This window comes from Mesorhizobium sp. M7A.F.Ca.US.005.03.1.1 (genome assembly GCF_003997975.1).
Taxonomy (GTDB): domain Bacteria; phylum Pseudomonadota; class Alphaproteobacteria; order Rhizobiales; family Rhizobiaceae; genus Mesorhizobium; species Mesorhizobium ciceri.
On the sequence record NZ_RZRO01000028.1, the window covers coordinates 1 to 57,671 of the forward strand.

A 57,671-nucleotide genomic window follows, 5' to 3' on the forward strand; every position below is an offset into this window, starting at 1 on the left:
GGGTCGATCCGCGAAGCGGAGCGGGGTGGGGGTATCGCGGAATTCAGCGTCGTCCCCCCACCCGGCTCGCTATGCTCGCCACCCTCCCCACAAGGGGAAGGGTAAGACCAGCGCTCAAGGTCTCACCTGTCCCGACCCGCGCACACGGTATTTGAACGACGTCAGCTGTTCGACGCCCACCGGTCCGCGCGCATGCATCTTGCCGGTGGCGATGCCGATCTCGGCTCCCATGCCGAACTCGCCGCCGTCGGCGAACTGCGTCGATGCGTTGTGCAGCAGGATCGCCGAATCGATCTCGTTGAAAAACCGCTCGACGGCTTGCGCATCCTCGGCGACGATCGCCTCGGTGTGATGCGAGGAAAACGTCTCGATATGCTCGATCGCACCACCGATACCGTCGACCAGTTTTACCGCGATGATGGCATCGAGATATTCTGTCACCCAATCGGCATCGGTCGCCGGTTTGGCGTCGAAAAACACTTTCAGCACCTCGGTATCGGCATGGATTTCGCAGCCGGCCGCGCGCAGCGCGTCGAGGATCGGCACCAGATGCGTGGAGGCAACCGCCCGGTCGACGAGCAGCGTCTCGGCGGCACCGCAGACGCCGGTGCGCCGCATCTTGGCGTTGACGGCGATCCGCACCGCCATATCGAGCTTGGCGGAACGGTCGATGTAGAGATGGCAGATGCCTTCGAGATGGGCGAAGACCGGGACCCGCGCCTCGGCCTGCACCCGTCCGACCAGGCTTTTGCCGCCGCGCGGGATAATGACGTCGAGGTTGCCGCCCAACCCCTTCAGCATCTCGCCGACGGCGGCGCGGTCGGTGGTCGGCACCAGCTGGATGGCATCCTCCGGCAGGCCCGCTTGCTTCAGCCCTTCGACCAGGCAGGCGTGGATGGCGGCGGAAGAATTGAGCGAATCCGAACCGCCGCGCAGGATCACCGGATTGCCGGCCTTGAGGCACAGCGCGCCGGCATCGGCGGTGACGTTCGGGCGGCTCTCATAGATGACGCCGACGACGCCGAGCGGCGTGCGCACGCGCTCGATATGCAGACCGTTCGGCCGGTCCCACTGCGCGATCACGTCGCCAACCGGATCCCGCAGCGCGGCGATTTCGCGGATGCCGTTGGCCATGGCGCGGATGCGCGCCGGATCGAGCTTCAGCCGGTCCATGAAGGAGGTGGAAAGCCCGGATTCATGACCATTCGAAACATCGATGGCGTTGGCGTCGAGAATGTCCTGCTCACGGGCCACGATCGCCTCGGCCATGGCCAGCAGTGCGGCGTTCTTGGCGGCGGTCGTGGCAATGGCCAGCGGCCGGGCGGCAGCGCGGGCGCGCCGGCCGATATCGGCCATCAGCGCGACAGTGTCATCCCCGGATTTTTCATGCAGTTTCAGCATGGCTCATCCTCCGCTTACATCGCCACCGACCGTGACTTGGTCACCGGCCCCTGTTTGGTCGCCGGCCCGTACTTGGTCACCCGAATGGCTCACCACAAGGTCGTCGCGGTGGATCATCGCCGAACGCGCCTCGTAGCCGAGCACGGTTTCGATCTCGGCCGTCTTCAGGCCCGCGATCCTTACGGCATCGGCGGCATCATAGGCAACCAGCCCGCGCGCGATCTCGCGGCCCTCGGGCGACAGGATCGCCACCGTGTCGCCGCGCGAGAAATTGCCGCTGACCAGCTTGACGCCGGCCGGCAGCAACGATTTGCCCGACAGCAGCGCGCCGATGGCGCCGGCATCGACCGTAAGCCGGCCGGCCGGCTCGAGCTGGCCGGCGATCCAGGTTTTGTAGCCCTTGACCGGGTTGCTGCTCGGCCGAAAGAAAGTAGCGCGCTCGCCGCGTTCGATCGCCATCAGCGGCGACAGCCGAGTGCCCGACGTGATGATCATCGCGGTGCCGGCGGCGGTCGCGATCTTGCCGGCATCGAGCTTCGTGCGCATGCCGCCGCGCGACAGCTCGGAAGCGGCCGCACCCGCCATCGCCTCGATATCAGGCGTGATGCGGTCGACCACCGGAATGAATTTGGCGTTGGGGTCGCGCGCCGGCGGCGCGGTGTAGAGCCCGTCGATGTCGGAAAGCAGCACCAAAAGATCGGCGCCCATCATGGTGGCGACGCGGGCCGCCAGCCGGTCATTGTCGCCGTAGCGGATTTCGGAAGTCGCCACCGTGTCGTTCTCGTTGATGACCGGCACTGCCTTCATCTTCAAGAGTGTCGAGATCGTCGCCCGCGCGTTGAGATAGCGGCGGCGCTCCTCGGTGTCGCCGAGCGTCAGCAGGATCTGGCCCGATTTCAGGCTGCCCTTGCCGAGCGCGTCCGACCAGGCGCCGGCCAGCGCGATCTGTCCCACGGCTGCCGCCGCCTGGCTCTCCTCCAGTTTCAGGGCTCGCTTGCCGAGGCCAAGGATGGTGCGGCCAAGCGCGATGGCGCCGGACGACACGACGAGGATTTCAGCGCCGCCCTGGGCCAGCCCGGCAATGTCGTCGGCGAGCGAAGCCAGCCAGTCGCGCTTCAGGCCCGTCGTGCGGTCGACGAGCAGCGCCGAGCCGATCTTGACGGTGATGCGCCGATATTTTCTCAGCGACTGCATGACCCTATTTGTCCCAGCGCGTCTCGACCGGCGCCGCGATCTGCGCGCGCGCCTCAGCAATCACCGCCATCAGCGCCCGCTGCACCGCCTCGACGCCCTCGCCGGTGACCGCCGACAACAGCATCGGCGCGCGGCCGGCAGCGCGTTTCAGCGAGGCGACCTTCTTCTTGCGCGCATCGGCGTCGAGCGTGTCGACCTGGGAAAGCGCCAGGATCTCGACCTTGTCGGTGAGGCCATGGCCATAGGCGTCGAGCTCGGCTCGCACGGTCTTGTAGGCCTTGCCCGGATTTTCCTCCTGCGCCGAAACCAGATGCAGCAGCACACGCGTGCGCTCGACGTGGCCAAGGAAGCGATCGCCGATGCCGACGCCCTCATGCGCGCCTTCGATGAGGCCCGGAATGTCGGCGATGACGAATTCGCGCGCGTCGATGCGGGCAACGCCGAGGCCGGGATGCAGCGTCGTGAAGGGATAGTCGGCGATCTTCGGCTTGGCTGCGGTGACCGCCGCCAGGAATGTCGACTTGCCGGCATTGGGCAGCCCGACCAGCCCGGCATCGGCGATCAGCTTCAGCCGCAGCCAGATGTTGAGCTCTTGCCCCGGCAGGCCGGGATTGGCGCGGCGCGGCGCCTGGTTCGTCGAGGTCTTGAAATGCTGGTTGCCGAAACCGCCATTGCCGCCCTTGGCCAGCAGAAAGCGCTGTCCGACCACGGTCAGGTCGCAGATCAGCGTCTCGTTGTCTTCTTCGAACACCTGCGTTCCGGCCGGCACTTTCAGCGTGACGTCGGCGCCCTTGGCTCCGGTCATGTTGCGGCCCATGCCGTGGACGCCGGTCTTGGCCTTGAAATGCTGCTGATACCGGTAGTCGATCAGCGTGTTCAGCCCGTCGACCGCCTCCAGCCAGACATCGCCGCCGCGGCCGCCGTCGCCGCCATCCGGCCCGCCGAACTCGATGAATTTTTCACGCCGGAACGACACCGAACCGGCGCCGCCATCACCGGAGCGGATGTATACCTTGGCTTGATCGAGAAATTTCATGAGATTGTACAGTTTCTACTAGTGGCTTTGCGGCATTGCTCTAAACCTTGGCCCTTGCTCTAAACCAAGGCGCGGCGAAGGGCGAGGCCGTTTTGTGACAATGGCCATGTGGGTTGGCCGGAGAGACGTCGGAATGAAGCTTGTAACCTACAACATCCAGTACGGCATCGGCCTCGACGGGCAGTACGATGTCGGGCGCATCGCCGATGCCGTGCGCGGAGCCGACGTGATCGCTTTGCAGGAGGTGACCCGCAACAATCCTCGGAATGGCGGCCGCGACATGGTCGCCGAGATCGGCGAGGCGCTGCCCGACTATTTCGCCGTCTATGGCAGCAATTTCGAGGCCAATATCGGTTCGCACATCGACAACGGCCGTGCCGTGACGAAAACCTTCCAGCTCGGCAACATGGTGCTGTCTAGGACGCCCATTCATCTGTCGCGCAACCTGCTTTTGCCGCGCAGCCGCAGCTTCGAGATGATGAACTTCCAGCGCGGCGCGCTGGAAGCGCTGATCGAGACGCCGCTTGGTTTCATCCGCTTCTATTCCATCCATCTCGATCACCGCAGCCCCCTCGAACGCGCCAGCCAGATCCAGTTCCTGCGCCAACGCATGCTGAACTATGCGCTCGAAGGCGGAGCACTGTCCGGCGTCGCCGAGATCGGCCTGCCGGAACTGCCGCATCCCGAAGCCTTTGTCGGAATGGGCGATTTCAACATGCTGGCCGGCTCACCCGAATATGTCGAACTCGCCGGCCGGCCGGACCATGAATTCGGCATGCCGCTGACCGCCGACTTCGCCGTCGATGCCGCCTTGCGGCTGAACGCCACCGGCGACGATCTCATCAGTTGGGTTGATCCCAAGCAACCCACCGATCCCAGCCGGCACAAGCGCATCGATTATATCTTCACCAGCGCTTCGCTTGCCAGATCCCTGCAGCGTCTATGGGTCGACCGAAAGGCAGTCGGCTCGGACCATCTGCCAGTGTGGGTCGAGCTGGGCTGATGGCCATTCATCTGGCGGCGTTTTCGCGTTCGACGATCGCCATCATGATCGTATCGCGGTATTCCCCGTCGACATGGACGGCATCGCTCTGCACGCCCTCCCTGACAAACCCGACCTTGTCGTAGAGAGAGATGGCGCGAGCATTGTCGGAATGCACGGAGAGTTCGATGCGGACGAAACCGGCCCTGCGCGCTTGCGCCAAGGTTGCATTGATGAGCCGCAGTCCAAGGCCACGCCCCCGATAGGGAGGAACAATCCCCATCCCGAGGGAGCCGCGATGGGCATGGATGAGCCGATCATGGCGTGAGATGTCGCACCAGCCGACGACCTCGCCACGAACAACGGCCACGAACCCCGGATCGCCTCTCCCGATACGATCCATTGCGAAACTTCTGACTTGATCCAGCGGTGGCGCCTCAAGGAAGGACAAGTACTTTCGCTCACGCGCTACGACATCGAGCGCGCGATGAAAGCTTTCGATATCCCCAGGCGTCATCGGCGCGATCGCGGCCGTTTCAATATCGCTGCTGTCGACCATTGGCTTGACCGCCGTCATCCATCAGAAATGCACCCAGTTCCGCAGGCTGGTCCAGGTCTTGCGATCGAGCCGGTAGCGCTCGACGGGAACCTGGCCGGCGACGATCGAGTTCAGCATGCCCTGGCCGGCATACTGGAACCCGCATTTGTGGATGACGCGGCGCGAGGCCGGATTGATGACCCGCGTCGAGGCATGCAGGACCTGGATCGACGTCCTCTGGAAGGCGAGATCGACCAGCGCGTGCGCTGCTTCCGTCGCATAGCCCTTCTTCCAGTGCGGCTCGCCGATCCAGTAACCGAGCTCCAGCCCGCGATCGGTGGTGTTGAGGCCGGCGCAACCGAGGAAGGTGTCGGTGCCAGCCAGCGTCAGGGCATAAGCAATGCCGGCCCGGCGCGATTTGGTCATGGCCAGGAAAGCGCGCGCCTCGGCCTCGCCATAGGGGTGCGGCATGCGTGCCAGCATTTCGGCGACATGGCGGTTGTCGGCAAGCTCGACCAGCTGCGCGATATCGCCCTCGTGGGGCGCCCGCATCACCAGCCGCTCGGTGACCAGCACCGGGCAGTCTATCGCGTAACTTTCGTCTTCTGAGTCTTCCGCTTCGGCAACCATTTGAAAGTCCTCCAGGCACAAGAAAAAGGGGAGATGGAAACCCATCTCCCCTGATCCTTTTCCTGGCTTTGCCAGACACCGGTTCCCGAGATGGGCGCCGGTGTTCTAGTGCGGAACCGGCTACTCCGCGGCTTTGGCAATCGGGTTGACCGATACGTAGGTTCGGCCGTTGGCTTTTTTGTTGAACGTCACGGCGCCGGTCTCGAGCGCAAAAAGCGTATGGTCCGTGCCCATGCCGACATTGACGCCGGGATGCCACGTGGTGCCGCGTTGACGAATGATGATGTTGCCCGGGATGACGGCTTCGCCGCCGAACTTCTTCACGCCCAGACGCTTGGAATGCGAGTCGCGACCGTTGCGCGACGAGCCGCCAGCTTTCTTGTGTGCCATCTAACTAACTCCGTTGCGCCGCAAGGCGCCTAAAAGGCCTTATGAACGCGTTCGCGTTCCGTTTCAAGTCCGATCCGGCGACCTGGTCGCCAGAAAATTACTTCGCCGCCAATTCCTTGGCCTGCTCGCGCCAGTCCTTGATCTGGTCGGCGCTGAAGGGCATGTGCTCGTCGATCTTGGCGACATCCTTGTCGGTCAGCTTGGCGAGCTGCGCGAAGGTGATGATGCCCTGCTCGTTGAGATCCTTGGCTGCGACCGGGCCGATGCCCTTGATCACGGTCAGATCGTCCGGCTCACCCTTGGGCGCCTTGAACAGCGGCGCTGCCGCGGTCTCGGCTGCCTTTGTCTCGGCTGCCTTGGCCTTGGGCTCCTTCTTCGGCGCGGCTTCCGCCTGCACCTCGGTGGCGGCCTCGGCCTTCATCTTCTTCGGCGCCTTGACCGCTGCCGTCTTCGTCGGCTTGGCGCCACCCAGCAGGATCTCGGAAATCCGCACGGTGGTCAAAAGCTGGCGATGGCCGATCTTGCGGCGCGAATTCTGCCGGCGGCGCTTCTTGAAGGCGATGACGGTGCGGTTCTTGCCCTGCTCGACGACTTCGGCGGTGACCACCGCGCCGTCGACGAACGGCGCGCCGAACGTGACATTCTCGCCTTCGCCATGTGCGAGGACGTGGCCGATCTCGACCATATCGCCGACAGCGGCTTCGAGTTTTTCGATCTTCAGGAGATCGTTGGCGGCAACGCGATACTGCTTGCCACCCGTTTTAATGACTGCGAACATTTTTTGCCTTTCGCTGTTCGGTCGGCCTTGATGAGCCGCCTCTGGCGGTTCAGCCGTCTTTTTGTCAGTCTGCGGGTTCAAAAAACAAGCGGCGCGGAAGAACCCTCCACGCCGATTGCGCGCTGTCCCTAACCGAAGGTTGAGTGCGAGTCAAGGCAAACAGCTGTTGTCGGGACTGTTGTTGGCGGCCGAAGGATCGAGCGTGTCAGCACGACTGCACGACGTGACCGTCATCGAGGCAAGCACGCGTGACTGGTTACCAACCTACCCAGGCCTCGCCGCCGCTGAACCGTCGCGAATCCGCTGCTTGCCCGGCAAGCCAAATAACTGACGGATTGGCCTTGTAACCTGCCCGTTCAGCCGTTATCTAGTGCGCCGCGCCGGCAACGGCCGACCATGACCGCGGAGAGGTGGCAGAGTGGTCGAATGCACCGCACTCGAAATGCGGCATGGGTGCAAGCCCATCGGGGGTTCGAATCCCTCCCTCTCCGCCATTTAGCTTCCATAAAAATCCTTTCCTTTCAAAAGCTTCCTTGTTGCGCTTGACCAGCACGAAGCGAAACATATCTTAGACTGTGTAACAAACTGTGTAACATTAGAGAAAGATAATGCGACGTTCCGCAGCGCCAAAGCCGCATAAACGTGAAGGCATCTGGTATCTCGTCCGCAGGGTGCCGAAGGAATTCGCGGCGTTTGATCGCCGCTGCCTAGTACGCATTTCCACGGGCGTCGCCGTGGCTGACGATCCCCGCGGTGTACGGGCGCGAGATGCAGTGCAAAGCCTCGGCGCGGGGCTGGAGGCGTATTGGCGTAGACTGCGGGAAGGCCAATCCGCCGAGGCGGGGCTGCGTTTCGAAGCCGCGAGGAAGCGCGCGCGGTCATTTGGATTGGCCTATCGCACTAACGAGGAACTAGCAGCGGGGCCGCTCGACGAACTCATGGCCCGTATCAAGCTGCTCCTCGACAAAAAATCGATCGAGGACGCGCAGGACGTCTCGGCCGTCATGGGTGGGGAGAAGCGGCCAGCGGTCCGCCTGAGCGGTCTTATCAAGGAATTCGAGACGATCGAGCAACAGAACTTGCTGACCATGTCGCCCAACCAAATCAAGAAATGGCGTAACCCCAAAAAGCGCGCAGTTGCCAATCTGGTTGGAGTCATTGGCGACAAGGAGATCGCAAGCCTCACTCGGGACGACGCAATCGCGTTCCGCGAGTGGTGGCAAAAGCGGATCGTTGAGGATGGACTTGATATCGGTACGGCCAACAAGGACATCGGCCATGTTTCGAAAATGCTGCGCGTCGTCGATCTGACTCACCAGCTCAAGCTGGAGCCGGTTTTTCGAAACCTGCGTCTTTCCGGCGCCGTCCCCGGGCAACGCGCTGCGTTCACAGCGGAGTTCATTCAGGAGAAGATACTCGCTGAAGGCGCGCTCGACGGACTCAATGACGAAGCCCGCCATCTAATCTATGTGATTGCCGATACCGGACTCAGGCTTTCTGAAGCGGCAAACCTCACCACCGAAACAATCCACCTCGATCGAGAAATCCCGCATGTGCGGGTGCGCCCCAATGGCCGTCGCTTGAAGACCGGTCATTCAGCCCGTGACATTCCCTTGGTTGGCGGCGCACTTGCAGCCATCAAGCTCCATCCGGACGGCTTTCCTCGTTATCGCGACAAGGCCGCGTCACTTTCAGCGCTCGTCAACAAGGTGCTCGCCAGCAAGGAACTTCTGCCGACTTCCGAGCATAGTCTTTATAGCCTGCGACACACTTTCGAGGACCGGCTGACGGCAGTTGAGGCGCCGGAGAAGGTAATTGCTTCTCTGATGGGCCACAAATGGATCCGGCCCAAATACGGCGCGGGACCTTCGTTAGCGCAAAAGCGCGAGTGGCTCCAAAAAATCGCTTTTACCCCGCCCGGGCGAATGTGATTGCGGCGCCATCCAGGCCTTGAGAACCAACCTCACGGCTCCAGCTGTCCGAGCCATTTAGGTTGAGCGTGGCCAGCACGCGCTGCGCTCGCTCGCGATTTCCGAGCTTCCGCCGCATTTGTTCGACCTCGTATTCCAGCCTTTCGAAGGTCGGTATATAGGCATCTCCATGCCGGATGACCAAGTAGGCGGCAACAGCTAGACACCATTCTAGCTCCGTGGCCGATGGATCGGAAAAAGGGGCGACGCCATACCAAGACGAGCAACGCCTCTCGAGGGCTTCCGAACTAGGCAAACGGCCAGCATGTGGCATGGGAAAGAAACCTATGCCTGATCGACGAACCTAAAGTGCTCACGAAGCTTGACCGGTACGCGGGCCATCGGAGGGTTCTGCCTAAAACCGCCAAAAATTTTGAAACACCCATTCATCCGGCTCGAATTCAAAGGGATCGGCGATTTTTGGGTTATGGCTTGCAAGCATAGTTCAGCCCAGACAAGAACGCCTGATATCTTGTCGTGCACTGTCACCCTGCCAAATATGGTGCCGGCGACAACGGCAGTTTGGCGAGCAGAAGAATTCCCGAGACTGAGACGTTCTACGGCTTGGCCCATGTTCGCGCTCCTCCTCGATTGGAGACAGGATGGGCCATATGGAAGCGAATAAAAGGAGGTTGGTGACGAGTCTCGGTAGTGGAGTAGAAACGGGTGGAAAAGCTTGCGCTATTCGCCATCGGCGCCGCTAAGCGCATTTGAGAGAAGGGGCAGCGATCGCCAAGAGATGACGTCCGATCGCAAGCCGGCTAGAAATGCGACAGTGACGCGCCTTTTTTGGCACGACCTTAGCACCCGATCGGGCCTCAGCTGGTCGTCGTTGCGCAGCCGATCGGGTGCGATTTTTATAAAGCTCTCTTGGCTTTAGCTTTGAGAGCCCGTCATCGAGACAAATGCAAGGGAACGGTCCGCCCCCTGGGGACATTCGACATGCCGTGGCAGCTTCCTATGGTGAGCCAGCGCATTCCGATACACGTTTTCCGCGCTCTACCGTTGCTCCAGCACCTGTGCTGAGGCTGAGCGCTTGATCAGGACCCGACCGCTGCTGTTGCGGGATGGTGACTGGGTTGAGGTCGCGAAGACCTTGACCGCGGGTACGTTGTTCATCCCGATGAGCGCTGAGCCGAGAAGCAGCCAAGAACGCTTCCCGTAATCGAATCCTACGGGAACCGCGAAACCAGCGTCCAAAGGACGCAATTCTCCGACGTCGTTCACTCAAGCTCATCTCGCAACTTGAACGCTTGTATGAAGCCGCTGCATGTGCGCCGGTGGACCGGATTGCTGCTATCCAAACCACGTGCTCAGTTTCGCCCCCGTAATAACTCTACCGTCCGAAACGGCTTTCGCGCGTCAGGTCCACCCCACATGAAAGTTCCGCGAGCAGCACGGACGGAGAGGCCGGTCACAACTCCTTCGCGTGCTCTTTTACTACCGAATCAAGTGCCAAATGGAGAGGCACTGCCTTAGAGAACAGGAAGCCCTGCGCGGTTCTGCAGCCAAGCTTGTACAGAGTTTGCCGATCTGCCTCTGTTTCAACGCCCTCGGCCATGACCTCGATCCCGAGCGTCCTACCAAGATCAATCACCGCTTTGACAAGCAGCCGATTCTCCCGGGACTTGGCTAAGCCGCGAACGAAGCCCTGATCTATTTTCACCTTCCTGATCCGACTGTCCTTGAGCGATGCCAACGTCGAAAAACCGGTGCCGAAGTCATCGAGCGCGATAGAAATGCCAGCATGTGAAAGCCGGGCGAGCTTTTCATCCACTCTGTCCGGATCCACTGGGGCTTCTTCGGTAATCTCGATGTCGAACATCGTTGCAGGGAGGTCTTTTGCCGCCAGACCATTAAGAATCATCTCGTCAATATCGCCAGCTTCCAACTCGCACGGTGAAACATTCATCGCCACACGAACATCACGACGGTCAGCTTTGACCAAGCCCTCGATAAGAGCGCAACAGTCGGCGAATACCGTTTGAGTTAGCAGCTGAAGCATTCCAGTTTCGCGTGCCGCTGTCATGATCTCGGGCGGAGAAATGGGACCGTGAAGCGGGTGAGACCATCTTAGCAAGGCTTCAAAACTGACGACGGCTTCAGTTTCGAGTCTTACGATTGGCTGAAACCAAGCGACCAAGCTTCTCATCGTTATCGCCGAATGAAGATCGCGTTCGATTGACTGGCGGCGTTGCAACTCCCGGGCTAGCTCGGCATCGAACAGACAAAATTCATTCCTGCCGCGGCGCTTAGCTGTGTAAAGGGCGATGTCGGCCCGCAACAACATTTCCGTTAGTCCGGGGTTTTCAGCCAAGTAGATTCCTATAGACGCTCCAATGCGGACTGATGCGATCCCAGGATAGGGGCGAGCAAGCTTGGCTATGAGATTGGACGCGAGATTGGTGGGAGAAGGAGAATTCTTTCGCGAAGAAAAAACCAGCACGAATTCATCCCCACCGATGCGGGCGAGCGTTGAGCCCTCCGGTGCTTCTTCCTCTATTCGGCGGGCGATCCTGGCAAGCAGCTCGTCACCCGTTCTGTGACCGTAGGTATCGTTGACAGATTTGAACCCGTCCAGATCAATCAGCATGGCCACAAAGGGTCCATCGGTGTTCTCAAACTGATCGATTGCATGTTCGAGGCCCCGCCTGTTGAGGAGCGCGGTAAGATGGTCCTCCCTGGAATTGCGCTCCATTTCCGCGGCAAGCCGCTCGGCTTGATGTCTCAGGCGGCTCGCGTCACGGAAGCGCGCTTGTCCAACGAACGAGGATCGAACCAGGCCGCCCTCGAAAAGCAGGACGGCAAAAGCCAGAATGTAGTTTTCCGGGGCTCCCTTCGTCAGCAAACATGCGGCGGCAATGAGGAGTGGCGGTGTGATGAAGCATATCGCTGCCGCAGCATATGAGCTGCCGTACGTGACCGCGCCAGCTGAAATGCCCGCCAGAATTATTAGATGCAGCGATGCTTGAGACGTCGTGTATCCAGCCGTTAGGACGGCAAGGAATGACCAGGTGAATCCCGCCAGAAGAGCAAGCCTGCCAAACCAGCGAAGCCGCAGCCAAACCCGTGTCAGATCATCCTGGACTCCGGGTTCCTTCAGCTGATGACGGGCGAGTGCAAGGCGGGCGGCATTTATCGCATTAACGACCGAAAACCAGGCCGCGCCAGCAAGACCGTTCCCGGAAAGGGCCTGCACGGTCAAAATCAGCCCGGACAGCACAATGCTTATCGGCATTGAGACGAAAAGGCCTGCCCTCAGATCAGCGAGCTGGTCCTGAAGGATTCTCGCCTCCAGCGGATCTTCTTTTTCCAAGGCTGGACGGGTCAGCTTGCTTACTCCTGCTTGTCCGCAGCCTATGCAGCCCCCCTGAAGGACGGGTTAATTCTTCAATCGGAGATCAGCGTCGGGGAGCAGGATTACTCCGGTGCATCATGCACTCTCTCATCGCTCGCCCAGCACGCGCAAAAATGCGACTGCTGGTGCAGTATCACCGCTGGAGCTCCGCCGAAATCCCATGCCGGACAAGGGGAACATGTTGGGCAAAGCGAAGCCCCAGATGCCTTGCAAGCCGTGCCGCCAGGTGGTCTCTGGAGTAGAGTCCAACCAATATGTTCGTTGCATGGTAGAGCGGCGCCGCCGACAGGCGCAGCCGCCTTTCGTATATATGCAGCATGTCGGGGTCGCCAACATTGCGGCCGTCGCGGCACGCAGTCATGATTCCACGGGCGAGTTGCTTCTGGCTGCTGAGACCGATGTTGAATCCGTGAGCGGTCACCGGGTGCATGCCGATGGCAGCGTCGCCGATGAGTGCGGCGCTCGGCGCCCGGAATTTGTGCGCCCAGGTCGTGACCAGCGGATAGGTGTGGCGCTTGCTTGCCAAGGTCATTTTTCCAAGGCGCCCTCGACACCGTTTCGTCAACTCCGACAGGAACAAATCATCATCGAAGGCAAGCAGTCTATAGGCCTCGTTTGAGCGCAATGTGAGCAGCAGCGACGACATGCCCTCCGCGAGGGGCAATATCGCTATCGTCTGATGGTGATCGAACCATTCGATGGCGATCTGGTGGTGGGCGCGCTCGTGCCTCACTCGGCAAATCAGCATCGAGTGGCCAAGCCGGTTGATATCGGCGCCGATGCCTAGCAGATCACGCGTGGCGGACAAACGCGAATCCGCGGCAACAACCAGCCGAGCAGTTAAACGCGCGCCATTAGAGAGCGTTACGACTGCTCCTTCTTGGCTGTTTGTTGCATCGACGACCGAGTGGCCGCACAACAGCCGGGCGCGATCCTGCAAGCGGACGATTTTGAACAGCGCCTCGCGGATCCGGCAATTTGGAACCAAAACCCCCAGCGGTTCTCCAGAGTTGCTGGGAGGATCGAAACGAAGAGCGAATGCGCTCGAGCCGTTGAGCACGCGCGCGCCTTGAAGTGCTGATTTGTCCGAAGCCGGGATGACATCCCAGGCGCCGAGCTCGCGAAGGGTTCTGATCGAAGCGTTGGTCAGCGCGATTTCGCGACCATCGAAAGCCGGATTCGCCAGACTATCGAATGTGTTCTGTTCAACAACTGCCACCTTGAGTTCGCTTTGGGCAAGCGACGCAGCGAACGAAAGGCCGACCGGGCCGGCTCCAACGACAACGATGTCAAAATTATCGTCAGAGCCCATCAGCGTGCCGCCATCCGGTCGCCTATCCTCGTGTAACGGTGGAACTGAGCCGAGTGACATGAGCTCCGTGCCCGCCGCATTGCCTAAAGGCGCTGGGCCGGGAGATTCGCATCGATCGGCAACGAAGCACTCAAAGCGCTCAGAGGTGGATGCGGCTAACCGATCCCGCCCTTTCGCCGCGCAGCCGCGCAGATCGCCGCCAGCAAGCGAGACACTCGCGACGCTGGTCAGCGACGGCCGCGCCGCATCGATCGCCACATTCCACCTGGAACCCTTGCGCATACTACTCACGCTCCACGACGTCGAAGCGGGCTCTCTTGCGAGGGTGAGGGTATCGAACGTAGCGCTCTCTCTCGTCATCCCAGCCAAGGTAGCGGAAACTTTTATCCACGACCGCGCATATCTCATCAAGAACCTGCTGCATGGCTTCGATGTCGATGTCCTTGCAATTCAGTCGCCGATAGAGCAAAGCCCACGCGGCGACATAGTCGTCGAAATAGCGCGCGTCACTCGAACCAATGATCAACTTCGGACGGTTGATCGATTTCGAAAACGCACGTCCCAACCCCGATGATGCTCCGCAGCACGTTGACATCACGAGGATCTTCGGCGCTGGATGCGAGCCCTGGAACATTTTTACGAAGTCAGCCCAAAGAAGGCCACTTCGCCCACTGGACGAAGCGATCCCGTCACCATTGCCGTGCCCGGCGATGTGAAGCACGTCGCACTCCGCCTCCATCGCTCGTACTACAGCCTCACCAAATTTCGTTCGGTTCAACGCCATTTGGAGCTCCGCGCGGATGTTGACAGCCTTTAACAAGTGCTGCACGATCGGTCCCTCTTGCCTGTCGGCGAAGTAGTCATTTGCATTGTGGCAGTCGATGATGTGTACGGTGTTCATGGTACTCCAGCCGCTTGTTCGTTCATCGTCGTGACGAGCGGACACCACGCGCGCGGAACCGCGTGACGTGCGCTGGGTTCCGGTACCGTCGCATAGCCTCAAGGCGCGGGCCGGGAATCGGGATGGATCGGCAACGACGCACACAACCCATCAAAGGCGAAAGCTGTTGATCGGCCCCCTGTCCGCGCAAGCCACGCGGATGGTCAGCCAGCAAGCGAGATACACACGACGCCGGTCAGCTAATGGCTGCGCCGTAAGCACAAGGCATGGCCGACCACACGACAGAAAACCCAGAACCGTGAAGGTGCTGATAATGACGACCAATCTTTCCGTAAGTCATGCATTTCTCCGTCGAAGACTGGTCAATAGACCACGCCGATGAGTATGACCCTGATCTGGATCAGCCAGACATGACCAATCGGCACTGGCGGTTCACGGTCAGGTGATCGACCGTGACGTTCCACTTTGGAACCCGTGCGCACATTGCCAAGCTCTCGTCCGGCCACGCGAGGTACTCTCGTGGCATCACACGCCTCATACTGGGTGCAATGGGAGGCAGTCCTTCGCACGACAGAGGCTTTTCACAAATGTAGTGTGCAGCTTAGGTCAAGATGGTCATGGAGCATGGAGCATGGAGCATGGAGCATGGAGCATGGACAGCTTGTTCCCGACCGAGCCGGCTCGACTGACGAGCGCGATCCGCGCATCTTATGCACAGCGGATTGAAATCAGCGTTCCGGTTTGTCGTCCCGATCAATTAGTATCCGCTCGGCGGCTCCGTCGAGATCTTCGTATTGACCGCTTCGCAATGCCCAGACGAAGCCGGACACACCCAGTGCACCCAGAAAAAGGGCCACTGGTATGAGATAGAGCAACGTCGTCACGAGGATTATGCCGAATAGCTGACTGCGGAGCGTCCGACTTTTTGAATAACTTGCAGCGTCGCATTCGCCCCGAAGCCGTGCAAGCGCAATGCGTTTCCAATAACAAGCACCGATGAGGCAGACATGGCAATCGCCGCTAACAAAGGCGTGGCGTGGCCCAGGATGGCGATCGGCACGGCGACGGCATTGTAGACGATCGCAATCGCGATGTTCTGGCGGATCAGGTGTCCCGCCTTGCGCGAGACGTCCAGCGCGAGAGGCACTGCCAGAAGGCTTTCGCGCAGGAATACGAAGTCGGCGGCATTGCGGCCAATGTCGGCGGCGGTGGCCGGAGCGATCGAGACATGCGCCGCGCTCAGCGCCGGCGTGTCGTTGAGGCCGTCGCCAACCATCAGAACCTTGTGTCCGTCTTTCGCCAGGGTCTCGATGCGCTCGACCTTGCCCGACGGCAGCAGGCACGGAACGAAGTCCTCGACACCCAGCATTCTTGCAACTTCACCGCAGGCACCTGCGGTATCGCCCGACAGCATTTGCATCGACACCCCAGTATCGTTCAATCGCTTGATCGCCGCCGCCGCGTCGGCGCGCAGCGCATCCTCGAAATCGAAGGTCGCGACAATGAACCCGTCTTTTGTCAGCACCGTTCCGCCATAGCCATGGTTGCCTTCACCACCGGTCCGGGCCTTCCATCCAGCCCATCCGCGTCGACCCAGCCGCCAGATGCTTCCGGCGACAGTGGCTTCGATCCCGAACCCCGGATGCTCTGTGACGGCATCGAATTTGTGTTGCCCGCCAGGAGCGGCAAAGCCGGTTATGGCCTTTGAAAACGGGTGACGCGAGTGCGCGGCCATGTCTGCCGCGATTGCCAGCATGGCCGGATCGATCGACGATGCATTGAGGAGCCGGGGTTGTCCGAGCGTGAGCGTTCCGGTCTTGTCGAACACTGCGTTATCAATCGTCGCCAGGCGCTCCATGGCCGAACCGTCCTTGACCATGATGCCGTTCTCGAACAGACGCCGCGCGGCGACCACCTGAACGATCGGTACGGCGAGGCCGAGCGCGCACGGGCAGGTGATGATCAGAACGGCAATGGCGATCGTCATCGCCCGGTGCCAGTCGCCCGTCGCCGCCATCCAACCCAGGAATGTCACGAAGGCGGTGAGATGAACCACGGGCGCGTAGAGTGCCGACACGCGATCAGCGATGCGGCGATAGTGCGCGCGACCGCCCTCTGCGGCTTCCATCAGCCGAACCATTTCGGCGAGGAACGAATCCTTCGCGGCGGCGGTCGCCTCGATCGTCAGCGGGCCGGTAAGATTGAGCACGCCGGCCTGCACGGCTTCGCCCGGCGCCACGTTTTTCGGCGCGCTTTCGCCTGAGGCCAGCGAGCAGTCGAGATCAGACGCTCCGTGGATGATCTTGCCGTCGACGGGGATCCTTTCACCGGCCGCGATCAGCAGCTGCATCCCCGGTTCGATCTCGCCAACCGGCAGATAGTCGCGCGCGCCATCGCCGCGCAGCACCATGGCGCCGCGTGCGGCCAGCTGCGACAGGCCTTTCACCGCGGTGCGGGCACGTTCGCGCATCACGTGATCCAGCGTCCTGCCGATCAAAAGGAAAAAAAGCAGCGAAACCGACGCGTCGAAATAGGCGTGGTCGCCATGGTTGATCGTCTCATAGAGGCTCATGGCGTAAGCGAGCGACACTCCGACCGCGATCGGCACGTCCATGTTCATGCGGCCGTGGCGCAGTGCATTCCAGGCCGAGCGGAAGAAGATGCCGCCGGCGAAGGCGAGCGCTGGGATGGCGATCAATGCGGAGACCCAGTGAAACAGGTCGCGGGTAGCCCCTTCGGCCCCGGACCAGACAGAGACCGAAAGCAGCATGATATTGCCCGCCGCGAACCCGGCAACCGCGACGGCGCGGATCAACTCCGAAAGCGTCCTGTCCTTTTCATCAATCTCGGGGGCGAAGAGATGCGCCTGGTAGCCGAGCCGTCCAAGCGCGGCGACGAACGGTGGAACCTCGTCGCCACGCCAGCGGACCGAGACCCGTTTCGTCGACAGGTTGACGCGGGCGCTCTCGACGCGATCGAGCGTTCCCAACGCCGTCTCGATCGTCTGGATACAAGCTGCGCAATGAACGCTCGGCACCGAAAGATCGGTTTGGCGGAGATCATCTCCAAGCGATCGGCTCGCCAGCCTGATCTCTTGACTAGACGGCAGGACCGACGTGGTGCTGCCCAGATCAAGCGCCATTTCGGCGCCCGGTGCACAACAACTCATTTCAGCGCTCCATGGGAAATCATGATCCTGCGGACTTCGCGGTAGGGCTCGGCCAGACCGGCGTCAGCGTCGACTTCGACGATCCAGACGCCATCCTTCGGCATGTGCTGGGCTGCGAATTCCTGGCCGGAGGCGAGGGCGAGGTTGACCGCCTTGTCCTCTTTCTCGTAGGCGGGATGGCGAAACAGCACCTTGACGCCATGCAAGGCAATCGGCTTGCCGACGGCGTCGGTAAGGCTATAGCGGACCTCGCCCCATGCGATGGTCAGCTTGCCGGTCCAGCCGAGCGCTGCCTGCGCCCGCCCCTCCTCGGCCTTCTTGTTGAACTGCTGGCTCGCCACATAGGTGTTTTCGACGACAAGGCCGGTCCAGCTCGTGTTGGCGAGCGTTGCCATCGTCAGATTGACCGCGATGACCACCCCGAAAAAGGCTAGGATGATGGCCAGCATGTGCCTGCCGGTGAATACGCGGGGTTTTTCAGCGTTAGCGGTCATCTGGCAGTCTCCGGCGCGTTGAAGGTGGCGGTGTATTCGTCCGCCTCGAAGCTCGCCTTGTCCTCGACACGGAACTTGAAGGTCTGCGCTGTGCCCTGGATTTGATCCGCCGGCTGGCGCACGAAGACCTTCAGCATTTTCAGGCGGTCGGGTTCGACCGGAATGGCAAAAGAACGGCCTTCCGGGATGTCGTCGCCGACCACGCTCATCTCGGCGCCCTGCAAGCCTTGAATCGCGACAACGATCGTCCTTGGCTCGGGGATCATGTTGAGCAGCTTGACGGTGTAGCCGTTGCGGATCGAGCCGTCGGACAGCGTGACAAATTGCGGATTGCGATCATGCAGCACGTTGACTTCGAGCCGATCGCGCGTCAGCAGCGAATAGAGCAGACCCAGGCCGATCAGCGACCAGATACCCATGTAGACGTAGGTGCGTGGCCGAAAGATCTTGCGGATATGGAAATGCGCCACCTTGTCGGAGAACAGGCCATCAGCGGTCCTGACCTGCGACGGGTTGACTGAACTGGAGCCGCCCGCGGTCGCCAGCATCATGTTGGCGTTGTAGTCGGACAGTGTCGCATAGGAGATCAGCCCGCGCTCCTTGCCGAGCTTGTCCATGACCCCGTCGCAGGCGTCTATGCACAGCGCGCAGGTGATGCATTCCATCTGCTGGCCATCGCGGATGTCGATCCCCATCGGGCAGACCGCGACGCAGGCATTGCAGTCGACGCAGTCACCGACCGGCAGCCCTGCGGCAAGGACCTTCTTGGCGTGGCGAGAACGCGGTTCGCCGCGCCAGTCATTGTAGGTGACGGTGAGAGAACTTTCGTCGAGCATCGCTGCCTGGATGCGCGGCCATGGGCACATGTAGGTGCAGACCTGCTCGCGCATCAGACCGCCGAACGTGTAGGTGGTAGCCGTCAGCACGGCGACAGTGATGTAGGCGACGGGTGGCGCGGTGCCGGTGAAGAGTTCGCCAACCAGCGTCGGCGCATCGGCAAAATAGAAAATCCAGGCGCCGCCGGTCGCCGCACCGATGACCAGCCAGACGGCGTGCTTCGATAAGCGCAGCATCAGCTTGCGGGCGGTCCAGGGGCCTGCATCGAGTTTCATGCGAGCGTTACGGTCGCCCTCTATCGCACGTTCGACGACGAGGAACAGATCGACCCACACCGTCTGAGGGCATGCATAGCCGCACCAGGCACGGCCGACAGTCGAGGTGATCAGGAAAAGACCGACGCCCGCCATGACCAGGAGGCCGGCCACATAGAAGAATTCCTGGGGCCATATCTCGATGAAGAAGAAGTAGAAGCGCCGGTTCGCGAGATCGAGCAGGACTGCCTGGTCCGGGGCAAATGGACCGCGAGCCCAAGGCAGCCACGCAGCCAGGTAATAGATGCCAAGTGTGATCGTCATCACCAGCCATTTGAAGCGACGAAAGTTGCCCGAGGCGCGCTTCGGAAAGATCTTTTGACGCGCGGCATAAAGCGGCTTGCGGGTTTTGGCGGAATTGACAGTTTCTGTTTCGAGCCCTGTCAACTGCGTCTTGTCACGCATGTGCAACTCCACTTTCCCAGCCAATGTCAGGGGCACCTGTCGTAAAGCCTCGCCGTAGGATAGCCTTGCCGGGTTGTGCAGATCGCATTAGGGATGGTGTCGAGGCCCGGCTCACGCCGGGCCTCGTCCGCTTGGCAGGGGGGACCGAAGAATAGGACCTTCCATTCCTATTCTCCGCCGCCAAGCGAATGGACATAAACTGCAAGTTCCTTGACCTTGATCTCGCCGAGACGGCCAACCCAGGCCGGCATGACGCCCTGTTTTGGCGCACGGACCTGTGCGGCGATGGCTGTCTCACCGGATCCATAGAGCCAGATCGCATCGGTCAGGTCGGGGGCGCCGAATTCCCTGTTGCCTTTTGCATTGTCGCCGTGACAGGCCACGCAATTCTCGGCAAAGACCTTGGCGCCGGGTTGGATCAGACTTGCATCGCGGACCTTGCCGGAAAGGCTGGCCACGTAGGCGCTGACTTGTGCGATCTGGTCGGCGGTAATGATGTCGCCGAAGGCCGGCATTTCCGACAGGCGCGTGTCCGGATCGGATGCGAAGCGGATGCCGTGCGTAATCGTCTGCTGGATCTGCTCGGCCTTGCCGCCCCACAGCCAGTCGTCGTCGTTGAGATTGGGAAAGCCCTTGGAACCCTGGGCGCCGGAGCCATGACATTGTACGCAATTGACCTTGAAAGCGGCGCCACCGGCGGCGATTGCGAATTCGCGCAGGCCGTCGTCCGCGGCGATTTCCGAGACGCTCTTGGACTCCACCGCCGAGATATATTTGCCCTTGGCGGCCTCAGCCGCGGTCAGCTCGTTCCTGACCTCGTTGCGGCTGGAATAGCCGAGCACACCCGTTGTCGCCGAGTGCAACAGAGGCCATGCTGGATAGGCAATGGTGTAGCCTATCGCCCAGACAATGGTGACGTAAAAAGTGATAACCCACCATCTGGGAAGCGGGTTGTTCAGCTCCCGGATACCATCCCATTCGTGGCCGGTGGTCGAGACGCCAGAGATTTCATCGATATGCTCGTCGCTCATGATCACTCGTCCTCGAGCGGAATGCGGGCCGCTTCGTCGGCCAGCCTTCGGCTGCCGGGGCGTAGGGCAAAGGCGATGCACCCCACGAAGAACAGCGCCATCGCAACCAGGCCCCAGCTGTCGGCAAACGCCCGCATCAAATTGTAGGTCATCAGCGTTCTCCTCAGCGGTAGCCGGCGGCTTCGTCGTAATTTTTGAAGTCGACCAGTGTGCCAAGCATCTGCAGGTAGGCGAGCAGGGCATCCATTTCGGTGACCTGTTGCGGGTTGCCGTCGAAGTCGCCGATCTTGGCTTTTGGGTAACGCGCCTCAAGGCCTGATGTGTCGGCATTGGGATCGGCCTGCGCCGCCAGATCCGCATTGGCGTGGGCGATCATGTCATCGGTGTAAGGGACGGCTACAAGCCTGTTGGCGACCAGATGCGTCGAGAAATCCTTCACGTCGATCGGCGTGTCTTTCAGGAACCCATAGCTCGGCATGATCGATTCCGGCACCACCGAGCGCGGGTCGGTAAGATGCGCGACATGCCATGCATTCGAGTAGCGGTCGCCAACTCTGGCGAGATCCGGCCCGGTGCGCTTCGATCCCCACTGGAAGGGGTGATCGTACATGGACTCGGCAGCCAGGCTGTAGTGGCCATAGCGCTCAACTTCGTCGCGGAACGGCCTGATCATCTGGCTATGACAGAGGTAGCAGCCCTCGCGCATATAGATGTTGCGCCCGACAAGTTCGAGCGGCGAATAGGGGCGCATGCCTTCCACCTTCTCGATCGTGTTGTCGAGATAGAAGAGAGGCGCGATCTCGACGATGCCGCCGACCGTCACCACGAGCAGCGAGCCAACGAGAAGAAGCGTGGCGTTCTTCTCGATGATTGCGTGTTTGTCCATCAAGCCCATTACCTGGCTCCTGATCGCGCAGGTCGGATGGCGACGGGGCTCGGCATCGGCTCCTCCTCGCGCTGGTGGCCGAGGATGGTCCTGGTGATGTTCCAGGCCATGATCAGGGCGCCGGAGAGGTACATGGCGCCGCCGATGGCGCGCAGGACATAGTAGGGGTGCATGGCGGCGACGGTTTCGGCGAAGGAGTAGACCAGGAAGCCCTGCTCGCCATATTCGCGCCACATCAGGCCCTGCATGATGCCGGACACCCACATCACCGCGGCGTAGACGACGATCCCGAGTGTCGCCAGCCAGAAGTGCCAGGTGACGAGCCTCAGCGAGTAGAGCCGTTGACGGTTCCAGAGCTTCGGGACCATGTAGTAGATCGCGCCGAACGAGATCATGCCGACCCAGCCGAGCGCACCCGAATGGACGTGCCCGATGGTCCAGTCGGTATAATGCGACAGCGAATTGACCGCCCGGATCGCCATGATGGGGCCTTCGAAGGTCGACATGCCATAGAAGGCGACGGCCATCACCATCATGCGGATGATCGGATCGGTGCGCAGCTTGTCCCAGGCGCCGGACAGCGTCATCAGGCCGTTGATCATGCCGCCCCAGGACGGCATCCACAGCATGATCGAGAACACCATGCCGAGCGTCTGCGCCCAATCGGGCAAGGCGGTGTAGTGCAGGTGATGCGGCCCGGCCCAGATGTAGAGAAAGATGATAGCCCAGAAATGGACGATCGACAGCCGGTACGAATAGACTGGCCGGTTCGCCTGCTTGGGCACGAAATAATACATCATGCCGAGGAAGCCGGCGGTGAGAAAGAAGCCGACCGCGTTGTGGCCGTACCACCATTGCGTCAAGGCGTCCTGGACCCCTGAAAAGGCGGAGTAGCTCTTGGAGCCCGGGAACGAGACTGGTATGGACAGGTTGTTGACCACATGCAGCATCGCGATGGTCACGATGAACGACAGGTAGAACCAGTTGGCCACGTAGATATGCGGTTCCTTGCGCTTCAGGATCGTGCCAAGGAACAGAATGAGGTAGGCGACCCAGACGATGGTCAGCCAGACATCCACATACCATTCGGGTTCGGCGTACTCGCGGCCCTCGGTGATGCCGAGCAGGTAGCCGGTCGCGGCCATGACGATGAACAGCTGGTAGCCCCAGAAGACGAACCAGGCGAGATCACGGCCGAAGAGGCGCGCGCGGCAGGTGCGCTGCACGACATACAGAGACGTGCAAAGCAGCGCGTTGCCGCCGAAGGCGAAAACGACACCGGATGTGTGCAACGGCCGCAAACGACCGAAATTGAACCAGGGCTGGATGTTGAGATCGGGGTAGGCGAGCTGCAGCGCGATCACCACGCCGACCAGCATGCCGACGACACCCCAGAACACGGTGGCGATCGCGCCGTAGCGGATCGGACCATCCATGTAAGCGGATGGGTCAATCGGAGCTGCTGGCCTGAACTCCGTGTTGCGCAACAGGATCGCAGTGAAACCAGCCACTGCGAAGAACAACACCCACATGTGTCGGCGGAAAGGTTCATCCACGCCGAAGCCGGCGGCCACCAGGGCCGCAAAAGCGAACACGCTTAGAAGGACGATCTCTGTGCCGAATTTCATTGCAGATCCCGATCTCGAATCTGGTGGATGCCAAATCCGCAGCGCACTAATCGCGCAGCCGCCGCCCCCTCGCCCTGATCTATGTCAGGCCGCACGATTTTGTGCGGCGCAATCAGCAGGTGGCGAATGAACGAGGAACGCAGCGCGGGCTCACTCCCTCATGGAAGGCGTTCCCTGGGTTGGGCGGGCGCAGACGCGATCGCTGAGGCGAAAGCTGAGGCTCTGCGCGCGTTGGATGCTATTGCCGATGCCCTGCCAAACGTTGTTCGGATCCCATTGGAAACGAACGCGATCGTTCCGCCGAGCCGTGGCAGATTAAGGACCATGCTTCGCCGGTATGTGCCGAAACACACCTGGCGATTGGTCACGTTCCTATCAAAGCCCGAAAGCTGTTTGTCTCGACAACCGTGACGCCGCTTCGTCGAAGGCGCGGCGACATCGCATTAAAAGGCAAACACGGCCCGCCCCGGAGTCATGCGACATGGCCTCGCCGCTTAGGGCCGCTCGCGTCCGCCGCCACAGCGCTTCTCCAGACGGCTTATGCTGTCCACCGTCACATGGCGTGCGTTCTCAATCCGAATCACCCCGTCAGCCCGCAATCGCGTCAGTTGGCGGCTCACGGTCTCGCTGGTGATTCCAAGGAAATCAGACATTTCGGCACGCGTCAGCGGCAGATCGAAGGAGGCCGACCCGGAAGCCGCATCGAGACTGGAATCGATATTCCGGGCCATCATGAGGAGAAAAGTCGCCACCTTTTCCGGAGCTGTCTTGCGCCCCAGCGTCACCATCCACTCGCGCGCCTCATCGAGTTCATTCAGCGTCTGTTTGAGCAGGCGATGCTCGAATTCCCGTGACGCCTTCATCATCCGTTCGACGGCCGCTCGCGGAAACGAACACAGCGTGACTGCTGTTGCCGCTTCCGCATTGATCGAGCTTTCCTCCTTGAAAGGACGTCCCAGAAAATCCGGTGCAAACTGGAGACCGACGATCTGCTGGCGCCCATCCGACAGGCTCTTTGATAGCTTTACCACGCCTGAAAGCACGTTGGAGTAGCTGTCGACGTTCTGTGCCTCGCCGGTCAACTCCATTCCTGACTCGATCCGGCGACGCGAGCAAGTCTTGGCGAGCCCAACCAAATTGTCTGGATCGAGCGCACCGCAGACACCGCGACGCCGTGCCTCGCAAGGGAAGCAAAGAACAGGAATGCCGGAACTATGAATGTCTTGCCGAAAGGTCATGCGTTCGCCTTACCCGATCCTAACTGCCGGCAGGATACCCATCCAGGGTAGAGAAATCCTGCGGCGGTTTGTCCATGAGCGCGGCTGATCGAGATCAGGGTCTGCTTCAGCGATGCGTGCAGTGTTCCGGCGGGCAACACGGTGAACGCGAGATGCAATCGGAAATAGCTGTCAAACTCAGCGAGAACGTCCCACGCTACACCAGCTATCCGACGGCGCCGCATTTCCATTCGGGGATCGATGCTGCCATTTACCGTGGCTGGTTGGAGACGCTGGAAAGCGGCGACGAAATCTCGCTGTACCTGCACATTCCTTACTGCGACAAGCTCTGCTGGTTCTGCGCCTGCCACACCAAGCAGACGCACCAATATGAGCCGGTGGCCGCTTATCTGCGCTCGCTGAATGCCGAAATCGTCACGATTGCCGGTCTGGTGAGCGGCAAGGCACATGTCCGTGCAATCCACTTCGGTGGCGGTTCGCCAACTATTCTGAGGCCCGATGATATGGTTGCTCTTGGAGCGGCCTTGCGGGACAGCTTCGACCTTCTCCCGGATGCTACGGTCAGCATCGAAATCGAAACCAACGACATGGACAAGGCGCGCCTTGATGCACTTGCTCAAATCGGCGTAACGCGGGCGAGCCTCGGCGTGCAGGATTTCGATCCGCAAGTGCAAAAAGCAATTAATCGTGAGCAGAGTTTTTTGCAGACCAAGGCAGTCGTCGACGGGGTTCGTTCGCGGGGCGTCGAATCGGTCAATCTGGACCTGCTCTACGGGCTCCCGAATCAGACACGCGAGACGATCTGTTCCACGGTGGCGCAGGCACTGACCTTGGAGCCAGACCGGATGGCCCTGTTCGGCTACGCACATGTGCCCTGGTTCAAGAAGCATCAGACGATGATCGACGAGGCATGGCTGCCGAGTCCCACTGAGCGTTTCGCCCAATCTCAACTCGCGGCGCGGGCAATTGTCGCCAAGGGATATGAGGCAATAGGACTCGATCATTTCGCGAAGCCCGACGATGCGCTGGCCATAGCGGCCCGCGCAGGGGTTTTGCATCGCAATTTTCAGGGCTACACTGAGGATCGCTGCCCGACACTGATCGGACTTGGCCCTTCGTCCATCGGTCGTTTTCGCCAAGGCTACGTGCAGAACATGGCTTCGACTGCCGGGTACGGGCGCATGGTTGCGGATGGCGGGTTGGCTGCCGTCCGCGGCGTTGCCCTTTCCGACGACGATCGCGTCCGTGGCTGGATCATCGAGCGGCTGATGTGTGATTTTGCCTTCTCGGCAGTCGACCTGGTGGAGCGGTTCGGCAAAGCCGGCGAGCAGCTCCTTCATCGCTCGAGGTCCATCGCACTCCACGATCCTGCCCGAGCGCTTGAATTCGATGGTGACAGTTTCCTCGTACGGACTGAAAGTCGCCCCTTCATTCGAACCATCGCGGCCAAGTTCGATACATATTTCAAAGGGGGAACGGCGAGGCACTCGGTGGCGGTCTGAGCAAAGCACAGTGCGCTCGCCGTTTGGTCGATCGGCGAACCAGCTGCGTTCGTTTTGACCGCTCATAGGCGACTACCGCATCAAATCGTCGACCGTGAACAATCCGAGCCCTAAGCGGCGACCGGCTTCGGCCGGATTTGAAGCAGGGCAATCAAGAGCGACAAAAACCCCTTCAGCCACCTGAGCAGGAGGGAGAAGTTGTAGCCGGCGGCGGCCAGGATGGCGTTGAGGGTGTCGCCCTGCTGGCCGGCGAGGTAGTTGCGGCCCATTCTGTGTTCGCTCTTGATGTGGCCGATGACGGGCTCGACCGCCGACCGCCGTCGCATCTGGCGCTTGATGGCTGGGGTGACGCGGCGTTTCTGGCCCGCGGTGAAGACCCTGAGCTTGTGGCTCTGCGGTGCGTTGTGGCCGCGATAGCCGGCGTCGGCGAGGATGCGGCCGATCTCGTTGCCGATGGTCTTTTCCATGTCGGGGATGACGCTTGCCAGCGTGTGGCCGTCATAGGGATTGCCGGGCAGTGCTTTTGCATGCAGGGCGAACTGGCCGCCCCTGGAGCGCTTCAGCGTGGTGGCCACCGACACCTTCACCCCGAACTCGTAGGGCGCATGCGCCTTGCCCTTGCCGATGCATTCCACCTCGTGTGCGTGCAGGCTGTAGATCTTGCGGCCGCGCTGGCGCTGGCGTTGCTCGAGAACGGTGGCGGCCTGGTAGAGCGGCCATTTGAACAGCGCGTCCAGCCCCTGATCGCCGGCGATCTGGCGACCAATGTCGCGAATGGTCCGGCCGAGATAGGTCTTGAGCTTGCGTAGCGCCTTGTTGGCCCGCTTGAACTGCTTGGCGTGGGCATAGCGCTGGTGGCTGATCAGCGCCAGCTTGCCGACCCGCACATAACTCTGGCGCAAATGGAGACCCGTCCTCTTGGCCAGCCGCACCAGCCGTTCGCGTGCCCGATGGATGAGCTTGGCGTCGGTCGGGAACATGACGTTCTTCGGCTGCACGGTGGTGTCGACGATCACCTGGCGCGTGTCGGCCGGTTTCATCGCCCCGGTCTTGACCGCGAGGCTGAGGCTCTCCTGCAACAGCACCATAATCCGCTCCTCGCCCATACGGCTGCGCCAACGCGTCATCGAGGAGCGGTCGAACGGCAGCGTATGGCAAAAGAACGTCTCGCCGGTGAGATACTGGAAATAAGGGTTCTCCACCCAGCGCTCGCACAGCACCTCATCCGACAGGTTGAAGGTGTGCTTGAGGATCGCCAGCCCCGCCATCAGCCGGGTCGGCAGCGGCGGCATGCCGGGGCCGTCCGAATAGACGGCGCCGAAACGCTCCTCCAGCACCGGCCAGTCGATCGCCTGCGCCAGCCGCACCAGCTCGTGCTTCATGTTGATGATTTGGTCGAGCCGGGAGCGGAACAGGTCCTGCTCTCCCGTCTCGCGCTTCTCGCGTGGCCTGGACATTCGCTGTCCCCTCGATTCGCCGCCGCCGAACCGAGTGAATCACGCTCCGCGCCACAAGGGAATCGCAAAACCGAATTGCAGGAAAACAGCGTCCAAATACCGCTAATCCTGCAATTCCAAAGCCGCTATCCGCCTCAATCAACAGGCCAGATCAATGGCTTGCGGATAGTTCACGGCCGACTCACTATTTCTATGCTGAACAGTCTCGCCTGAGTATATGTTTTAGCTAGTCGCTAATTAGACGGAATTCTGCCAGTCTGCATTCCCCCCTGATCTGATGTAGAGCAGCTTCCAAGTGGGAATTAGCCCCCCATCGACCGGATCGGGCGACACGAACATGCGCTGAAGGCTTGGCGGAACGGCTACTGGGACCATGATGCTACTCGAATGCAAGATAGTGTCAGAACGTCCCGGGAAGGCTGCAGGCAGGGGATGTCAGGTCAATCAGCCTATAGATATGATACCGCCCATTCGCTGAGACTTCACGATGGGCATAGGAGGTGGGAATTCTTGCCTTGAGATGGACGCGGCTGTCGGAGCAGGCGAGCACGGCAGCAGCGATGGCCTGAACCTTCGGGCCGCTGACAAAAACGTTCACCACCGCACGCGAGCCGAACCCGTCGAGATACGTCTCGAAAGCATCGAGGTGGGCCATCAGCCCGAAAGCCTGGATGTCGCGAACTTCGCCATCTTCGAGCCGGTGGGTTTCACGTACCTTGGCCACCTGTTGATCGAGCAAAGCATCGATATGCGCATTCTTGTCGCTTCTTGGGACGAGGAGCGAGATCCGTTCCGGACTGACGATATCGATCAATCCGTAGAATACGTCGGCATCTCCTCCGATCCCCACGAGCAGGACTTTCTCTTCGCCCATTCCTCCGCTGCCTTGAAGATGAGGGACGGTGACGTATCGGTCCAAGCCGCTGGAAAAATCCTCTTTGCCGATCGCGTTCCCGTAGATACCTTCGGCGTACCCGAATTCGAGAGACTGAATCGACATTTTCTTGAATGCCACCGCAATCAGCCATTGGATGTAGATTCGCGGCATCGTCGAGCACTCGACGAAAACCTTCCGCAGGCTTCCTTCGTATGAGCCACATGAAGCGGCCATCTGAGTGAGCAGGTGATCGAGGAGATTGATGTTCTTCTGATACTCGATGGAAGGCTCGAGGGTGATCACAGTCACTTCGACGCCCCATCGGGTACCCATAGCGATGAGCTTTCGCCGGTTTTCTTCGACGGCTGGGACGTTCGCTTCCTTCAGAGCAAAGTCCAGAACCACGATCTTGCCGACCTTCAGGTCAAGATGGTTTTCGAACGCGGCGAAACGCGTTTCCCATCCAAGCGCGACGATCGCGATATCTGCCTCCATCGTTTCGCAGGTACCTGCATCTCTCGCCTTCTCGGTGACGGCCAGATGGCCGAAGACTCGATACTCGACAGTTGAAGCGGTCATTCGAGATCGCTCTCGAAAAGCGAGTGCTGGAATTCGGTCTTGAGTGCGGGCCGCGCGACGAGCTCCTTAAACACCGAGTCGGCCCAGTCTTCTGGGAGCCGATGCCTGGTAAAAAGCAGGTCGACCATCCGCGCCGCAGGGATTGTGTTGATTTCGTACGGGCCGCGATAGGAGAACCCGAAGTAAGGTGCAAATCGCCGATGCAATCTGATCATCATCTCCTTCGATGCGGGGTCGGCGCGGTCCACCTCAAAGTTGCCGGCGGCGGAGACCTCCCGGATAAACCCATCCCTTTCCGCCCGACGCAGGACCTCGTCCAGTTTTCCGCTGGGTTGCTCCAGTCGGTTCACCAGCGAGCGCATTTCCTTTAGATCAACCCTGAAAATGCCTCTCTCTGTCGTTCCTAGAGCATTTTCTTCGGCAAACTCTGTCTGGAGGCGAGCGGTCAGGTAACCCAACGCCCGCACCATGCGCACGCTCTCTTCTTCGTACGGATGTGAAAGCGCCTGAAGTCCATCAAGCTTCCGTTGAGAGGCGGCGTTCACAGCCTGTCTCTGCTGTTCGAGATGAATCTGTAAATCCGAGTTGATGAATTCCACCAGTTTTCGTGGATCACTGGAACTCGGAACACTGCGGCGGAAGATCTCTCCCATTATATCAAGGAAATCGCGTATACAGACGTCGCTCAATGATGTGATGATCTGGTGCCCTACGTACGGGTAGTCATGCAGACGCAGCATCTGGCACGCTTTCAGAAAAGCCCATCCCTGTTTCCGGGCGATCGACCTCTTCAGATTTGAAGCATCCGCCTTGCTCATGGGCCGGCGCTTAATTTCCGGGTTCATGAGCGCGAGCGCCAGCCCTTCGGCATAAGGGCGCGCTTTTCGATCAAGAAGGAATTGCTGCTGATCCGCCGTCCTCAAATTCACGGAGAGGAATTCACGTGCTGCATCAGCAAGTGCCACAAGCTCTTCTCTGCCCTCGGAATGACCCGATATGATAACCCGCTCGATGATGTCATTGACGGAAAGCCGCCCCAGCCGGTTTTTGAGCGAAAACGCGCTGAGCGCATCGTTGCGCTCGAGATCACTCCGCAGATGGTCAGGAAGCGCATAGTACAGCCGAAGCGACGACACGTTCTCGCACAGCGTGGCGAACTCCCTCGGATCGACTGAATCAAGATTCTCGACGTCCCGGTCAGCATTCGAGAGCGACTGGCCGGGTATGATCGTCCGGATCGTGTCGTAGAGGCCGCCGATGTAGGCGAGGACCCATTTCACGTTGCCGCGCGTCTTTCTCACCAAGGTGTTCAGGAACTGCTGTTGGAGCGGTGTCAGTGCTTCACAGTCGTCAATCAGTATCTTGAAGAAGGGCGCCCTGTCACCGGCGAAAGATGGGCCATTTAAAAGTGGAGTGATCGCGGTCGCGACCTTGTTAATGATCGCGCCAGGGTCTGTTGCTCTGAAGCCGGTCGCTCCGGCATCGGCGGCAAAGAAGAACGCGTTGAAGCATTCGTCGACGTACCGGGTTATCCCACCCCGCAGCTCATCGATGCTGAAGAAGTCGAGACGGGCAGGTTGGGGTATGAAGTGCAGCACTTCGCGATGCAGTGCCAGGGCGACGTCCCTATCTTCGGAGGCCCGGTATTTCAAGTGGCCGTCGCGTCTGAGCTGGCCGATGCTCTCGAGCAGGCGTTCGACTATCTTCAGCTCCAGATAGTGAGAGAAGATTACGAATTGCCGCGGGATCACGGCGGCCGTGTCGAAGCGTATCCGCTCCGGAATGAGGTTCAGAACGGCGTTGTCGATTAGGGGCGAGAATGTCTCATTGAGCTGGAAGAAGACGCCATACCAAGCGAGCTTGCCGACTTGGTCCGAGAGACTTTTGTCTTCAAGAATATGGACTGTGGAAAGCGAGCGAAGAATGCTGGTCTTGCCGCTGCCTCTCGTCCCTGCGACGAAGACCGGCTTGGCGGCGGCAGAAATCAACGCCGACTTCTGACTGAACCACAGTATCGGGCGGCTTTCGTACTCGATCCTGTTGGGGCCGAACGGATTCTCCATCGCTATTCGTCCCTTACCTTAATGCGCCAAGCCGAGTTTGCCTTGGTGAGGCCGTCTATCTCGATGAAGCGCGCCGCTTGGAGCATCAGAAGAGAGTCTTCCAGATCTAGCCCGAGCTCGGCGGAGGCAGCAATCTCAGTGATCTCGTCCCAGAAGAGTAACCCATTCCCGCGCCTGGTGGCATGGTCGCGCAGTCGGCGCAGCAGGTCAAACGTGTCGTTGTTCAGAAAGGCCTTGCCGTTGGACATGGTCGAAATAAAGCAATGTTCGCCTTCCATGACCGTCCCGTCGGCGACATTGGTGCGGTAGGGTATAAGTCGGATGCCGACGAGCTCTCCCTGATCGGTCGTGAAGAAGACGAGCTCATTGAAACCTGACTGTATCTCTGGTGCTGAGATGCAGATCAATTTGCCGTCCGGAAACCTTGGATCGTTGACGATCTCGACCGGATCAGCATGTATGTGTCCATGCAGGTAGACGATAGGCTTGTTGCCCTGCAGCAGCTGAGTTCTGACAAATCCGCTGTTGAGCATCTCCGCGTATGGCGTAATGCGCGGAGTCTTTTGTGGCAGCAGATTGTGATGGCCGATTATGATGCCGTAACGCATGTCGGGCTGCTGGAGCAATTCCTGTAGGCCTGCAAGCATCTCACGCGAGATGTATGGCGTGTCCATCTGACCGTAATACTCGTCGTCGGACGCCTCCTTGTCTGGATCGCTGGGAGGTGTCGCGGGCGAATGTCCCGAGATGTCCGGCGAGCCGAGATCTAGAGGCTCTGTAGAAGGACTGAGTGCCTCGAGACGATCACGAAGGAACGCGGGAAGGTTTTGAAGCTCCCAACTGCCTATCGCTGTGTTGACGAGGATGAAGTTTGCGCCTGCGGATCCTGTCGGAAGTCTGAAGTGCACGGGTTGGTCCACGGGAACGGTCTGCCAACCCAAGCGGGCGGCTAAACTCGCCATTTCGCTGAATTTCTCAGTCGGTCCAAGTTCGCGCGCGTCATCACGGTTCACATCGTGATTTCCCGGTACGAATATCAACGGAAGCGCCTTTGAACTGCGTCCCTGTGCGCGGCAGAGCAACGTGAAATGCTGGAATGCCGAAGCAATGAAGGTCTTGTCGCCACGGCTCGTGAAATCCCCCATGAAGGCGATCGAATCCAAGGGCTTCGAAGTCGTCAGCCGCCGAAGTTTCGTCAAGACGGCACGCAGCGAAGACGCGCGTAGCTTCTGCGTTATTTTCGGAGCGAACTTGCTATCCTTGGCATCGATGTTGCTAGAGGAAGGATGCCAGTCCGGATAGTGAATATCGCCTACTTGAAGGATTCGCACCCGCCGCATAACTCGCCCCCCTGCCGAGAGCCATAGACTAATCCGTTCGCTTTTGCCAAGCGCGAACGATCATCCGCAGTGTCCTTAACGAGGTAGCCTGCACTTTTCGAGAATTGCCACGGCGGCTATTTTTCGGCTGTGAAGCACACGAGACCCGTGACGTGAGACCCAGTTGCTCAATGCCCAGTTGCTCAATGAGCTTTCTTACGAATAAGGGAGAATTTCCGCGGCCGGACTATCTCTGAGCGAGCGTGCATGACTGCCAACGGAAGGTCTTGCACGCACCCTTGCGATCTTGAGCAATGGTCGCCATGACTTTCTTCTTGCAGGCTTTTGAGTGGCCCAGCCTGCGATCACCAGACCCCACCGATTCTAAAGAGCGTGGCAGATGGGATAGTCGAGGTTGCCCGTGCACAGTCACGCTCAGGGCTTGCGCCGCCCAGAGGACACGCTGAAAAGGCAGATTGGGGCGCAAGCACGCCATTCACGAGAGGTTCGACATGAAGACCATGCAAGAAAAAGACATTCCGGCATTCGTACAAGCAGTTGTGGACGCCGGCTGCAAAATTTGCGCGATTGGCAACTTGGGATACGTCTTTGGCGATGCTGATTTCACGCCAGCGCAACGGAGGGCCGTCGAGCCACAGCTGCGTAGGATTGCTGAAATCTACGGCGAACGCGATCATCTCATGAACGAGATAGCTGTATATCTGCGGTCGATCGGACGCCATGTCGAGGTTGAGCCGAAGACAGGTATTTCCTGATGGCCGTGATCGCGAGAAGCCGTCTTCCAACCTCTGAATCCTAAAGGAGGTGACCCCCAAGGCCGTTCGTCACCTTCGACCAGAATAACCACATCCGTGACCGCCTGAGCTACTTGGTCGATACGCGCACATGGCCAATACAGTTTCTCCATCCTTCACGAAGCGAATGAGGCTTTGGCCATTCAGCCCCGGTCTACGGGGCGTGACTTGTCCCCGATGCATGCGCGAGCTCTCCGCCCGGCTGGCCGCCGGTCGTCGCCACCGGCCGAAGGCGCCCGAATGCGCTTGACAAGATAGCGTCAGCCCGTTCAACCTAAGGCATTCACCAGGGGAGTCCCGGCAAGGGGCTGAGATACTGCTGGCTTTCGCGGCGCAGTGACCCGTTGAACCTGATCCAGTTCATACTGGCGTAGGGACGGTGCAAGCGCTTTGCGGGAGTTTACGCCCGAGGTCCTGTTGCAGCAGGTCTACAGAAGCGTCTTTTCATCCTTCCGGCACAGAACTGGGTCTCCAATGCATGAGCAAAGGAGCCTCACGATGAATGCCCTCACCCCCGCCGTATCGACGGGACCACTGCCCGCCTCGCGGAAAATCCACAAGCCCGGCGTCCTCTACCCGCAGATCAGGGTGCCGATGCGCGAGATTTCCGTCCATCCGACGGCCGGCGAACCGCCCGTCACCGTCTACGATCCGTCCGGCCCCTACACCGATCCATCAGTCGAAACCAGCATCGAAAAAGGCCTTGCCCGGCTTCGCCACGAATGGGTCACGGCGCGTGGCGATGTCGAAGCCTATGACGGCCGCCACGTCCGGCCGGAAGACAATGGATTCGCCACCGGCGAGCGCCTGACACCGGAATTTCCGATACGCAATCGGCCGCTCAAGGCCAAGCAGGGCAAGGCGGTGACCCAACTTGCCTATGCGCGCGCCGGCATCATCACGCCAGAAATGGAGTTCGTAGCCATCCGCGAGAATCTCGGCCGCGAGGTGATGCGCGGCAAGCTGCAACGCGACGGCGAAGCCTTCGGCGCGGCGATCCCAGATTTCGTCACACCCGAATTCGTGCGCGACGAGGTGGCGCGCGGGCGCGCAATCATTCCCGCCAACATCAATCATCCCGAGAGCGAGCCGATGATCATCGGTCGCAATTTTCTGGTCAAGATCAACGCCAACATCGGTAACTCGGCTGTCACATCGTCGATGGCCGAAGAGGTCGAAAAAATGGTCTGGGCTATCCGCTGGGGCGCGGACACGGTGATGGACCTGTCGACCGGCCGCAACATCCACAACATCCGCGACTGGATCGTGCGCAATGCGCCGGTGCCGATCGGTACGGTGCCGCTCTATCAGGCGCTGGAAAAGGTCAACGGCATCGCCGAGGATCTGAACTGGGAGGTCTACCGCGACACGCTGATCGAGCAGGCCGAGCAAGGCGTCGACTATTTCACCATCCACGCCGGCGTGCGGCTGCACTACATCCCGCTGACCGTCGACCGGGTCACGGGCATCGTCTCGCGCGGCGGCTCGATCATGGCCAAATGGTGCCTGCACCATCACCGGGAGAGCTTCCTCTACGAGCATTTCGAGGAGATCTGCGACATCGCCAGAGCCTATGACGTCTCCTTCTCGCTCGGCGACGGCCTTCGTCCCGGTTCAATCGCCGATGCGAACGACGCGGCGCAATTCGCCGAACTGGAAACACTTGGAGAACTCACCAAGATTGCCTGGGCAAAGGACTGCCAGGTGATGATCGAAGGCCCGGGCCATGTCCCCATGCACAAGATCAAGCAGAACATGGACAAGCAGCTCGCAGTGTGCGGTGAGGCGCCGTTCTACACGTTGGGGCCGCTGACGACCGACATCGCGCCGGGCTATGACCACATCACCTCAGGGATAGGTGCCGCCATGATAGGCTGGTTCGGCACCGCAATGCTTTGCTACGTCACGCCGAAAGAGCATCTCGGCCTTCCCGACCGCAACGACGTCAAGATTGGCGTGATCACCTACAAGATAGCCGCCCATGCAGCCGATCTGGCGAAGGGCCATCCGGCAGCGAAAACCAGGGATGATGCCCTTTCGCGCGCGCGCTTCGAGTTCCGCTGGGAGGACCAGTTCAACCTGTCGCTCGACCCCGAAACCGCACGGTCCTTCCACGACCAGACCTTGCCCAAGGAGGCGCACAAGCTGGCACATTTTTGTTCGATGTGCGGGCCGAAATTCTGCTCCATGCGCATTTCCCACGACATCCGTGCCGAGGCCCAGAAGGAAGGCATGGCGGCAATGGCGGCAAAATACCGGGAGGGCGGCGATCTCTACATGCAGGCGGACGAGACTGGCGTACCGGTCGTGCCAGAGGCTCCCAAACCATCATGAGGGTGCTCGTCAAAGGGGCCGGCGTTGCCGGCCTCACCGTCGCTTTCGAACTCGCCGCCCGCGGCGCGACGGTCACCGTCGCCGAGATGCGGCATGGCCTTGGTGGCAACGCGTCGTGGTTCGCCGGCGGCATGCTGGCGCCATGGTGCGAGCGCGAAAGCGCGGAGCAGCCGGTGCTGGATCTCGGACGCGATGCTGCCGACTGGTGGGATGCGGTGCTGTCGGGTCAGGTGACACGGGCCGGGACATTGGTCGTGGCCGCGCCGCGTGATGCCGGTGAGCTTGACCGGTTCGCCAGTCGCACGTCAGGGCATCGGCGCGTCGATGAAAACGAAATTGCGCTCCTGGAACCCGACCTCGCCGGCCGCTTCCGGCGTGGATTGCTCTTCCCCGACGAGGCTCACCTCGACCCACGCCCGGCGATGGCGGCACTTCATGACAAGCTTGCGACCATGGGTGTCAAATTCCACTTCGGCTGCGACGCCCGGCCTGTTTCGGGATTCGCCCGTCAGATAGACTGCATGGGAATGGCAGCGGCCGATGACAGGCTGCGCGGTGTTCGCGGCGAAATGCTGATCCTTCGCACGCCTGATGTCTCGCTGTCGCGGCCGGTCCGTTTGCTTCATCCACGCTTTCCGCTTTATGCCGTGCCGCGCACCGATCACCGTTTCATGATCGGAGCGACGATGATTGAAAGCCAGAGCGCCGGACCGGTGACGGCGCGTTCCATGATGGAGCTGCTGGGCGCCGCCCATGCCCTCCATCCGGCCTTTGGTGAGGCCGAGATCGTTGAAACCGGTGTGGGTGTCCGTCCGGCATTTCCCGACAATTTGCCACGCGTCGAAACAGACGGTGAGATCATCGCGATCAACGGTCTTTATCGTCACGGTTTTCTCCTCGCCCCCGCCATGGCGCGCCAGGCTGCCGACCTGGTTTTCAGTCAAGACAGAACCAAGGAGCATGCTCATGAAACTGATGGTCAACGGCGAGGCGCGTGAGATTGCCGCCACCACGCTGGCCGAGTTGCTTGCCGCGCTCGACTATGAGGGCGATTGGCTCGCCACCGCCGTCAACAGCGACCTCGTGCACAAAGCCAACCGCGCGGAGTTCCAGTTGAGCGACGGCGACCGGATCGAAATCCTCTCGCCCATGCAGGGCGGCTAGCATGTTGGAGCTTTATGGAACCGAGCTTTCGTCGCGCCTGCTTCTCGGCACGGCTCAGTATCCTTCGCCGGCCATCCTTGCCGATGCAGTCAAGGCATCGGGCACGTCGGTGGTGACCGTCTCGTTGCGGCGTGAGATGGCGGGCGGTAGGGCCGGCGAACAATTCTGGTCGTTGATCCGCTCGCTGGGCGCCAGAACCCTGCCCAATACCGCCGGCTGCCTCTCCGTCAAGGAAGCCGTCACCACCGCGAAAATGGCGCGCGAGGTCTTCGGCACCAACTGGATCAAGCTCGAAGTGATCGGCAATCACGACACGCTACAGCCGGATGTGTTCGGTCTGGTTGAAGCCGCCCGCATCCTGTGCGAGGACGGCTTTGCGGTATTCCCCTATACCACCGACGATCTCGTTGTCGCCGAGCGGCTGCTGGAAGCGGGCTGCAAGGTCCTGATGCCGTGGTGCGCACCGATCGGTTCCGCCTTGGGACCGGTCAACATGACGGCGCTGCGCTCGATGCGCGGATATTTCCCTGGCGTCCCGCTGATTGTGGATGCGGGGCTCGGACGGCCGTCGCACGCGGCCACCGTCATGGAACTCGGCTTTGACGCCGTGCTCCTGAACACAGCGGTCGCCAAGGCGGCAGATCCGGTCGGCATGGCGCGTGCTTTCGGTAAGGCGGTCGACGCCGGTCGTGAGGCGTTCAGTTCGGGAATGCTCGAACCGCGCGACGTCGCCGTGCCATCGACACCGATGGTCGGCAGGGCCGTTTTTTCATGAAGCTCGATCCCTTCTACCTGATCGTCGACAGCGCCGCCTGGATCGAAAGGTTGGCGCCGCTCGGCGTCAAGCTGATTCAGCTTCGCATCAAAACCATGGATGAAACCGGGCTGCGCGCGGAGATCCGCAAGTCGAAGGCCTGGTGTGTCCAACACAAAAGCCAGCTCATCATCAATGATTATTGGCGCCTGGCAATCGAGGAAGGCTGCGATTTCGTGCATCTGGGCCAGGAGGATTTGCAAACGGCCGACCTCTCGAGGATACGGGCAGCGGGCGTCAGGCTCGGATTGAGCACGCATGATCATGTCGAGCTGGAAACGGCCATGTTTGCCGAGCCCGACTATGTCGCGCTCGGTCCGATCTATCCCACCACTTTGAAGAAAATGAAGTGGGCACCGCAAGGGCTAGAGCGGATCAGCGAGTGGAAGCGGCGGGTGGCGCCGATCCCATTGGTCGCCATCGGCGGCCTCAACCCCGACCGCCTCGACGGCGTCTTTGAGGCCGGCGCCAACAGCGCCGCAGTGGTCACGGACATCACGTTGAGCTTCGACCCCGAAGCGCGCACGCGAGAATGGATCGAAAAGACGGACCGATGGCGATGAGACGAGAACCGCATGTGCTTGTCGTTGGCGGATCAGATTCCAGCGGGGGTGCTGGAATAGCACGCGACATCGAGACGATCTCTGCCGTTGGCGTGCGCACCTGTCTCGCCGTCACAGCGCTAACGGTGCAAACGCACGACGCCGTGATCGAAATCCATCATTCGCCACCCAGCATGGTGGCCAATCAGATGTGTGCCGCGCTACAGGCCAACGACGTAGCCACAATCAAGATCGGCATGCTGGCGACTGCCAAGATCATTGTTGCCGTTGCCGCAGTGCTGCGCAAATTTCCGCAAGTGCCGGCAGTACTCGACCCTGTGCTGGCCTCCACCTCAGGCCGCGCACTTCTGGAAGCAGGCGCTATCGCTGCCATGAAGCGCGATTTGATGCCGCTTTGCTGCATTGTCACGCCCAACCTTCCTGAACTGGCGCTCCTTACTGGTTCCGAACCGGCTTCGGATGAGGACGGTGCGCTCCAACAAGGACAAAGACTGCAGGCCGTCGGCCCTCAGGCCCTGCTGATCAAGGGTGGGCACGCGTCGGGTCCCCGATCGGCCGATATTCTGTTACGCTCCGATCATGAACCCATCCACTTCGACACGCCGCGCCTTGCTATATCGATGCGCGGAACAGGTTGCATGCTGGCCAGCGCGATTGCGGCGCATCTGGCGAAGGCGAAGTCGCTCGAAGATAGCGTGCGCGAAGGCAAGCTGTTTGTGTTCGAGAAGCTTCAGAAATGCCGGCTGAATAATCACAACGTTCTGCGTCCAGCCAAGCAGACCCATTTTCCAGAATTTTTCCAGTAGCGAGACTGGAGGGCTACTGCTTCTCTATGCCATCCTTACAACGCGTTGAGTTCCACTGTGCCGTCCAGAATTATCTGTCGTTGTCCAGAATTAAGCCGGGCTTAGAACTGAAACGAACCCGCCGAAAGGTACGAGCGGCCCTCACTCGATAAGGGTTACCAAACCTATTCCTGTGGGCTACCAATCCGCGTGGTGGGTGGCCTTAGGTTACCAATCAGTGTGGCGTCCGGAATTATCTGCCTCTCTCCGGAATTAAGCCGAGATTAGAAGATCGGTGCGGTATTGCGCCCGGTCAAACCGTGTCGATTTGCGGCGTAGCCGACGTGTCTCACGCTTGGCGGCGTCGCACGCTGGTCCCGATTGTCGCCCGAATATCTGCCTACCGGCGACAGTGAATGCGCCAAGCTAGACCTTCGTCGATAGGGCGGCTCCGGTTTACCAATCCTGTCGTCCTAGGTTGACCAATCCGTTGTCGACCGTGAGCGGGTTTACCAATAAGGGCGGCTATATTCTGCGCAAACCCAATCACCTGATGCCAATCCAGAATTAATCGTCATTAAGGGCATTGGTAAACTCAGTCTGAAACCCCACCCTTAGCCAGAAAACTCTCCTGTTTTCAATCGCATAGCCCGCCCGCCAGCAACCGATAATTCGGGACCGGTAAACCCGTGAAAGGCCCAATAATTCCGGACGTCACACCAGTCTGCCCTTTTATGCGACTTTTCGAGCACAGACCGGGAACATCTGACCGTTTCCATTCATCGCCCAAGGCCGGTTTAGCGCTGGAAAAGCCAAAGTGCGGGAGTAAGAATGGCCGCAACGGGGCCGGAAGCCGTCGGTCAGCTTTCGGGGAGTGATCCCGGTAAGTTCGCAACTCATTCGCTTCTTTTCTGCAGTCCCCGCCATTACGAGTTGGCGGTGTCGGTCGCCGAGGGGATCAACGCCATTACTGCGGCTAGTTCGGCCCTCCGGACGAGGAATGGCATGCGCGTCGTCCCATAGTGCTTGGCAAGATGGAAGCGGTGCATGCCTCCTACGATGTGAACTTGGCCTTGGTACTCGCCGAGCAAAGGCGGTGTGACACCGCGGCCATGCAGCCATCGGTAGGCGATCCCACAGCTCTTGCTCTTGTAACGTTGATGCCAAGGACCCTTGTCCCTGCTGGCGGCGTAGGTAAGCCTGCCGCCAACGTCAGTGACATCAGCGTCGATAAGAATGAAATCCGTCGAAGCGTGGTCGCTGGGATCATCGCCGTCGAACGCGAGATAGAAGTTTGCAGGATCGCAGTCCCATATCGCAGTCAGTGCAACCGGAATGTTCTTTCTTCCTTTGCACCAGATGTCGACCTTGCGTTTCTCCTGAGCGCGGGCGACCTCGAAGGCTTCGTCTAGTTTTCCTTCCGCGACATCCATGGCTGTGATGACGTTCAAGCCAAGGGCCGTCAGACGGTTGATCTCGTCCACGTTCGCCATGCCTTCTCCTCTGGCAGCAGATTATTATCCACCGTTGGAAGATGCGGCGGCAATCCAAGCCTGAGGCACGAGGGCCTGTCCACGCCATTCCTCAATCAACTTGACTCCGGGAAGCTTGCCCCAGACGTCCTCATCTGCATGATCCAGCACGATGATCTGGAGGCGACCTTTCGCGGCCATGACCTCAGCGCCTAGGAGCGCAAAGACCTTCCTGACGGCGACCACGTCCTGATCCCTCCACGCGATGAGGTCGGGGCCCTCGTCGCCCGCCGCCCGCTTAGGAAAATAGACTTGGCTAGGTTGGTCGAAGATCAGCTGACCAGGGACTGGGTGATGAGGTTCGGCCAGGAAGTAGTGCTGCAGCGCAAGCATTAGTGCGACGTGATACGCGAGCCAATTGGCGCCGCTGCCAATCTCCCACAGGTAGTCCTCACGCGTTCCCCTAGTCACCTTGACGGTCAGGTCTTCAATCAACAGCCTAATCGGGGCCTCGGGCCACTCCGCGTCAAGCTGCGGAATCAGCCGATTGGCATGATGGGAGACTTGGTGCAACGCGTTGAATAGCTTGCGCTGGATGTCGGCCTCGGAGATCGTCTTTTGCAGCGTTGCAATATCGGCCTGCAGCGAGGTGAGTTCCTGCCGCAAATCCGACGACTGGTCGGCGCGGTCGTAGACGTGCAACGCCTGCTCCAATCGACCGAGGAAGCGCTCAAGCCTATCGAAGCGATTGGCCTCGTCTCGGGCGACGTCAGAGTCCCGTTCCAGCACCGCTATCTCGCTACGGACATCGTTCAACTCAGATAGGACCGCTTCAGCGGCGCCGCGCTGGCGCAGGATTTCCTTGTCAAGCGTGTTAGACATCGCAGGGTGGGTCCGCAGTCGGATCTCCAGACCGCCGAGGTTGTCGCAAAGGGCCAAGACCTTCTCGCGGCCGCCGTCCCCGAGTGCGACCAACGGATCGGCGAACTCGTCGGCCAAGTCCCTCAGCCACGTGGAAAGGTCCAAGCGGTCACGTTGGATGCGCATGGCGTCGCCGTACGCCTCGCTGCTCTCCACCAGACGGCGCAGTTCGTTCAGGCGCTGACGATGCTCGGTAAGTCGCGCGGCGATTTCAGTTTCCGACGCACGAAGGGTTTCCAGACGCGTCAGCACCACATCGATGCCGGCCAGGCTTGGTCGAGCAAGACTTGAGTTGCTGTTCGACACGCGCCGAAGCAGGTCAACAACGTCACTCCAGTCCTTCGGCACTTCAGTGGAGGAATCGACTAGGCCAAGTTCGACTGCCTGACGCAGCCACGCCTCCGCCTCCGCCCGCCAAGCGCCAGTTGCCGACACGATCGCGCGTAGCTCAGCCTCCTTCCGGCGGAGGTTGCGCTGGAGCCGATCGATCTCAAACCGCGCCTGGAGAATCTTTGCCGTGACCGCGCCCAGAACGTACGGGAAGATGGTCTTTAGCTTCTCCCGGTGTTCCGTCGTATCGGCCTTGAAAAACATCACGTCGGGATTGGCGATCACGTTCTGAGGTTGGAACGTGAAGGCCATGAGGTCGCGGAAGCTTGGCCTTTGCTTGAATCCATTCTCTGTACCTGGTTCGAAGTCGAGGTCAGTCAGTCCTGCCAGGCGGTTCATCGCGCGCTTGACCGTGTCGACATTGGTGGTCTTGTCGGTGATCGTCTCCGGAATTTCGACCTGTGCGCCCTCCAGCAGCACCATGTCGCCTGTGCTCTGTTGGTCCCCCGGTTCGCGTCGCGCCAAGAGCTTTTCGCCCTCCAGCGTCTCGATCAGAATGCCGAACCAGCTGCAGTTCTCGCGGATTACGCCCACCGGAATCGCGCATTTCTCCGAGCCCAGACAGTAATCAACAATAGGGATAACGGCGGACTTCCCGGTCTTCGACGCGCCGCTGATGACGTTGACGACACCGGGCTCGAACTTGACGACCCGCGGCGCTGCACCATTGCGGGGCCAAAGGATCAGTTTTCGAAGCTGGAAATACATCTAGAACTCCACCCGTAACAGGTTGGCCACCTGCGCGGTCCCCAGGTTCGAAAACCAGAAACCCAATTTCTCCGAGGCAGGTCCGAGGTGCTTGACGCGCTCTGGAAGGACGAGCCTCCTCGGTTTCGGTTCTGGTACGTTTGCTCTTAAAGTAGCATCCTTGTAATCCACGGACAGCAGCCGCCCGCTCACACCGACAGCGGCCGATTGCAATGTCAGAGTACGCAGCAGCAGCGCTCGCTCGTGGACGGCGAGGAGTTGTTCCCGTTCCTTCCCGAGCTTGGCCGCGAAGAGCGCCAGTCCAGAGGGTCGGTTTGTCGAAGTCACGATTTCGAGCGTTGCGCGATGCAGGACGATTGGCAGCACGAGAAACGCCAAGGCGAACGGCGCTGGACGTTCGTCCTCAGCCTGGAAACCTTGGCCAAATTGCCACAATGCGAAAGCCCCAAGTCCTGGATTCTGGACAAGGGCGAGGTCGCTGAGCGGTAGGTGCGATCGGCCAGCCTCAATCAAGTCGCTGGCTCCAAAAGAGTCTGGTAGTCGGGATGCCAGCCGAGGCGCAGGCCGTGGGCAAGGGCGTTGAATGATCCGTGGACGAAATGACCGGGGACGACTCGACCATCGAGTGGAGGCTGCAACTGCGCGCAGCGCCTGTAAACTATTCTACCACGAACCGTTGCGGGGTGTCCGGCCTGTATGTCGTGCACCTCTGCACTGACGTGCTCATAGCGACCGACAAGATCATCGTCCCAGTCACTTAGGTTCTTCTCAAAGATTAGCCCGCTTTCGCCCCAGATCGAGATGTCGGCGAGCGTCCTAAGGTAATCGCTAACAGCCCGGACGCACGCTTCGTCTCCCACCTCGATCAGCTCGAGTTGGCGGACGAAGGCGGGACGGTCGGCGATCAATTGTTCGATGGCCTCGACAGGCGGTTGCTTGGTGAAAGACGACAGCAGCCCTGGAAGGTTGTTCTTCTGAACAAATGCTCTTTGCTCGGCCTGAAACGCGTCCACGTCCAAGATGGCGGGCTTGCCAGCTCTAATCAGCCTGTCCGCCGCCTCCTTCGCAGCGCCGATCGCGCGTTCGCACACTAGGTCGATGATGAGCGGAGAGACCGTCGGCTTGAAGATCGCGCGTATCGGATCGACGGGATCTGCATCGACGCTGATAACGGCGAGATTCTTGACCAAGGCGGCGCAATGAGCCGCATCAGCGTTCAGGAAAGCTTGGACGTCGGCGTCGCATGCCGGTGCAGCTTTCAGCTTGCTGTGGGCTTTGGCGAGGTTAGCGACCAGCGCCTCCACGTCGGCATCTGTTTTCGCGTCGTTCAGCGCGATCGCGAAGGCACCCGCCTTCACCGGTGTGACATATAGCCGGAAATGGCTGGTCGCCGGGTCGATCTCTCCCGCCGCCATGAAGCTGAGCCAGTTGGCCAGAGACTTCCACAGGTCCGCAGCCCAGTCGGATATCGGATTTTGCTTCAGTGCGCTCTTGCTTTGCTCAAGAACGACTTCGCCGCCGACCAGGTGAACCGCCACATCGTCTAAATGTTCAAGAGAGACCAAGGCGCCGCTAGGCGCGTTGAGCAGGTGAAAGCAAAGGCGTACAGGTTGAAGCGCATAGCCGAGGTATTGGCCAGCGGCGCTGTGTTTTCCCGTTTGCGTCTTCGCGTTCATTGCCCATCCCGTTCTCCCGAGTCGCACCGGAAGAAGCCAGTAACGATATTGGTATAGTTCGCCGTTGTTTACAATTGGCGCCCCGGCGATAGGACGGCTAGGCGCGATACAATTGCTGTTTAGGGCCAGCTCTCGAAGTCCAGATTCGGCAGGACAATGAATTTGCAGGACGTCCATTATGGGCACATCGGGGCCGTCTATGGCTCGGGCGATATGTCCGCTTTTGGACGAACGCGAAGTTTGCCGGAACGTCTGACTTTGGGCGCATACTTGCCGTCAAATTCGGCGTCCTTCACTGGTTCGTTCACGTATTCCGGAGAAAATTACTGTGCGAGTTGATGGATCCTCGTTCCCGGTACGACAGCCTCAGCTATTTCACATAGATGCTTATGGTGCGTCAGGTAGATGACCTGACCTGTGTTTGCCATCGCTCCGAACAGCCTGAAAACCTCCTCCGAGCGAATATGGTCGAACGTCTCCATGATGTCGTCGGCGACGAATGGGACCGAGGGCCGAAATTGCGCGAACTCGTAATAACCGGCGAGTCTTAGGGCAAGGTACAGCTGAAATCGTGCACCCTTTGAAAGCGCTTCGGTGACCTTGGATTGCCCGTCACCCTGCACAGCAATGAGAACCTCACCACCTCTTACAGGCTGGGTTGTCAGCCCCGAATACTGGCCACGCGTCATTAGCTTGAACGCGTCTGATGCGCGCGCCATCATGCCGGAGCGATGGCTCTCACGGTAGATCCGCAAAGCATTGCCAGCCGACATGATGCCAAGCTTCAGCTCTATGTAGCGAACGGCCTTCTCCTCGATTTCCAGCAGGGTTGTGCGCCGTTCAGCATCCAGGCGTGCAACCGCACTATCACCGCCGATGGCGTCCAGCTTGTCGGCCGCGCGCGTCTGCCGGATCAGCTGTTGCTGGATGGTTTCATCGAACAGGCGAAGCCGCTGCTCACCCTCAGCCTTCTCGACCGCGAGGCCGTCGAAATCGATCGCGTCCAGGATCGAGCGGGCCTGCTCGAATCCGTCGACCGCGAGCTCCGCCACTATCCGTTCCTCAAGTTCGGCGACGGTGGTGCGCAAGCCATCGCGCTCACGCAACAGCTCATCGCGTTCGACTACCTCGGGCAGAGTGGCGACACCAAAGACGCCCAGCACCTCGTTCTTGCGGCGTTCGTGTGCCAAAATCTCAGTGTCGAGGATGTCGCGCGCCTCCTTGAGGCGCTTCAGGTCGTTGCCGAGGCTTGCCTTCGTTTCACGTGTCCGCTCGGCACGCTCTAGGCGCTCGGCAAGGCGGATGGCCAACTGCTCCGGGTCGGTATCCTTCGTCGGCTCGTCGGCTTCAACCGCAACGGCGATGACCTCGACCAGAAAATTGGCCCTGTCGGCCTCCATCTTGTCGATACGCAGCTGCAGGTCGTCCCGTTCCTGCAGGCTTCTTGAAAGTTCGGCCAATTGATCGAGCACAGTGCCGACGCCGGATGCGGAGAGCCCGCTTTCGAGCCAAGTTCCCTTGAGTGCTTCGGTAATGCCGGCCAGCCATTCCTCCTCGCGACGCTCCGCCACACCTACTGCAACCCGTCGTGCCGCTAGATCCTCTTCTTTGGAGCTCACCATTCTGAGCGCCTCGGCATACTCGGCGTCCACCTTGCGCTGCCGATCCAGAAACGGCTCCGCGATGGCCATGATTGCTTCGAGGGTGTCGTTGGACTCTGATACAATGCCGACGCTTCCCAGCACTGCTCTCATTTCCAAGCGTATCTGCTCGCCGGCGTCAGCGGCTCGCTCGGCCTTCAAGCGAGCAAGTTCGATCTGCTCCCAGGCAGCGAGCGCATCGCTGCGCGCCTCGATCTGATCCTCGATCCTTTCGATCAGGCGCTCAGACGAAGGTTCCACGGCGTCTCCGAGCAGGTCCCTGGCGGCCGCGCGGATTTCCAACAATTGGGTATCCACATCCTTGCCGAGCTGTGTGCGTTGGATGCCGTTGCGTGACAGGTTGGCCGCGGCCTCGGCCAGCTCGCGCGTAGTTGCCCGGATCTCAGCCAGATCCGCCGCGCCGGCCAGCCGGCCTGCGCTGGCAATGTCATCGCGCGCCAATGCCACGGCGAAGTCGTCAGCGGTGTCACCGGTCAGCGCTGCGCGGTGCGTTGCCCACGCATCATCGCGAACTCGGCGGATGGCGGTAGCCGCTTCATCGTCGACAATGTCGCCCGAGGCACGAAGGGCATCCAATCGTGCGGCGAGCATGGCATGGTTGCCCTCGTATTCAGCAAGGCGTTCGGCAAGTACGGCGGTGTTCCTTGCCAGTTCTGACGCTACCGTCTTCCAGGCGGCAATCTGCCCGGCGCTCGGAACCGCGACGTTGGCGAGAGCGAGGGCATCTCCGTTCCATGGACGCAAGCGCGCGAGCGCCGCCTTCCATCGGATTGTTCCCGCATCTTCCGCCTCGCGAGCCGTCCTAATCTCTGCCTGGTGTCCGCTTGCTCGCGCTTTCGACAAAGCCGAGCCCAGCCTTGCCCTGGCAGGTTCGGGCACCGCCCTTTCCTCGCCGACCCGCTGCCTTGCCACCTGCAGCGCATCGAGTGCCGCCGCGGCTTCGTCGCGAGCGGCACGCATCCCGGTAGCAATCCCGGACCTCTGCTCGACCATGGCGCGAACGACGCCAACGGTGACGGCAGGCAGAAGCAGCGCGCCAGGATCCGCCTCGGAAGATCGGCCCAAGGCGGCAAGGCAGCTCGCCACGCTGTTGTTGAGGATTTGCAGCTCCATCCTGCGAGTGGGCAAGTCAAAGCCAGCCGCGGTATGGCGCACCTTGCTCTCCGCCAGCCCGCGAATGCGTTCGGAAATCGACAGGATCGGTTCGTCCTCGTCGACCGCAGTGACTTTTTCCGCCAGGCGCTCGGTCTCGTCGATGTTTGCGGACAGCCGCGTTCTGAGGCTGGCATCGTCATCGATCAGTTCGGTGACACTTCCCGTCGATGTCCGGGCTGGGGAGGCGATGTCCGGCAGCTGATCCAGCCGGGCAATCTTGCGCCGGATATCCGCCAGCATCGGCGCAGCACGCACGTAACGAGCAAAGGTATCCAGCCTGGCCACCAGCACCGCCCGATCGCTGATGGTTCGGCCGTACTGCTGCGCTGCATCGAGACGTTCGGCCTCCAGGCCCTCGTAGGTTGATGCAAGGGTGTCGATCGCATCCCTGCGCGACTTTACGTCAACAAGGCGCTTCTTCAACAGCGCCAGTTCGGTTCCATGCGCCTGCTTCCGATACAGAGCGTCTGCTTCGGCCTCGAGGGCGTTCAACGTATCACTTGCGTTCCCAAGACCGGCGCTGGCCGTGAACAGAAGCTTGCCGAGGTCGCCCCGCGACTCCAGGATAGATTTTCCGCCGGCTTCCAACGTCTCGTCATCGAGTGAGAACATCGTCGTGTAGGCGTCGCGCGACAGACCGGCGAGATGCGCCGTGATCGCCACCTCGCTTACCGGTTGGCCCGTCGCATTCAATAGCGAATTACTGCGCTGTTTCGTACGCGTGAACGTGTGTTCGGAGCCGGCCAGTTCCAGCACCCCGCCGATGCGCATGGCACTGTACTCGTGCAGGAAGTTGTAGCGGCTCCGTTCCTCGATGCCGAACAGCAAGTCTAGATAGGCCGAAAGCGCAGTCGATTTGCCGGCCTCATTCAGGCCAAACACGATATGCAGATCAGGTCCGGATTCCGGTTTGGGTCCGAAGTCGATCGAACGATCGGTGAACTTTCCATAACGAATGAGGTCAAGGCGCCGCAACCTCATGACGATCCACCGGCCTTAAGGCGGGCAGTCACCAAGTCCGCGCCCTTGGAAAGCACCTGATCGAGGAACTGTTCCAGCCCGGCTTCGTCCGTCCCAGCAAAATCCCGCCCGTCGGCCGGAAGGTCGGCGACCATCTTTTGGACGAACGCCCTCGCCTCAGCGCGGAAGGCCTCCGAGGTGGCATCGGCACGCATTGATTGCTCGAGTTCGAAAATCGGATCAGCAATATCCTCGGCGGTCTCCGTCCGAGGCGGCGCGAGGTCAAGCTCGAGCTTCTCCACCCACGTATGGCCTAGCTGTTCCGCAGCCTGTTCGGCTTCGGCAAGAAGGAGGTCCCTGTCGCGGATCAGCGCCCACATCAGTGGTGACGTTCCTGTCAGGCCAATGCGAGCCACAGCATGACGCGATCGGACGGTTGCCCGCATCTCTTCGAGTGCGAAGCGAACACGCGCGACGGCCTCGGGCCACTCCACCGCTCCGGTAAGGTCGACGCTCACCCGTTCGAACTGCGCAACGCTGGTCAGCCGTTCCTCGATCTCCACCGAACGGTCGTGGCGCACCGTCACCAGGGTGACTGATTTCTCACCGGCCTCGTTGATATCCCTCCCCTGCGGTATTCCCGGCATCACCACGGCACTGGCGCCAGGATGGACTTGGCGAGCATGGATGTGGCCGAGGGCCCAATAGTCGAAACCGTGGGCGTGCAAGTCAGCGATGCTGCAGGGCGCGTAAACGTCGTGACCTGGCGATCCAGCCAGACTGGTATGCATGATGCCTATGTTGACGGCCCCTTCACGAGCCGCCGGATATTTGGTTAACAGGCTGTCCGGCGCCTTAGGGTTCGCAAAGCTCAAACCATGGAATACGACGTCCAGACCGCCGGCTGTCTGCAATACCGACTGAGCACGACCACCAAAGATGGTAACGGTGTCGGGAAATACCAGCTGTTTGGAAATCCGCGACAGGGCGTCATGATTACCGCGGATCTTGAAAACCATGATGCCGGCCTGGTGCAGGCGTGTCATCTGCGCGCCCAAGAACCGCGCTGTCTTCATTGAAGTCTGGTCGCCATCGTATAGGTCGCCAGCAATGACCAACGCGGCCACACGTTCCTCAAGGCAGAGATCCACTATCGAAACGAATGCCTGGCGGCTGGCGTCGCCCACCAGCCCGGCAAGATCGGGATTTCGCATCGCCAGCGAACGAAGCGGCGAGTCGAGATGAATATCGGCCGTGTGTACGAATCGAAATGCCATTCGGCCTCCGCCAGCAAAAGAGGTGTTCCGAGCTTCGACAGAAATTGCAACGAGGGCGCTGCAGCGCCCCGTTACACTTCAGCTAATTTCTCGCTCGCGGATTCGCCGGCCACCAACAAGCCGTCTTGGGACCGTAACACTCCTTTGGCAACCAAATCGGCGACCCCAGCTGAAATCAGCTGCCTTAATTGTGCGCTTGTGGCTTTGAAGCCCAGCATCCTGGCAACGCCTGTGGCGATTTCTTCCTCTGTCGCACCGAGGTTGGATTTCACGACTTCCATAGCGCCTTGGGCGACCTCGTCCTGCGCAATCATTTCGGGCTTGCGCAATCCAGCGGACACGACCCCACTGCGATCCCTGAGACGAACAGGAACACCTGGCTTGAAGCAGAAGTTGCCTCGACGGGCTACTGAACCACCTCTCTGTGCTATGCTTACCCCCCGCTCGATTGCATCCTGAATCCTGCCACCGGCCCGCTGCAGACCCCAGGCGTCCCGAATACGCGAAACTATTTCGTCGACATGGATTGGCGTTTCTGTAGCCACGACCTGCTCGACCAGTCCGGCCATGATTCCGCTGGGCGTCTCGTGGAGTTCGAACGATCCCGGTCGCTTTAGTTCGGCCTCTTCGTAGGCTCGATTGGGTGTCTCGGATCCGTTTGTGCTTTCGAGACCGATTTCCGTCACGTTGCCTCGGTCGACCGTAACAACCTGCACGGCTACAGCTCGATTTCTCTGGACCCCCAATTCGGCCCGCTCATCGAGTTCTTTTCTGGCGGCCTCAATCGCTAGTATGGTTCGCTCCAGCTGCTCACGAGGCCGTTGGAACCAGTCAGCGCTCCAGATGCGATGGATGATCCAACCATGGTCTTCCAGAACCGACTGCCGAAGCCGGTCTCGATCTCTGGCCGAGCGAGATGAGTGATATTCTGCGCCATCGCATTCGATGCCAAGAATATAGCGGCCTGGCCTCTCTGGATCCGCAACTGCGAGGTCGATGAAGAAGCCGGCAATGCCCACTTGAGCATGAACCTGATAACCCATTTCGATCAGCGCGTTGGCTACCTGTTCTACAAAGATTGAATCCATTTCGCGAACCGTGACTTGGGCAAGCGAAATTCGCCCTGTTCTCGCGTAGTGCAAGAAGAGCTTGAAGGCGAAGATGCCTTTCCCTTTGCCACGCTCCAGGTCGATGTCCTCGTCTGTGATGGACGCGAATACTTCGCAGCTGCGCTTGGCGCGGCTTATGAGGACGTTGAGCCGACGCTCGCCGCCTTCCGCGCCAAGAGGGCCGAAACGCATGGCCATGTATCCCTGGGCATTCTTGGCATACCCCACCGAGATCATGATCACGTCGCGCTCATCGCCTTGAACATTTTCGAGGTTCTTGACGAAGAATGGCTCGCTTGGATGAGCGTGAAAGAATTCCTCGGTGTCGGGATTTAGTCGCCGCAGCGCTTCGAGTTCATCCTGGATCGCGCGGCGTTGGCTAACCGAAAATGTTGCAACGCCTAGAGTCTCTTGCGGGTTCACCTTCGCATGACGGATGATCGCCTCCGCTACTGCTCTCGCCTCTACCGGATTGGTTCCTGTGCCGCCGGAATCGAAGACCCCCTCCGGCACATGATGAAACCGCAACCCCATACCTGCCTCTTGGGTATAAGGGCTTGGCACGATGAAAAGCCGGTTCTCGTAGAACTGGCTGTTCGATACTGCGATTAGAGATTGGTGACGGCTACGGTAGTGCCAGCGCAGCATACGCTGCGGCAAGCCGCGGGCCGTGAACAGGCCGAGGATGCTTTCAATGTCGGCGACCTGCGCGCCCTCACCCTCGTCATCTTCAGACTGCGAGCCTGTCATCTTCGCGAAGAATGTCGTGGGTGGCAGTTGGCGTTCGTCGCCAACGACGACCACCTGACTGGCCCTGGCGACCGAGCCAAGTGCGTCCACGGGCTGGATCTGAGACGCCTCGTCCATCACGAGCAGATCGAAGGACATCCGGCCGGGCGACAGGAATTGCGCCACCGAAAGCGGGCTCATCATGAACACTGGCTTCAGCGCCTGGATGGCAGGGCCTGCCTTCTGCATCAATTGCCGGATGGGCATGTGGCCTCGTCTGCGCGCCATCTCAGAACGAAGCAGTCCGACAGGTCCAGCTCCGCCGTCTCTTGAAGGAATTTTCCGGTGATGAGCCGTTACAACTTCGATGGCGCCGGCCTTGATGCGCTGGCGGTCCAGATCTGCGAAGTCACGTACAGCCCTGGAATGCAGTTCCCCGTCGAACCTTGCCAGCTCCGGCTCATCGGTCGCCATCGCCAGAAACATTCGTTCGTAGTAGGCCATATCAAAAACTGATCGAGCCGATCCTGTTGTAATCTGGCCGTTGGCTAGGCCGTCTATCAACTGTCCCAGTCCAGCCTTTCGGGCCGTTTCGGATCGCTCTTCATAGGCAACCCATTTCGAGAGCTGCTCCTGATGATCGAGCCAACCCTGCAGCCGAGAAACGACCTCGCCTATCGCGACGTCCGGAAAATCGACTACTCCAAACAAGGAGGGAGCATCGGCTTTCAAATCCCCTGTAAGCGCCTTCAATTCCCGCGCTGCCGCTTGGGCCGCTTCACGTGCTGAACGTGCCGAGTTTGCGATCTCGATTCTTTCAGGCAACCGCGCAGCCAGATGTCGGATCGAGCCATTTTCTTTCAGCCAAAGCTCGGCTTGCGTGAGAGCGGCCCAATCGGATCCTCGACCGTGCCACGACGAGCCGAATACGAACTTGCCAAGGCTCTCTCCCGCATCGATCCCTTGAGCAAGTGCTTGTAGTCTGCCTAGTCGGCGCAGTAGCTCCACCCGCTCAGTGATTAGATCCGGAACGTCAGTCAGAACCTGTCGTGACGCATCATCGGCTTGAGCTACAGTGCTCGCCTTCGCTTCCATCAGTTGCAGCGAGGCCCGCTCGGCGGAAGCCACGTCGCCTAGCATGGATGACGCGAGGTGCCCGAGATCGTTCCAGAAACCTTCGATAATTGGCCGACCGATTTCGATAACCTTGCGAACGCGCGCTGCACGCGCACCGGCCTCGGAGCGTTCCGCCATCCGGCCGGCGATAATCCGAGGTTCGGGGCCTAGCCCTCGTAGAGTCCGCATCCACTCCACTAGCGCGAGCAGTGGCGCGGAAGCCGATCGCTCCCCACGCCAATCTGCCCCGAAGGCGGAACGGCCAAAAGCGTCGCCTTCGCGGACTCTTGCTGCGGCAGCCTGACCCTTCATCAAAAGGTCGAGGAGACCAACTATCTGCGTCGCAGGCGCGCTAGGGTCGACCACAATAGTCCGCGCAAGTGCTGTGGCGCGACGGTAGTCGCCGTTCAATGCTTTCAATATTCCCGTGTGTGTGGCGAGCGCCTGCCGCGCCGCGGCCACCTCGGTGCTCCACGCCGCGTCAACAACCTTGCCCTGAAGGTCGGCTCTGGCAGCCTCAAGCGTCGCTACGCTGTCGGCAAGGTCGCCTGCCTGCTCAAGTCCGGAGTCCCAAACGGTGGCTGCGAAGGCCTCCGGACTTGCGTCAGGTGCTGCCGCTACTCGCTCGCCGGTCACGGCCAGCCTGAGCAAGCCTGCCAACGTGTCTGGCAATATCGCCGATCCGAGTTCCTGATTCAGGCGCTCAGCTTCTTCCCTCAAGCGTGGGAGCAGAATGGTGAGCTGTCGCGCACGATGGAAACCATCTTTCGGAAATTCCGAGGGAAGCTTTGCAAGCTCTGTCTCGAGACCTTCAATTGGCGTGTCGATAGCCGTTGCCGCCAACTGCTCCGAAAGTTCCTCGGACTTGCGGGCGAAATCCGTTCCTGACCAGAGAAGCGATGAAATGTCTTTCGGACGCTCATCCCATACCGGCGAGACGAGCGCCTCGGCAGGAAGTCCAGGCGCGGACGCGAGAAGCTCAGCGCGATCTTCTATCTCGCCGCTGTCGCTGAGAATTTTCGGAGGCTCGGCCTTGATCCGCTCAGCGATACCGACCAGTTTGGCGTGCAGTGCCTTGGCTTGGTCCAGCAACGCCGCGATGCGTGGGACGAGCCTCTCAATGGTCGTTGGAAGAACGACATCCAGGCCAACTCCCCGCCACGGGTGGTGGATCGGCAAGCCGATCTCGTTGATCCGCTGAGAGACCTCATCGAGCAATTTGCGACGTTGCGAAACGCCGTCAGTTGTCCAGCTTGTGGCATCCGTAAGTTCGATGTCCACTGGTTTCTGACCGACCTGCCTTAGTCGGGTTAGCTGGCCGAGAACCTGATAAGGAGTGAGTTCGGACGCTCCGAACGCAACGTGCATTCGTGCAGCATGTGCGTTGAGTTTATCGCGAGCCTCCAGCAAGCGATCAGTTAGGGAAGAAGGAAGCTGGCCCCTGGGCGATCCGAGTTGCCAGGTTCGCCGCAGCTCCTCTAGCATCATGCGCTTGTTCGCCTTGTTACTATGCAGCTCAAGGCAGGCGTCCCCCACCCCAGCAGTGTCAAGCCGTCGCTTGACGACCTCCAGCGCTGCCATCTTTTCGGCCACGAACAGCACGGTCTTTCCGTCGGCAACGGCCGACCCAATAATGTTTGCGATCGTCTGCGATTTTCCTGTCCCAGGCGGACCTTGGATAACGAGGTCGCGACCTTTTCTGACGTCATGGATCGCCAGTGTCTGAGAACTGTCACTGTCGACGATATGCAACATTTCGGCGGGCGCAATGTGCGGATCAATCGCTATGTCGTCCGACATAAGCGGCTCGCGTGTTTCGAAACCATCTGAAAGAAGCGAGCGGATCTTCGGTTGTTCGATAATCTTTGCGCCATCGGGCCAGAGATCCGGATCCAGATCACGGTACATCAAGAACTTCGCAAACGAGAAGAAGCCGAGCACCATATCGTCGCGAAGCACCTCCCAACCCTCTTTGGTCGAAATTGCTTCGGCAACGGCATCGAGATAGGCCGAGACGTCGAAGTCATCTCCCACCTCAAAACGCGGCAGAGCGAGCTTGTGAATGCGGTCGAGATAGAGTTCCAAGGAGAGGTTTGCGGTAAGATCTTCCGGCCGGGCTCGTAGGCGGAATTTTTCTCCAGCGGCCCCTCGCTCAAGCCGAACCGGCACCAAAATGAGGGGGGCCTGACGGATGTTCTCTTTGTTGTTCGGGTCAATCCACTTCAGCATTCCAAGGGCCAGAAAGAGGATATTGACGCCCTGCTCTTCCTCGAGTGTGCGGGCATCATGGTAGAGATCAAGGAGCCGCCGCTGCAGCCCAGTTGGGGTCATACGCGTCTGCAGCTTGGTGTCCGAGTGCCGCGCGGATATCCCTCTGTTATCGACTCCATCGTCCTCTGGTTGGGCGAGAGCGACGGGGGAATAGTCGATCTCTTCGTCTGGAGGGCTGCTTTCATCCTGGCCCGCTTTCGGCCTATCGGGCTTGCCGGCCAGGAAGGTAAAAGCCTTTCCTTCGGTCACCAGCAATCGATAAATTTCGGACGACTTCTCATCGACGATATCGATCGTCTTCGCGCTCTTGGAAAACCGCGGCACATTCAAAAGTCGATTGCGGGCGGAAAGATCGAGCAACTCCATCCTGGCGCGCTCGAGTTTCTCCTTTAGAGGGAGATCGCTTTGGAAGACTGACTGTTTTACGTCCAAGACTTACATCCCCTTTGAAAGGAGAACCAGCTAGAGCCCGCGTAGAGCGTTCGCGCAAGAAAAAACAGCCGTGTTCAATTAGAAACGACTGCGATCACTTCTGGACACCGTCCAATATTGCGACGTGTGATATGGGTCAGAGCCTGCATTCTTGGCCCCCTTTGCCTAGTCGCTATCCGACGAGGATTCTCGCTCCCTGCCCCCGTATTTAGCCGCCTCCACAATGTCTTTTTCTGACACAGAGAGTCCGTTGCGGACCCGAATGGCTCCCGCACTTGGAACGCGGTCCAATTCAGATCCAGTCTTTGCCTTATCCTTCTGGGGCTTAACCTCCGGCGGCGGGTCTTTCGAAAATGTCATGCGTAGGTCCTACTCGTCCAAATCTAAATGCATCCGCCTGTGAGCCTCAAGCCGCTTTCCTGGTCATACAAAGAAAACGCCGCGCCCAATCAATCCACCGTCTCTCGTGGTTCCGCATTCTGATTGGCGCTTTAACATTCATCACTATTAGCGCCTGGCATTTAGTATCCTCCCTCTACTGGTTTTTTTAGCCGATAAGTAATAGATCGGGATTTCACTGCAGAAGTCCGGAGCCATGAAGTGACTGACGAAATCCAAAATACGGCCACCGCGCTGATGGAGCTTACCGCCGATATCGTTGCGGCTTATGTGAGCAAGAATTCAGTGCCGGTCTCCTCATTGCCGGACCTTATTGCCAGCATCAATTCGTCATTAGCGCGTATCGGCCAGCCGTCCGAACCGGAAAAACCCGACCAAGTTCCCGCGGTCAACCCCAAGCGCTCAGTCACTCCAGACTACATCGTCTGCCTCGAAGACGGCAAAAAGTTCAAGTCCCTCAAGAGACACTTGAACACGCATTTTGGACTGACGCCCGACGCCTATCGCCAAAAATGGGGCCTCTCCAACGATTACCCCATGGTCGCGCCTAACTATTCAGCCAATCGCTCCAGATTGGCAAAATCGATTGGCCTCGGTCGCACAGCAGCCGCGCCCAAGAAAGCAGCAGCCAAGAAGTCAAAGACGCGCTAGCAAAACATTTGGCAGCTTCGCAAAGGATCGAAAATTGAATCGCGATCGCTATTCCCATCGCCGCAGCTCGCGGCCAAGACGCGGCCGGGTTTCAATTATGCGCAAGCGTTTCTTTTCACATAAATCATTAGCCGCGATCCTGGTGATCACGCTAGCAGTGGGCGCTTATGTCACCTCCTACTTTACAGGGTGGGGCAACCAGATCGCGGGACCCAATACAGCAAGCGCACTCGGGTCAAAACCGAAGCCTATCGTCGGCGTAGCGTCCATCGTTGACGGGGACACGATCGAGATCCACGGACAGCGTATTCGTTTCAATGGCATCGACGCACCTGAAAGCAGCCAAAACTGCAGCGACGCAAGCGGGCAAGAATACCCATGCGGCCGCAAATCCGCAGAAGCACTGGACATCTTCCTCAGTCAATCCCGACCCATCCAGTGCAACTTTGTTTCGTGGGATCGTTACAACCGCTTCGTTGGTGATTGTCAGCGGGCGGACGGTGCTAGCATTGCGTCTTGGATGGTCGAACAGGGTTATGCCCTGGATTGGCCTCGATACAGCCATGGTAGTTACGCGTCACAACAGGCAGATGCCCAAAGGGCCAAGATTGGCATCTGGGTTGGCACTTTCACAGCCCCTTGGGATTGGCGAGCAACACATGCAGCCAACAATAAACCCGGTAATGACACATCCTACGGCCTTACAGGCCGTCGCCAAATAGCTCAGAGCTATTCGTGTCAACCGCGTCGCTATTGTAAGCAAATCTCCTCATGCGATGAGGCGCGCTGGTATCTCAATAACTGTAGCTGGGGACCCAAATTGGACCGGGACGGCGACGGAATTCCGTGCGAAGGCATTTGCTGACCAAGCCAATTCCTTAGCGCGCTTTCAGCAAGCCGGACTGGCCACCAGCGTTTCGGTGCATTTGCGCGAGTGCCAATAGAGCCTGGCAAAAGGGCTGGCTGACGTTTGTCTTGGAAAATTCCACCAGCTCGTTGAGCCCGGATGGGCTAGAAAACCGCAAGGCTTCGTAGCGACAGACAGGGATCTGCCGATTATCTCTGAAGCGTTTGTCGGGTCCGCCATTCTTATTGGGATGAGCCCAGGTATAGCTCACGATCTCAGCATCAGATGGAACTTTGCCGGTCTCAATAAAATTGCTGGGGGCAAATTGCGTCCTGAGGTCTCCATACCCAACGGCACCGTACTGGTTTCCGTCCTTCACCAAAATCATGTCTGGCATGAAATAAAGGATTTGCCGGCCGACGTGTATCGACGGTGGTGTGACATTGCTGCGAACAACCGTCGGCAAGGAAGCTTGGAGCGTCGTCGACTTTTTATCGACCAACATCGTGGCTCCCGCATTGCGCTTCCAAGTCGTCAGATCCTCTATCTTGCCACCAGCCGCGACATGCCAACTCGCCGCGCAGCGTGTGAGCGTGTCAAAGGCGGCGACAAGTCGCCCGTAGGCCGCCTCCGCGTCCTGCTCCAAATCATAGTAGAGCACGCTCACCCGGCGGTAGCTGTCCAACCAGTTGCCAATAAGCATGCCCGGCAAAAAGGCAGCAATACCGATCAGCGCCACCCCACCTCCCAGCATTGCGCCTGCGATCAATCCGGCGATCCCAAACAGCACGGCCAGGATGAGCGACATTCGCGTCTGCGATTGCCTCGCATTGATTTCATCAAGCACATTGGCAAATGTCTCATCACGCATCTCGATCACATCGGCGGACTCGATTTCTCTCATCACGACGCCACCGCTGACATATTCCACGGGTGAGGATGTTGGATGGGGCTTTGGCCCAGATGGGAATTCAGACAGTTGCAGCGTCTGCTTGGCGCTGCGCTTTCCCAAAGTGCCTCGGTAGTAGAGACCGCCGACGCCTGCATGAATATAATGCCCTCGTGGGCCAGTCCCGATACGAAGACCTTGCACGCCAACGGACGCGCCAACCCCGCCAGACGAGAAGTTAAAG

The 57,671-nt window shown here is 59.9% G+C and carries 43 protein-coding genes, 1 tRNA gene and 1 riboswitch (1 of these 45 running past the window's edge); of the genes, 13 read left to right on the plus strand and 31 right to left on the minus strand.

The window, feature by feature from the left end:
• Window positions 1–114: 114 nt before the first annotated feature.
• The 3 genes from EN990_RS14220 to obgE are packed head-to-tail and all read right to left on the minus strand — an operon-like array spanning window position 115 to window position 3,631.
• Window positions 115–1,401: a glutamate-5-semialdehyde dehydrogenase gene (locus tag EN990_RS14220; RefSeq protein ID WP_127385438.1), complete on the minus strand. Its 1,287-nt coding sequence runs from the start codon at window positions 1,399–1,401 to the stop codon at window positions 115–117.
• Window positions 1,402–1,404: 3 nt separating this feature from the next.
• Window positions 1,405–2,595, minus strand: a complete 1,191-nt coding sequence (gene proB, locus EN990_RS14225) for a glutamate 5-kinase (RefSeq protein ID WP_127368023.1) — start codon at window positions 2,593–2,595, stop codon at window positions 1,405–1,407.
• 4 nt (window positions 2,596–2,599) lie between these two features.
• The gene (gene obgE, locus EN990_RS14230; protein WP_013529067.1) at window positions 2,600–3,631 is read right to left on the minus strand and encodes a GTPase ObgE; all 1,032 of its coding nucleotides are present in this window, start codon (window positions 3,629–3,631) and stop codon (window positions 2,600–2,602) included.
• 133 nt (window positions 3,632–3,764) lie between these two features.
• Between obgE and EN990_RS14235 the strand changes: the two genes are divergently transcribed.
• Window positions 3,765–4,634: an endonuclease/exonuclease/phosphatase family protein gene (locus EN990_RS14235; RefSeq protein WP_013529066.1), complete on the plus strand. Its 870-nt coding sequence runs from the start codon at window positions 3,765–3,767 to the stop codon at window positions 4,632–4,634.
• A gap of 7 nt (window positions 4,635–4,641) precedes the next feature.
• Here the strand turns inward: EN990_RS14235 and EN990_RS14240 are convergent, their stop codons facing one another.
• The 4 genes from EN990_RS14240 to EN990_RS14255 all read right to left on the minus strand — a co-directional run bounded on the left by EN990_RS14240 (window position 4,642) and on the right by EN990_RS14255 (window position 6,949).
• A complete protein-coding gene (locus EN990_RS14240) occupies window positions 4,642–5,172 on the minus strand; it encodes a GNAT family protein (RefSeq protein ID WP_127368022.1) in 531 nt (176 codons plus the stop codon).
• Window positions 5,173–5,193: 21 nt separating this feature from the next.
• A complete protein-coding gene (locus tag EN990_RS14245; RefSeq protein WP_164766114.1) occupies window positions 5,194–5,781 on the minus strand; it encodes a GNAT family protein in 588 nt (195 codons plus the stop codon).
• A 120-nt stretch (window positions 5,782–5,901) separates the two neighbouring features.
• Complete coding sequence (gene rpmA / locus EN990_RS14250) at window positions 5,902–6,171, minus strand: 50S ribosomal protein L27 (RefSeq protein WP_013529063.1); 270 nt, start codon at window positions 6,169–6,171, stop codon at window positions 5,902–5,904.
• 97 nt (window positions 6,172–6,268) lie between these two features.
• Window positions 6,269–6,949, minus strand: coding sequence for a 50S ribosomal protein L21 (locus EN990_RS14255; protein ID WP_127368020.1), 681 nt, complete (start codon window positions 6,947–6,949; stop codon window positions 6,269–6,271).
• Between the two features lie 404 nt (window positions 6,950–7,353).
• Between EN990_RS14255 and EN990_RS14260 the strand changes: the two genes are divergently transcribed.
• Both EN990_RS14260 and EN990_RS14265 read left to right on the plus strand, forming a co-directional pair.
• Window positions 7,354–7,443 (plus strand) — tRNA-Ser (locus EN990_RS14260).
• Between the two features lie 114 nt (window positions 7,444–7,557).
• A complete protein-coding gene (locus EN990_RS14265) occupies window positions 7,558–8,880 on the plus strand; it encodes an integrase (RefSeq protein WP_063169217.1) in 1,323 nt (440 codons plus the stop codon).
• 1,453 nt (window positions 8,881–10,333) lie between these two features.
• On the opposite strand, the gene EN990_RS14270 is transcribed toward EN990_RS14265, so the two are convergent.
• The 12 genes from EN990_RS14270 to EN990_RS14325 all read right to left on the minus strand — a co-directional run bounded on the left by EN990_RS14270 (window position 10,334) and on the right by EN990_RS14325 (window position 24,492).
• Complete coding sequence (locus EN990_RS14270) at window positions 10,334–12,235, minus strand: EAL domain-containing protein (protein ID WP_082826564.1); 1,902 nt, start codon at window positions 12,233–12,235, stop codon at window positions 10,334–10,336.
• Window positions 12,236–12,410: 175 nt separating this feature from the next.
• Window positions 12,411–13,592: a 5-demethoxyubiquinol-8 5-hydroxylase UbiM gene (gene ubiM, locus EN990_RS14275; RefSeq protein WP_024502870.1), complete on the minus strand. Its 1,182-nt coding sequence runs from the start codon at window positions 13,590–13,592 to the stop codon at window positions 12,411–12,413.
• A gap of 280 nt (window positions 13,593–13,872) precedes the next feature.
• Window positions 13,873–14,490, minus strand: coding sequence for a hypothetical protein (locus EN990_RS14280; protein ID WP_063169219.1), 618 nt, complete (start codon window positions 14,488–14,490; stop codon window positions 13,873–13,875).
• Window positions 14,491–15,218: 728 nt separating this feature from the next.
• Window positions 15,219–15,374 (minus strand): cbb3-type cytochrome oxidase assembly protein CcoS, encoded by a 156-nt coding sequence (gene ccoS, locus EN990_RS14285; protein WP_081714250.1) that lies wholly within the window; start codon window positions 15,372–15,374, stop codon window positions 15,219–15,221.
• Between the two features lie 5 nt (window positions 15,375–15,379).
• A complete protein-coding gene (locus tag EN990_RS14290) occupies window positions 15,380–17,659 on the minus strand; it encodes a cation-translocating P-type ATPase (protein WP_063169220.1) in 2,280 nt (759 codons plus the stop codon).
• Window positions 17,656–18,153 (minus strand): FixH family protein, encoded by a 498-nt coding sequence (locus tag EN990_RS14295; RefSeq protein ID WP_063169221.1) that lies wholly within the window; start codon window positions 18,151–18,153, stop codon window positions 17,656–17,658. The genes EN990_RS14290 and EN990_RS14295 overlap by 4 nt, the downstream gene beginning before the upstream one ends.
• A complete protein-coding gene (gene ccoG, locus EN990_RS14300; protein WP_063169222.1) occupies window positions 18,150–19,709 on the minus strand; it encodes a cytochrome c oxidase accessory protein CcoG in 1,560 nt (519 codons plus the stop codon). The genes EN990_RS14295 and ccoG overlap by 4 nt, the downstream gene beginning before the upstream one ends.
• Before the next feature lie 167 nt (window positions 19,710–19,876).
• On the minus strand, window positions 19,877–20,740 hold the full coding sequence (gene ccoP, locus EN990_RS14305; RefSeq protein ID WP_063169223.1) for a cytochrome-c oxidase, cbb3-type subunit III: 864 nt from the start codon (window positions 20,738–20,740) through the stop codon (window positions 19,877–19,879).
• A gap of 2 nt (window positions 20,741–20,742) precedes the next feature.
• Window positions 20,743–20,892: a cbb3-type cytochrome c oxidase subunit 3 gene (locus tag EN990_RS14310; protein WP_024502864.1), complete on the minus strand. Its 150-nt coding sequence runs from the start codon at window positions 20,890–20,892 to the stop codon at window positions 20,743–20,745.
• Between the two features lie 11 nt (window positions 20,893–20,903).
• Complete coding sequence (gene ccoO / locus EN990_RS14315) at window positions 20,904–21,635, minus strand: cytochrome-c oxidase, cbb3-type subunit II (RefSeq protein WP_063169224.1); 732 nt, start codon at window positions 21,633–21,635, stop codon at window positions 20,904–20,906.
• Window positions 21,635–23,254 carry a cytochrome-c oxidase, cbb3-type subunit I gene (gene ccoN / locus EN990_RS14320; protein WP_063169225.1) on the minus strand — a complete coding sequence of 540 codons (1,620 nt, stop codon included), beginning with the start codon at window positions 23,252–23,254 and terminating at the stop codon, window positions 21,635–21,637. Before ccoN ends, ccoO begins: the two co-directional genes overlap by 1 nt.
• A gap of 494 nt (window positions 23,255–23,748) precedes the next feature.
• Window positions 23,749–24,492: a Crp/Fnr family transcriptional regulator gene (locus EN990_RS14325; RefSeq protein WP_024502861.1), complete on the minus strand. Its 744-nt coding sequence runs from the start codon at window positions 24,490–24,492 to the stop codon at window positions 23,749–23,751.
• A 152-nt stretch (window positions 24,493–24,644) separates the two neighbouring features.
• On the opposite strand from EN990_RS14325, the gene hemN reads away from it, so the two are divergent.
• On the plus strand, window positions 24,645–25,994 hold the full coding sequence (gene hemN, locus EN990_RS14330) for an oxygen-independent coproporphyrinogen III oxidase (RefSeq protein ID WP_063169226.1): 1,350 nt from the start codon (window positions 24,645–24,647) through the stop codon (window positions 25,992–25,994).
• Window positions 25,995–26,104: 110 nt separating this feature from the next.
• On the opposite strand, the gene EN990_RS14335 is transcribed toward hemN, so the two are convergent.
• From EN990_RS14335 to EN990_RS14350, 4 genes are all read right to left on the minus strand, one after another.
• Window positions 26,105–27,451: an IS5 family transposase gene (locus EN990_RS14335; protein WP_063169227.1), complete on the minus strand. Its 1,347-nt coding sequence runs from the start codon at window positions 27,449–27,451 to the stop codon at window positions 26,105–26,107.
• 400 nt (window positions 27,452–27,851) lie between these two features.
• Window positions 27,852–28,907, minus strand: a complete 1,056-nt coding sequence (locus EN990_RS14340) for a hypothetical protein (protein ID WP_063169411.1) — start codon at window positions 28,905–28,907, stop codon at window positions 27,852–27,854.
• On the minus strand, window positions 28,904–30,970 hold the full coding sequence (locus EN990_RS14345; RefSeq protein WP_063169412.1) for a hypothetical protein: 2,067 nt from the start codon (window positions 30,968–30,970) through the stop codon (window positions 28,904–28,906). The genes EN990_RS14340 and EN990_RS14345 overlap by 4 nt, the downstream gene beginning before the upstream one ends.
• A 2-nt stretch (window positions 30,971–30,972) precedes the next feature.
• Complete coding sequence (locus tag EN990_RS14350) at window positions 30,973–32,310, minus strand: metallophosphoesterase (protein ID WP_063169413.1); 1,338 nt, start codon at window positions 32,308–32,310, stop codon at window positions 30,973–30,975.
• A gap of 491 nt (window positions 32,311–32,801) precedes the next feature.
• Here EN990_RS14350 and EN990_RS14355 point away from each other — a divergent pair, with 491 nt between their 5' ends.
• The 7 genes from EN990_RS14355 (at window position 32,802) to EN990_RS14390 (ending at window position 38,785) form a co-directional block, all read left to right on the plus strand.
• Entirely contained in the window at window positions 32,802–33,065 is a 264-nt protein-coding gene (locus tag EN990_RS14355; protein WP_082826710.1) for a hypothetical protein, read from the plus strand.
• Between the two features lie 317 nt (window positions 33,066–33,382).
• A riboswitch (TPP riboswitch) is annotated at window positions 33,383–33,499 on the plus strand.
• A gap of 103 nt (window positions 33,500–33,602) precedes the next feature.
• Entirely contained in the window at window positions 33,603–35,438 is a 1,836-nt protein-coding gene (thiC, locus tag EN990_RS14365; RefSeq protein WP_063169414.1) for a phosphomethylpyrimidine synthase ThiC, read from the plus strand.
• A complete protein-coding gene (gene thiO, locus EN990_RS14370) occupies window positions 35,435–36,436 on the plus strand; it encodes a glycine oxidase ThiO (RefSeq protein ID WP_063169415.1) in 1,002 nt (333 codons plus the stop codon). The genes thiC and thiO overlap by 4 nt, the downstream gene beginning before the upstream one ends.
• Window positions 36,405–36,602 carry a sulfur carrier protein ThiS gene (gene thiS, locus EN990_RS14375; protein ID WP_024504260.1) on the plus strand — a complete coding sequence of 66 codons (198 nt, stop codon included), beginning with the start codon at window positions 36,405–36,407 and terminating at the stop codon, window positions 36,600–36,602. The genes thiO and thiS overlap by 32 nt, the downstream gene beginning before the upstream one ends.
• Window position 36,603: 1 nt before the next feature.
• Complete coding sequence (locus EN990_RS14380) at window positions 36,604–37,377, plus strand: thiazole synthase (protein WP_024504259.1); 774 nt, start codon at window positions 36,604–36,606, stop codon at window positions 37,375–37,377.
• The gene (locus EN990_RS14385; protein ID WP_063169416.1) at window positions 37,374–37,979 is read left to right on the plus strand and encodes a thiamine phosphate synthase; all 606 of its coding nucleotides are present in this window, start codon (window positions 37,374–37,376) and stop codon (window positions 37,977–37,979) included. Before EN990_RS14380 ends, EN990_RS14385 begins: the two co-directional genes overlap by 4 nt.
• The gene (locus EN990_RS14390) at window positions 37,970–38,785 is read left to right on the plus strand and encodes a hydroxymethylpyrimidine/phosphomethylpyrimidine kinase (protein ID WP_063169417.1); all 816 of its coding nucleotides are present in this window, start codon (window positions 37,970–37,972) and stop codon (window positions 38,783–38,785) included. Before EN990_RS14385 ends, EN990_RS14390 begins: the two co-directional genes overlap by 10 nt.
• A 905-nt stretch (window positions 38,786–39,690) precedes the next feature.
• Here EN990_RS14390 and EN990_RS14395 read toward each other — a convergent pair.
• The 7 genes from EN990_RS14395 to EN990_RS14425 form a co-directional block, all read right to left on the minus strand.
• Window positions 39,691–40,257, minus strand: a complete 567-nt coding sequence (locus EN990_RS14395; RefSeq protein WP_063169418.1) for a hypothetical protein — start codon at window positions 40,255–40,257, stop codon at window positions 39,691–39,693.
• Between the two features lie 24 nt (window positions 40,258–40,281).
• Complete coding sequence (locus EN990_RS14400; protein WP_063169419.1) at window positions 40,282–42,255, minus strand: DUF3732 domain-containing protein; 1,974 nt, start codon at window positions 42,253–42,255, stop codon at window positions 40,282–40,284.
• A complete protein-coding gene (locus EN990_RS14405) occupies window positions 42,256–42,768 on the minus strand; it encodes a three component ABC system middle component (RefSeq protein ID WP_063169420.1) in 513 nt (170 codons plus the stop codon). It lies immediately after the preceding gene.
• On the minus strand, window positions 42,765–43,931 hold the full coding sequence (locus EN990_RS14410) for an ABC-three component system protein (protein ID WP_063169421.1): 1,167 nt from the start codon (window positions 43,929–43,931) through the stop codon (window positions 42,765–42,767). Before EN990_RS14410 ends, EN990_RS14405 begins: the two co-directional genes overlap by 4 nt.
• Window positions 43,932–44,254: 323 nt before the next feature.
• Window positions 44,255–47,728 (minus strand): AAA family ATPase, encoded by a 3,474-nt coding sequence (locus EN990_RS14415; protein ID WP_063169422.1) that lies wholly within the window; start codon window positions 47,726–47,728, stop codon window positions 44,255–44,257.
• A complete protein-coding gene (locus EN990_RS14420; RefSeq protein ID WP_063169423.1) occupies window positions 47,725–48,984 on the minus strand; it encodes a DNA repair exonuclease in 1,260 nt (419 codons plus the stop codon). Before EN990_RS14420 ends, EN990_RS14415 begins: the two co-directional genes overlap by 4 nt.
• A 71-nt stretch (window positions 48,985–49,055) precedes the next feature.
• Window positions 49,056–54,641: a DUF3320 domain-containing protein gene (locus tag EN990_RS14425; protein ID WP_063169424.1), complete on the minus strand. Its 5,586-nt coding sequence runs from the start codon at window positions 54,639–54,641 to the stop codon at window positions 49,056–49,058.
• 636 nt (window positions 54,642–55,277) lie between these two features.
• On the opposite strand from EN990_RS14425, the gene EN990_RS14430 reads away from it, so the two are divergent.
• Both EN990_RS14430 and EN990_RS14435 read left to right on the plus strand, forming a co-directional pair.
• The gene (locus EN990_RS14430; protein ID WP_082826711.1) at window positions 55,278–55,691 is read left to right on the plus strand and encodes a MucR family transcriptional regulator; all 414 of its coding nucleotides are present in this window, start codon (window positions 55,278–55,280) and stop codon (window positions 55,689–55,691) included.
• A gap of 34 nt (window positions 55,692–55,725) precedes the next feature.
• Window positions 55,726–56,556, plus strand: coding sequence for a thermonuclease family protein (locus tag EN990_RS14435; RefSeq protein ID WP_127224212.1), 831 nt, complete (start codon window positions 55,726–55,728; stop codon window positions 56,554–56,556).
• 13 nt (window positions 56,557–56,569) lie between these two features.
• Here the strand turns inward: EN990_RS14435 and EN990_RS14440 are convergent, their stop codons facing one another.
• Window positions 56,570–57,671, minus strand: the 3' portion of a protein-coding gene (locus EN990_RS14440) for a DUF4236 domain-containing protein (RefSeq protein WP_095770037.1). It continues 44 nt past the right edge of the window; the window shows 1,102 of its 1,146 coding nt (coding positions 45–1,146); its start codon lies off the right edge, out of view — the gene reads right to left on this strand; its stop codon occupies window positions 56,570–56,572.

Excerpts from the sequence above, each read along its gene's own strand:
- ccoP (WP_063169223.1), bottom strand. The coding sequence starts at position 20,740 with ATGAGCGACGAGCATATCGATGAAATCTCTGGCGTCTCGACCACCGGC.
- EN990_RS14420 (WP_063169423.1), bottom strand. The coding sequence starts at position 48,984 with ATGGCATTTCGATTCGTACACACGGCCGATATTCATCTCGACTCGCCG.
- EN990_RS14410 (WP_063169421.1), bottom strand. The coding sequence starts at position 43,931 with ATGAACGCGAAGACGCAAACGGGAAAACACAGCGCCGCTGGCCAATAC.
- EN990_RS14340 (WP_063169411.1), bottom strand. The coding sequence starts at position 28,907 with ATGACCGCTTCAACTGTCGAGTATCGAGTCTTCGGCCATCTGGCCGTC.
- obgE (WP_013529067.1), bottom strand. The coding sequence starts at position 3,631 with ATGAAATTTCTCGATCAAGCCAAGGTATACATCCGCTCCGGTGATGGC.
- EN990_RS14325 (WP_024502861.1), bottom strand. The coding sequence starts at position 24,492 with ATGACCTTTCGGCAAGACATTCATAGTTCCGGCATTCCTGTTCTTTGC.
- EN990_RS14415 (WP_063169422.1), bottom strand. The coding sequence starts at position 47,728 with ATGAGGTTGCGGCGCCTTGACCTCATTCGTTATGGAAAGTTCACCGAT.
- thiC (WP_063169414.1), top strand. The coding sequence starts at position 33,603 with ATGAATGCCCTCACCCCCGCCGTATCGACGGGACCACTGCCCGCCTCG.
- EN990_RS14355 (WP_082826710.1), top strand. The coding sequence starts at position 32,802 with ATGAAGACCATGCAAGAAAAAGACATTCCGGCATTCGTACAAGCAGTT.
- EN990_RS14395 (WP_063169418.1), bottom strand. The coding sequence starts at position 40,257 with ATGGCGAACGTGGACGAGATCAACCGTCTGACGGCCCTTGGCTTGAAC.
- EN990_RS14385 (WP_063169416.1), top strand. The coding sequence starts at position 37,374 with ATGAAGCTCGATCCCTTCTACCTGATCGTCGACAGCGCCGCCTGGATC.
- hemN (WP_063169226.1), top strand. The coding sequence starts at position 24,645 with ATGCAATCGGAAATAGCTGTCAAACTCAGCGAGAACGTCCCACGCTAC.
- proB (WP_127368023.1), bottom strand. The coding sequence starts at position 2,595 with ATGCAGTCGCTGAGAAAATATCGGCGCATCACCGTCAAGATCGGCTCG.
- ccoO (WP_063169224.1), bottom strand. The coding sequence starts at position 21,635 with ATGGGCTTGATGGACAAACACGCAATCATCGAGAAGAACGCCACGCTT.
- thiO (WP_063169415.1), top strand. The coding sequence starts at position 35,435 with ATGAGGGTGCTCGTCAAAGGGGCCGGCGTTGCCGGCCTCACCGTCGCT.
- EN990_RS14400 (WP_063169419.1), bottom strand. The coding sequence starts at position 42,255 with ATGTATTTCCAGCTTCGAAAACTGATCCTTTGGCCCCGCAATGGTGCA.
- EN990_RS14240 (WP_127368022.1), bottom strand. The coding sequence starts at position 5,172 with ATGGTCGACAGCAGCGATATTGAAACGGCCGCGATCGCGCCGATGACG.
- EN990_RS14350 (WP_063169413.1), bottom strand. The coding sequence starts at position 32,310 with ATGCGGCGGGTGCGAATCCTTCAAGTAGGCGATATTCACTATCCGGAC.
- EN990_RS14220 (WP_127385438.1), bottom strand. The coding sequence starts at position 1,401 with ATGCTGAAACTGCATGAAAAATCCGGGGATGACACTGTCGCGCTGATG.
- EN990_RS14295 (WP_063169221.1), bottom strand. The coding sequence starts at position 18,153 with ATGACCGCTAACGCTGAAAAACCCCGCGTATTCACCGGCAGGCACATG.
- rpmA (WP_013529063.1), bottom strand. The coding sequence starts at position 6,171 with ATGGCACACAAGAAAGCTGGCGGCTCGTCGCGCAACGGTCGCGACTCG.
- EN990_RS14310 (WP_024502864.1), bottom strand. The coding sequence starts at position 20,892 with ATGACCTACAATTTGATGCGGGCGTTTGCCGACAGCTGGGGCCTGGTT.
- EN990_RS14235 (WP_013529066.1), top strand. The coding sequence starts at position 3,765 with ATGAAGCTTGTAACCTACAACATCCAGTACGGCATCGGCCTCGACGGG.
- EN990_RS14430 (WP_082826711.1), top strand. The coding sequence starts at position 55,278 with ATGGAGCTTACCGCCGATATCGTTGCGGCTTATGTGAGCAAGAATTCA.
- EN990_RS14380 (WP_024504259.1), top strand. The coding sequence starts at position 36,604 with ATGTTGGAGCTTTATGGAACCGAGCTTTCGTCGCGCCTGCTTCTCGGC.
- EN990_RS14265 (WP_063169217.1), top strand. The coding sequence starts at position 7,558 with ATGCGACGTTCCGCAGCGCCAAAGCCGCATAAACGTGAAGGCATCTGG.
- ccoN (WP_063169225.1), bottom strand. The coding sequence starts at position 23,254 with ATGAAATTCGGCACAGAGATCGTCCTTCTAAGCGTGTTCGCTTTTGCG.
- EN990_RS14245 (WP_164766114.1), bottom strand. The coding sequence starts at position 5,781 with ATGGTTGCCGAAGCGGAAGACTCAGAAGACGAAAGTTACGCGATAGAC.
- thiS (WP_024504260.1), top strand. The coding sequence starts at position 36,405 with ATGAAACTGATGGTCAACGGCGAGGCGCGTGAGATTGCCGCCACCACG.
- EN990_RS14290 (WP_063169220.1), bottom strand. The coding sequence starts at position 17,659 with ATGAGTTGTTGTGCACCGGGCGCCGAAATGGCGCTTGATCTGGGCAGC.
- EN990_RS14335 (WP_063169227.1), bottom strand. The coding sequence starts at position 27,451 with ATGTCCAGGCCACGCGAGAAGCGCGAGACGGGAGAGCAGGACCTGTTC.
- EN990_RS14390 (WP_063169417.1), top strand. The coding sequence starts at position 37,970 with ATGGCGATGAGACGAGAACCGCATGTGCTTGTCGTTGGCGGATCAGAT.
- EN990_RS14255 (WP_127368020.1), bottom strand. The coding sequence starts at position 6,949 with ATGTTCGCAGTCATTAAAACGGGTGGCAAGCAGTATCGCGTTGCCGCC.
- EN990_RS14280 (WP_063169219.1), bottom strand. The coding sequence starts at position 14,490 with ATGAACACCGTACACATCATCGACTGCCACAATGCAAATGACTACTTC.
- EN990_RS14345 (WP_063169412.1), bottom strand. The coding sequence starts at position 30,970 with ATGGAGAATCCGTTCGGCCCCAACAGGATCGAGTACGAAAGCCGCCCG.
- ccoG (WP_063169222.1), bottom strand. The coding sequence starts at position 19,709 with ATGCGTGACAAGACGCAGTTGACAGGGCTCGAAACAGAAACTGTCAAT.